This is a genomic window from Methylomonas stagni (assembly GCF_050154735.1).
Taxonomy (GTDB): domain Bacteria; phylum Pseudomonadota; class Gammaproteobacteria; order Methylococcales; family Methylomonadaceae; genus Methylomonas; species Methylomonas koyamae_A.
Genome location: NZ_CP189557.1, coordinates 1,204,007 through 1,261,515, shown reverse-complemented (window position 1 = coordinate 1,261,515; position 57,509 = coordinate 1,204,007). Strand labels below are relative to the sequence as shown.

Here is a 57,509-nt window from a genome sequence, read left to right as displayed (position 1 = left end):
GCGTCGCGCGCGGTCAGCACGATGACCGGCATGGCGTTACCGGCGTCCCGCCATTTCTTAAGGACTGCCAGACCCGACAGCTTGGGCAGCCCCAAATCCAAGACCGCGATGTCGTAATTCTCCGTGGCGCCCAGGAATTCGCCTTGTTCGCCGTCGTAGGCCAAGTCGACCGCGAATCCGGCAATTTCAAGTTCGACCTGGATCGAGCGGGCCAGGTCGGTGTCGTCTTCTATCAGCAGCAGTCTCATCGCAAATGGGCAAACGGTAAAATAGGGATATTGTAGTGCAGCGACGTAGGCAAGGGATTAACACACGCATGACGAAGCGTTTCTAAGCGCCGTGCCTGGCGATGATTTAATCTGTTTTTAATCGCCTATTCAGAACCGGTTTATCTGAATTTGGTCTGATACCTCGCGCTTACCGTGCTTGGCCCAGTCCCTCTGGTCGGCCGGGAGTCGCCGGTGAACACGGTTGCGGACGTTTTAGTGGCGCCCCTTCCGAGTTCCCGTTGCACTTCTGCGTTCGTAGTGCGTTCGGAGCCACTTAATCTCATCGGCTTTGTTTATCGTTCATCGATCGATGGACGACGATTTCTCCTCTAATTTTACTGACCTCGTGTCTGGCATGGTCCGTGGGCGCCGATAGCCTCGGGGTATTCTCGCTACACGGCTTTTCCGCCGAATCAAGGATCGGTATTTTGTCCGCGCAAAAAAAGCCCCCGTCCACAAGTGACGGAGGCTATGTAGTATTGCTAGCTTCGGAGGGGTTGCTAGCTTAACAACGAGGGAGGTACAACGAGGAACTAAGCACGCAGGTTCCGATGCAAGTCCAGGTTGCTGGACAGCGACGCCGCGCCGAACAGCAGTGTGGAGAAAATGAACTCGCCGGAAACGAAACCGAATACGCCAGCGGTAAAAAACAGGCCGGTTAATACGTCTCTATAAAATAAAAGGGGTTTGTTCATGTCGGACTCCTAAGACAGCATCGGTTGATTCGTGAAGACGGTTCTATGATAACAATTGTGAAAATATTTACAATAATGCTGATAGTGCATGATTTGTTTTTATATAGGAAACAATTGCGGTCTGGCTCGTTAGCGGCCGTGTTGTAGCCTGGAGCATTTACGGCGTATGCTGTCGGCTCACTTGTAGGGAGAATCCCGCGATGAGTCATCACGCCAATGTATTACGAGCTATCTTTCATGATCCCATCAGCGCCAACATCCATTGGCGGGAAGTCGAATCGTTGCTGCATCACTTGGGCGCCACGATAGAGTCCGGTCACGGCGCCAAGTTTCGAGTGGTGTTAAACCAATTCGAAGGTTTTTTGCATCATCCGCACCACGGCGGTGTCTTCGCCAAGCAGGATGTCAAACACGTCCGGGAACTGCTGGAGCGAGCCGGCGTCACTCCTTCCTCTTACGACGAGCAGCACGGGAAGTGACCAGTGCTGTCGTAAACCGATACCCGACATGATCACCCACGAATTGAGCAATCCGACGATGACCGACTTAAATGCCGTTTTTCAACGTTTCCTGACTACGCCGCTGGATGATTTGTTGGGCGGGCAAGACGTCAAGCCCGAGGAGAAATTGCTGGCGCTGTTTCGGCGTTGCGCCGCCGAAGTGCCGGCCTACCACCAGTTTCTGGCCGAGCGCGGCGTCAGCCCCGAGCAAGTGGTCGACTATGCCGAATACTCCCGCTTACCGTTGATGAGCAAACAAGATTACATGCGGGCCTACCCGCTGGCTCAACGTTGCTTCGGCGGCAGTTTGGCCGGAGCCGACCGGGTCGCGGTATCTTCCGGTTCGACCGGCCAGCCGACGTTCTGGCCGCGCTCCGCCGCTGACGAATTGGATGTGGCCCTGCGTTTCGAGCAGGTCTTCAAGGACAGCTTCGCCGCCGATCGCCGTAAGACCCTGGCCGTGGTGTGTTTTGCGCTGGGCAACTGGGTTGGTGGTTTATTCACGACCTCATGCTGCTGGCATTTGGCGCGCAAGGGCTACCCGCTAATGGTCGCGACGCCGGGTAACAACAAGGCCGAAATCTTTCGGGTGGTGCGCGAGCTGGCGCCGCAATTCGAGCAAACCGTGTTATTGGGTTATCCGCCTTTCATCAAGGATGTTATCGATGCCGGTAGCGCCGAGGGCATCGTTTGGTCGGACTTCAACCCAAAATTGGTGTTTGCCGGCGAGGTGTTTAGCGAGGAATGGCGGGCCTTGGTCGGCGAACGCATCGGTGCCGAGCGAGCGGCATTCGATTCGGCGTCGCTGTACGGTACCGCCGACGGCGGGGTGTTGGGCAACGAAACACCGCTGAGCATCGCGATTCGGCGCTGGTTGGCCCGTCATCCCGACGAGGCCCGCGCATGGTTCGGCGAGTCGCGCTTGCCGACGCTGGTGCAATACGACCCGGCGAGCCGCTTCTTCGAAGTCGAAGCCGATACCTTGGTGGTATCGGGCGAGAACGGCGTGCCGCTGGTGCGCTACCACATCGCCGACAAAGGCGGCGTCATCCCGTATCGGCAAATCTGGGAGCGCTTGCGTGCCGCCGGTATCGAATCGGTGACCGATCTGGGCTTGCCTAGCGATTTTAAACCGCGCGAGCTGCCGTTCGTGTTCGTGTTTGGCCGGGCGGATTTCACGGTGTCCTATTACGGCGCCAATATTTATCCGGAGAATGTCACGGTAGGATTGGAACAACCGGAGTTGACCGGCTGGTTGACCGGCAAATTCGTGTTGCAAGTCAGGGAAAACGTCGCCGGCGACAGCGAGTTGCACGTCGCGGTGGAAGTCTTGCCGGATGTCGATCCCGAACACGTTGATGCGGGGCGGGTCGCCGAATCGATCAAAGTCCAGCTATTGCGGCTCAACAGCGAATTTGCCCACTACACGCCGGCCGAACGGCAAACGCCGATGGTGACCTTGCACCGTTTCGCCGATCCCGAATATTTTCCGGCCGGCGTCAAGCATCGCTACACTCGCAAATAGCAGAATCGCGGCCCTTGTTCATGCCAAAATTAGAACATATCATCGAAATATTAGATAAGCGACGGTTTTTATTAGCAATTTTTCTTGACAATCTGTCGCCCGCCGCCTTAAGTTAACCGGCAAGTCACGTTACGCTGACCGGACCGCCGGAAGCCAGTGCGTCCCGCACGGGGCCGCTGGCTTTTTTGTATCTAAATTTCAAGGATTTAAACATGGCACATTGGTATCCCGACAACTCGCAGTCCATCGGCAACACGCCCCTGGTGCGTTTGAACCGCATCGCCGACGGCGCGCCGGTAACTTTGCTGGCTAAGGTGGAAGGGCGCAACCCGGCGTATTCGGTAAAATGCCGGATCGGCGCGGCGATGATTAACGACGCTCAGCGCCGCGGCGTTTTGGGACCCGGTAAGGAAATCATCGAACCGACCAGCGGTAATACCGGTATCGCGCTGGCCTTCGTCGCGGCGGCGCGCGGCATTCCGTTGACGTTGACGATGCCGGAAACGATGAGTTTGGAACGCCGCAAATTGCTGGTGGCCTACGGCGCCAAACTGATTTTGACCGAAGGCGCCAAAGGCATGAAAGGCGCGATAGCCAAGGCGGAGGAAATCGCCGCGTCCGAACCTGAGCGTTATGTGTTGTTGCAACAGTTTAAGAATCCCGCCAACCCGGAAATTCACGAACTGACCACCGGCCCGGAAATCTGGAACGACAGCGACGGCGCGATCGATATTTTCGTGTCCGGGGTCGGCACCGGCGGCACGATTACCGGCGTGTCGCGCTACATCAAGTTAAAGCAAGGCAAGCCCATTCATACCGTGGCCGTCGAGCCGGAAGCCAGTCCCATTCTGACTCAATTCCGCGCCGGACAAGAGTTGCAACCGGCACCGCACAAAATCCAGGGTATAGGCGCCGGTTTCGTGCCGGACGTTCTGGACTTATCGTTGGTGGATCAGATCGAACTGGTCAGCAATGACGAAGCCATCGACTACGCGCGCCGCTTGGCCAGGGAGGAGGGCATTCTGGCCGGCATTTCCTGCGGGGCGGCGGTGGCGGCGGCGGTCAGACTCGCTAAACAGCCGGAAAACGTCGGCAAGACCATTGTCGTGGTATTGCCGGATTCCGGCGAGCGCTATCTGAGTTCGGCGCTGTTCGAAGGTTTGTTCGACGCCCAAGGCTCGGCGCTATGAACGAAGCGGCGTTGGCGATTGCCTCTCCCTTTTGGGGAATAGATGATCTGGTCGCGGAACTGCGGGCAATACGTTTGCATTCGCTCGAGGAACGCCATCGCCGCGAACATCCGCCCAAATTGCCGGCCCGCAAGGTGTTGGCGCAAATCGTCGAGCAATTGGGGGCGGTCTTGTTCCCCAATCGTCTCGGTCGCCCGGACCTGACCGACGAAGGCATCGATTATTTCGTCGGTCAGACCCTGGATAGCCTGCTACGGGATTTAAGCCGGCAGATTGCGCTGGAACTGCAATTCGTCGCCGAGCAAAACGGCGAAACCATCGACGTCTGGTGGCGGGCAAGCGAACTGACCCGAGAGTTTGCCGCCAAACTGCCCGGCGTCCGACTGTTGATCGACAGCGACATCCGCGCCGCCTACGAAGGCGATCCGGCGGCCCGTTGTCCCGACGAAGTGCTGGCCTGTTATCCCGGCATCACCGCCGTGATACATCATCGGGTGGCCCACCTGTTATACGGCTTGGGCTTACCGCTGGTGGCGCGAATCGTCAGTGAAATCGCGCATTCGGCCACCGGCATCGATATTCATCCCGGCGCGCGAATCGCCGACAGTTTTTTTATCGATCACGGTACCGGCGTCGTGATTGGCGAAACCGCGATTATCGGTCGGCGCGTGCGCTTGTATCAGGCCGTCACGTTGGGGGCCAAGCGCTTTGCCAAGGACGAAAACGGCCTGTTGGTCAAGGGTAACGCCCGCCATCCTATCGTCGAGGACGATGTGGTGATTTACGCCGGCGCGACCATTTTGGGTCGAATCACGATAGGCCAGGGTTCGACGATAGGCGGCAACGTCTGGCTAACGCACAGCGTTCCGCCCGGTAGTCAGGTCAGTCAGGCGCAAGTACGCAGCGAAATGTACGAATCCGGCGCCGGGATTTGAATGAATACGTGCAATGCCTTGAAATTTCAGTGAAATATTTTGACCTTGTCCCGGTCTAGGTCGGGGAGTTGTCAGAACGGCCGATACGCCAACCAAACTTTCTTCGAAAAATATCATACAGCCCGATGTCGTAGAACGCGGAGTAGGCGCGGCTAAAAAATAAGTGATTAGTAACAATGGCTTAGATGAGATTTTTTGTTGCCGAATTGCCGCTGGAATCGAGGTATACGATATTTTTAGATATTCATATCGCGAATAGACATAAGTAAGTTTCGCCATGGACCTGCCAGTATTGACAGGTTTAGTCTGCTATCGGTATCTTGAACTTAAGTCAATCGCTGACCGGACCGCCGGAAGCCAATGCGCTCGTCAGAGCCATTGGCTTTTTTATGCCTATCGGAAACCCGGTCCAAGCGATAGGCGTTCTCCAAGCCATCAACCAGAACAGTAAGGAAAACCTATGTCGGACATTCATCAAGCCCATACCGCGTTAGGCGACGTCGCCGCGCGCACTTTATCCAATGCGACTAAAACCGTGCCGATGATGGGCACGATCACGCCGCGTTGGCTGGTTCATCTGCTGCCTTGGATCCCGGTCGAAGCGGGTATTTACCGGGTCAACAAAGTCAAAAGCGAGACCAGTATCGCCGTCGATTGCTCGAGTCTGGACGAGAAGGTGCTGCCGCAAACCTTCGTCGATTACGAAGAATGGGGCCGCGAATACCGTCTGAATGCGGTCAACACCGTGCTGGACGTACATACCCGCGTCGCCGACTTATACAGCAGCCCGCACAACCAAATTCACGAGCAATTGCGGCTGACCATCGAAACCGTCAAGGAGCGTCAGGAGAGCGAGTTAATCAACAATACCGAATACGGTCTGTTGAACAACGTCGTCGAGTCGCAAAAAGTCAAGACCCGCAAAGGTTCGCCGACGCCGGATGATTTGGACGAACTGATCGCGCGGGTCTGGAAGGAGCCGGCATTTTTTCTGGCCCATCCGCGGGCGATTGCCGCCTTCGGCCGCGAAGCCACCCGCCGCGGCACGCCACCGCCGACCTTGTCCTTGTTTGGTTCGCAATTCATCACTTGGCGCGGATTGCCTTTGATCCCGACCGACAAGCTGAAAATCGTCAACGGCAAAACCAACATACTACTGCTGCGCACCGGAGAAAGCCGGCAAGGCGTGGTCGGTTTGTATCAACCGAACCTGACCGACGAACTTAGCATGGGACTGTCGGTGCGTTTCATGGGCATCAACCACAAAGCCATCGCTTCCTATTTGGTCTCGTTGTATTGCTCGCTGGCGATACTGACCGACGACGCGATCGGCGTACTCGAAAACGTCGAAGTGGACAATTACTATGACTACGCCTAATCCGGATCTGGCCGGGCTCGCGCGACAAGCGTTGAACGGCGGTCCGGTGCCGGCCGGCTTACCCGATACCGCCGAATTGAGCCGCTTGGCCAACCTGTACTACAGCGATATGCCGACTAGCGATGGCCAAGCCATCGACAACGTACCGGCCTCGGCGGCGAGCTCGGTGCCGTATCACGCGGTGCCTAACGGTTTCGCGAATCGGCCGGGTATCGATAGCAGTGCCGTCGCCGGTCTGACCGGACCCGGCGCCGGCTTGCCGGGCTTGTCGGAGTTGCAACGCTTGGTGGACACCAGTAGTCGGCCGCCAGTCGGGCCAGGTGCCGGCTCCAGCGGCGCGCCGTTTTATTTTCTCAATGAACTGTCCGGCCTAGCCCGCGCCGCGCAAATTCCCGGCCTGGGTTCGGCTCATCCGCCGTTCGACGTGAACGCGGTGCGCCGCGACTTTCCAATTCTGGAGGAGCGGGTCAACGGCTATCCGTTGGCCTGGTTGGACAACGCCGCGACCACCCAAAAACCGCAGTGCGTCATCGATCGGATATCCGAGTTTTATCGCCATGAAAACTCCAATATTCACCGGGCCGCCCACGAACTGGCGGCGCGCGCCACCGACGCCTACGAAGGCGCGCGCGCTACCGTGGCGGGGTTCATTAACGCGTCGTCGGCTGACGATATCGTGTTCGTGCGCGGTGCTACCGAGGCGATCAATTTGGTCGCGCAAAGTTGGGGTCGGCAATTTATCGGCGAAGGCGACGAAATCGTCATCAGTTGGCTGGAGCATCACGCCAACATCGTGCCTTGGCAGCAGTTGTGCCGGGAAACCGGGGCGCTCTTGCGGGTGATTCCGGTCGACGACGACGGTCAGGTGATTCTGGCCGAGTACCAAAAACTGCTGAATGCCAAAACCAAGCTGGTATCGTTTACCCAGGTGTCCAATGCCTTGGGTACCGTGACGCCGGCGGCGGAGATGATAGCCCTGGCTCACCAGGCCGGCGCCAAGGTGTTGTTGGACGGCGCGCAATCGGTGTCGCATTTGCGGGTGGATGTGCAAAGCCTGGATTGCGATTGGTTGGTGTTTTCCGGACACAAGATTTTCGGCCCGACCGGTATCGGCGTGTTGTACGGCAAGCCGGAACTGCTGGCAATCACCCAGCCTTGGCAAGGCGGCGGTAACATGATCGAAGACGTTACGTTCGAGAAAACCGTGTATCAACCGGCGCCTGCCAAATTCGAAGCCGGCACCGGCAATATCGCCGATGCGGTGGGCTTGGGGGCGGCGTTGGAGTATCTGAGTCGGATCGGCATCGAAAACGTCGCCCGCTACGAACACGAGTTGCTGGAATACGGCATGCACATATTGCGCGGGATTCCCGGCGTGCGTTTGATCGGCACCGCGCCCGACAAAACCAGCGTGCTATCCTTCGTGATGGCCGGGCACTCCACCCAGGAGGTCGGTAAGGCACTGAACGACGCCGGCATCGCGGTCCGCTCCGGCCATCATTGCGCGCAGCCCATCCTGCGTCGCTTTGGCTTGGAAGCCACGGTGCGGCCGTCGCTGGCGTTTTACAACACCTACGATGAAATCGACCGCTTGGCCGCCGTCCTGAAAAAGCTGCAATGCGCCAAGCGTAATTTTTAGGGTTGGCACCCGCGACTCCGGCTGTTCCGGCCGGCGTTTGCGTTGTTTGGTTTTCTCTCCGGGCTTGGGGCGTTGGAATGGTCATTCCGGCGTTCCCAAGCACCGATTTCGCCTTTCCAAGCTCGCCAGGATTCGGCGTTCACCGGGGTGTTTCCCGTTAAGCCAGTCCGGTCTTCGCCAGGCCATGCGCTGGTGCAACTAGCGTTGTTTAGCCTCTATGTTCGTCAACGAACAGACCTCGCCCTCTTGCCTGCCTAGAATCCGAAGCTGTTTCCATCCCTCGATGTGTCGACCGGATGCGAAGTGTCCATCACGCGCCCAAGAGCTCAATAGGCTTTCCAGGTCGCCCGTCACTCGGCTTCTTTTCAGGAACCCATATGAACATTCTATTCAAATACTCCAATCGGCCCTGGTTCAATCGTTTATTAACCACGGTTTGTTTATCCGCCGTTGCCGGACTCAGCGCATGCCAGCCGGAAGGGCAGGCGGAAAAGACTGGGCAAAAAATCGATAAGGCGGTGGAAAACGTCGGTCAACAGATGGAACAAGGCGCGGACAAAGCCGGCGCCTACATCGAGAAATCCGCGCAATCGTCCGAGGATGCGCTGGATAAAGCCAGCAAGCAAATCGATCAAGCCATCAGCAATTCTGAAAAACGCATCGACTCCGCCAAGGAGGCGGTAGTGGACAGCGCTAAAGCCGGCGGCGTCTATCTGGACGACTCGGCCATCACCGCGAAGATCAAGGCCGCGCTGATGAGCGACGAATTACTGAAAGACGCGCGCATCGAAGTGACGACCGTCAACGGCGGCGTGACCTTGAGCGGCGTTTTGGATAACGAGAAGATGGTCGGTAGAGCGATCGGCTTGGCCAATAGCCAGGAACACGTCAAATCGGTGCAAAGCCAACTGGCGGTGACTGCCGGCGAACTCGGTAAGCCATGATGTTGACGCGTAGATTGGTTACATTCACGGGCTGTTGGCTGCTGACCGCGCCATTCGCCAACGCCACGAACGCCGACGACGCTTATATCGCCGGATATGCCGCCGCTGAGTTGAAGTACAAACTACAGCTCGAACCGCCGGCCCTGCCGGTAAAAGACGGGGTCATCACCTTCGCTGAAAATCTTGGAAACGGAGCCTTAGCGAAGTGACAATTTTTAGTCTCCGATAGGCGTAGCGCCAGGCGGGTTTTCGCAGAGAGGCGGAGAAAATCTGCAAGGCCTCGCGACACGGCGTTAAGTCATGCGAGAACCCATGTTTCGCCCCCTTGTTGGGACGAAACGAGGCAACGCGGACGATTCGGGGCTGCAGGAGGCGTAAGGGAACGTGTCATTTTTGCCGATTTTTCGGGCAAGGGATTGCCGAAAAATCTTTTGCAAAAATAGCGACTCCTGGGTCCCCGCGTCCTTCGTATCCTCGATTTCATCGCGGCTTGCAGGCAAATCCGGTAACAAAGGTCGCAGGCTTCTATACAGGATTGCGTGGCGTGTTCGGCATTGGATGGTCGATGCATGGGGTTCGCCAGCGTGACGGAAACCACAATGAGGCTCCGAGGCCGACCGCTTCGGCCTTGCGTAAATGCAAGCTCGAACCAGCTGGATGTCGGAGAGCAGCTAGCCGGTCGATGCCATCGCCGAGGGGACGGGGACGAAACTCGAACCCACTAGCCGCCGTCACTTACTTGCCTTTTTGTATGTCCTGCTTAAGATCGCCGTAGCCTTTTTGGGCTTTGCCGAGGTTTTTCTGGACATTGCCTTCCACTTCCATCCCTTTGTCGTCGATGATCTTGCCGGTGACTTCCTTGACCTTACCCTTGGTTTCTTCGATCCGGCCTTCTACCTGATCCTTGTTCATCGGCGCGTCGTCTTCATGGCCGGCGGAGAAGGCGCCCAATGAGCAAACCGTGGCGAGTACGCCTATCCATAATTGGTGGCCCTTGATTTTTGGTGATTTCATGATGGTGCCCTCGAGAGTCGAGTTTCGCTTGGTGACGTCATCGCGACCGCGAGTGCTATCAGTCGTCTGCGGCTTTCTCGATGTCGTTCTTCACATCGCCGATTACCGACTGGACCTTCCCGATATTTTTCTGGACATTGCCTTCCAGCTCCATTTCGTCGTCGTTGATTAGTTTGCCGGCGACTTCTTTCACTTTGCCTTTGGCTTCTTCGACACGGCCTGTTACTTGATCTTTGTTCATGATGATTTCCAATGGTGTTTTAGTCGTATGGGAACGAGTACCGATGTTTTTCAGCACTCACGGCAGACCATACTCGCAACGCCCGGCACGGTCGGTACGTCAACGCACATAGATGTCGGGGGGCCGATGCATGGAGGGTATCGGCGAATCCGCCGATGGCCGTTACGGTACCACGCGATAAAACTGACTGAGCGCCTCGCGTTGCTCTTCCCATTTCTCGGAACTTTCCGGCCAATGTCTTTTATCGAAACCGGGTGCCGTTTTTAAGGTCTCCTTATCCAGGTCCAGGATGTAATAATCCCTGGGGCTGGTCCAACGTAGCGCTCGCCAGGGGATGGCAAACAGCTTGTCGCCCATGCCCATCAGGCCGCCGAAGGAAACCACCGCATATACCACTTGACCGTTTTGCGGGTCGATCACCAAGTCCTTGATGTCGCCGAGACTGTCGCCGGTGGTGTTTTTTACCTTGGCGCCGGTAATCTTGCTGGCCCGGCTAATTTGCTGCATCGACTTATTGGCCTCCCGTCCGCGCTCGATCGAGACTTCCTGGTTGGCTTGATTGAGTTCGACCTGTTTTTCATGGACTTCTTCTTGTTTTTTGGTCAGTTCTTGTTGTTTTTCGATGAGGTCTTTTTGTTTGTCTTTAACCTCGTCCGCGTGGACAGGGCTTAGCGCTAGCGCGCTCAGAAACGATAGGGCTACCATGGATAGGACTGTTTTCATAAGATACTCCGGCTTTGAAAATTGATCGGTGCGTTCCAGTTTGGCCGGACGTTTCGTCAGGCTTGCCAAACTCGGCAACGACTTTATTCAATGCGGCGGGCGCTGTCGGTACGCTGTCGAACACATTTGCCGTTCGAGGTGGTAGGCGCCAAACAACTGGGCTTGGCAATGCGCCGCCATTTAGCGGACTGCCAAGTTCCGCAGATCAGCGGCGACTGGCCCGGCGCGATTTGCCGTAATTGGCATGCCAGCGATAAAAACCTCGTTTGGCTAGCTCGACGACCAATAAATACGCCGCTGCCAGCGCCGCCAGAATGAAATAAAACTGGGCCGGCGGCGGCACGAAGCCGAAATAATGGCCTATCGGCGTAAACGGCAGGACGGCGCCGATCAGCGCAATCGACAGCGAGGTGGCAACCAACACCGGATGCGCCCGGCTTTTGAAAGGATTGCCTCGGGTGCGGATGATGAAGATCACCAGGACTTGGGTACACAGAGATTCGACGAACCAACCGGTTTGGAATAAGGCCTCGTCGGCTTTTAATACCGTTAACAGGATGTAAAAGGTCAAAAAATCGAATGCCGAGCTAATCGGACCGATCACCAACATGAAATTGCGGATAAAGTTCATGTCCAGAACCCGAGGTTGGCGCAGTTCTTCGGAATCGACCTGATCCAGCGGAATCGGTACTTCGGACACGTCGTACAGTATGTTGTTGAGCAGAATCTGGGTCGGCAACATCGGCAGGAAAGGTAGGAATAGCGCGGCGCCGGCCATGCTGAACATATTGCCGAAGTTGGAACTGGTGCCCATCATGATGTATTTCAAAATATTGCCGAAGGTGCGCCGGCCTTCGAGTACGCCGTCGTGCAGCACCTGCAAATCCTGATCCAGCAGAATCATATCGGCTGCTTCCTTGGCCACATCCACCGCCGAATCCACCGACAGGCCGACATCCGCCGAATGCAGCGACGGCGCGTCGTTGATGCCGTCGCCCAGATAGCCGACCACATGGCCGCGCGCTTTCAACGCCCGAATTACCCGGTCTTTTTGAGATGGATTCACCCGGCAAAACAGATTGGCTTTTTCGACGCGGATGCGCAAGGCGTGGTCGTCCATTTCGGCGATGTCCTTGCCGGTCAACACGCCGAGCACCGGAATATTTAATTGGGCGCAGACGTGTTGGGTTACCAAATCGCTGTCGCCGGTGACGATCTTTACCGTTACGCCGCTGTCCTTCAATGCCGCCAATGCCGCGCCGGCGCTTTGTTTGGGCGGGTCGAGAAAGCCGGCAAAGCCGGCGAAAATTAGCTCGCTTTCGTCGCTGACCACCGCGTGCGGATGATTTTGCGGCACTTCGCGCCAGGCGATGCCCAACACCCTGAAGCCTTCTCGCTCCAGTGCATTATGCTGTTCGTGGATGCGGGCTCGACTGGCCGGATCGAGCGGCAGTTGCGCGTCGCTACCTTGTTGTTCGTAATGGGTGCAAAGGGTGATGATTTCCTCGGAGGCGCCTTTCACGACTAGCAAGCGGCCGTTGCCTTTATCCAGCAACACCGACACCCGCCGCCGCTCGAAATCGAACGGCACTTCGTCGATCTTTTGCCAGGCACTGATATTGATGTTTTGATGAGCCAAAATCGCCTCGTCGAGCGGGCTTTTCAAGCCGGTTTCGAAGAAGCTGTTCAGATAAGCCAGCTCCAGCACTCGCTCACTGGGCTGGCCTTGCGGGTCGACATGCTGTTCCAGTCGGATCTTGGCTTCGGTCAAGGTGCCGGTCTTGTCGGTGCACAGCACGTCCATCGAGCCCAGATTCTGAATGGCCGACAGACGTTTGACGATCACTCGTTTTGCCGCCATATGCATCGCGCCGCGCGACAGCGTCACCGACACCACCATCGGCAGCAGTTCCGGCGTCAAGCCCACCGCCAGCGCCACCGCAAACAGAAAGGATTCCAACCAGGGTTTGCCCAAAAATGCGTTGACCAACAACACGAATAGCACCAGCAGTACCGTCAAGCGCATGATCAGCAAACCGAAACGGTGGGTGCCCACCTCGAAGGCGGTCGGCGGGGGTTGCCGGGTCAGGCTGTCGGCAATCGCGCCGATCGCGGTGGCGGTGCCGGTTTTGACGACGCGCATCTTGGCGCTACCGCTGATGACGGTGGTCCCCATGAACACGGCGTTGTCGGCGTCCTGCAAGTCTGTGGCGTCGGCCGGCAAATCGCCCGGACGTTTTTCGATCGGGTAGGCTTCCCCGGTCAATAGTGCCTGCTTGACGAACAGATCGCAGGCTTCGATTAGCAAGCCGTCCGCCGGCACCATGTCGCCAGCGCAGAGCAGGGCGACATCGCCCGGCACTACGTCGGTCACCGGTACGTCCATAGGTTTGCCGTCGCGCATCACCCGGGCCTTGACCGAAACCGAATGGCGCAGGCTTTCCGCCGCCTTGCCGGCTCGGTGTTCCTGGACAAAATCCAGGGTCACGCTGAACAGCACCATGACGCTGATAATCACGAAATTGGTGATCTCGCCGGTGAACGCCGAAATCGCGCTGGCAACCAGCAGCAGAATCACCAGCGGATTCTTGAAGCGCGATAGAAACTGCAGTAGCAGGGCTTGGCGCTGGCGATCCCGGAACAGGTTGGGGCCGACTTCGGCCAGCTTGGCGCCGGCTTCGACGGCGGATAAGCCCAAGGGCTTGGCGTCCGAAGGGCTGGGCGTCAGCCACCAAGCGGCTTGCTCGGCCGCGGCTGTGGTTACGGTATTGGTTTTTTTCATAAATCACTCTCAAATATTTGCGTGGACGCCGCGCTTGCGTGTTGGCGCTTAGCCGGTCGCTACCGCCTATCGCGGCTTCAAACCATCGAACTAATCGTAACCAATAGATGTTCGATCGTGCCGTGCTCGCGCTCGCGGATCAGCGCCGCGCCGGTCAGTATGACGGACAGAGTGGTGATGCGAAACCAAGCGTTGAATTTCGATACCTAACGAGGTGTTGTCGCTATCCACGGTTGGATCCCGTGCGCAGAGTATGGCGTTTCAGACGCATGAACCTAAAAAGAGCAGTTTGGCGATGAAAAATCCCGTTCGTCCTGAGCTTGTCGAAGGGCGCGCGGGATTTTTCATTCACCCGTTTGGTGAGTGTATTGCGAGCCGTCCATGCTTCGACGTTGCTCAGCACGAACGGCCCGCAATACACGCCAACTGCCCTTTTTAGGATGAAACGCGTTGGTGTTGTCGCGTAACGCCGCGCCGCGAGCACAGGCAAGGCTAACCAGTCGGGTGTATTCGGTCTGTGGGCTAGCGTACCAAGCCGGACCGGCGCTGGCCCGAATCGGCGTGCGCTAGCGCACCGACAACCGAGGATTTAAAGGCTAGATTTCAGAGTGCGAGTTCGGCGTTGCCGAACAGGGTTTCGCCGGGCGATGTCAGCCTTACGGAACGATAGAAGGGTTTTTAACGACGAGGTAAGCCACCATGAACACCACCATCACGCACGACCATCCCTCCGAGGACTTTGCCGCGCTCAAAAAAATCACCGCCACCGTCTACCTCTGCCAGGTGTTGACGTTCGCACTCGCCGGCTTTCCGTTGCTGGCCGGCGTGGCCATCAACTTTTTCTATCGGAACAACGTCAAGGGAACCTGGTTGGAATCGCATTTCAATTGGCAGATTAAAACCGTATGGGTCACCCTGGCCGGCTTTGCGCTGTCCGGTCTGGTATTGATGATCGATATTCAATTGAGTTTGGTGGTCTTGATTCCGACCTTGCTGCTGCTGATCTATCGAATCGTGATCGGTTGGAGCAATTTGACGGCCGATAAGCCGCTGAAAGAACTCAGCTAAGATTCTCGGATTCGGTTTGGCCGACGCCGATTGGCCGATTGGGTGAGGGCGTTGGTCAAGCCGGGCTTCAAGCACCCCCAAGATGCGCCGGTAGGTTTCGGTCTCGATGCGATAGCAGTCGCAAGCGGCGGCCTCCAGGCCGCTTCTATCCAAAATCGTGATGTCGCCGCGCCGATAGCGAATCAAGGCCTGTTCTTGCAGGGACAGCGCGGCCTTGGTGATGCCGACCCGGCGCACGCCCAAAATATAAGCCAGAAAGATGTGAGTGACGTGAAAAGTGTCGGTATGGGCGCGGTCGTGGGTCATCAACAACCAGCGGGCCAGACGGGCCTCCACTTGGTGAAACCGGTTGCAAGCCGCGGTTTGCGCCAACTGGCTCATCGAGACGTACAAATAGCGTTTCGTGGCTATTTGCAAGGAATGACTGCGCGCCAACTCCGCCAAAAACGCCGTGGCCGGCATGCGCAACGCGGAACCCGCCCCTTGCACCAGCGCTTGAAATGGCGCGATATCGACATCCAACATCAGCGTAATCCCCAACATGCCTTCGTAGCCGATCAAGCCGACTTCCAAACCGCTACCGTCGCCCATCGGCGTAACCAGCGAAACAAAACCGCCGGTCGGAAAATATACATGCGGTATGCGCGCGCCGGCCAGATACAGCACTTCGGCAAAGGCCAAATGGACCGGTTCGCAGTGGCGTAGTACCAGATTGCGATCGGTCACGGGTAGGGAATCCAACAGCCGGTTGGGAGCGGTAACCGCGAGTATCGTGGACAAAGCGTGCTCCGGGGGTGATTTGAGGACGCCCGATTTTGGGTTCGGGACCGCGAGGACAGGTAACGGTGGGAGTCGGCGATATTGGGCGACGGGCCGACAGGTTGGCGGCCAGAATAGCCTTAAGGCCGAGGGTTGTCTGTATGTTAGCGTACGGACCGGCCGATGCGCGGTTTGCGTCGCGAGCAGCCGCCTATGTGCTTTAGCGTACAGACTTCGGCACGGAGCCGCCGTATTCTGGTCGCAGCTGAGGTGAAGCCCAGCGACCGAACGCAGACATCCGGTGACAAGTTTGATCTTCGCGGTTTCAGAGCGCCAGGACGGATTTCGCGAAGGTTCTCATGCCTGACCGATTCGCCGGTGGCGCCAATAACAAACACAACGACACAGGCAAATTTATGAAAATCACACACAATTTAATCGCGTTGCTGCTAACGCTCGCTTCGCTGCAGGCTGTCGCCGCCGGCAGTCCGATGAACGAAAGTTTCACCAAATTGATTGCGCTATCCAACAGCGCGATCGAGGTGGGCAAGACCGGCAATCAACAGGCCTTCGTCGAGAGCGCCACGGTCGCCTGGGAAGCCTTGAAGCAACAAAACGAGCAAGGCAGCTCGATTCGGCTGCAACGGGCCAACGCCAAACTGAAAGCCGCGATCAAAGCCGGAAAGGCCGGTAACTTGTCGGAAGGTATCAGCGAATTGGAACAGGGTATCGTGGAAATGCAGTTGGAAAAATAATCCCGCCGACAGGGCTGCCGAGCGTCGGCATGCCGCTGAATGCAATCAGGAAGCAAAGCCGGCTAACCCCGGCTTTTTCGGCCCCTCGTGAATGTCGGTCCGGCGGCGGGCTTAGCCGGGCTTAGACCGATCCACGCTTAAGCCAGCCGGCAATCCGCGGTCTGTTGGTGCCTCGGGAGCAGTCTGTCGGACTCGGCTTTCACCACCCGGTAGCATTCGCAAACCCGCTCTTCCAGGCCGGGCCTGTCCAACACGGTAATCCGGCCCCGGCTATAGTGAATCAAGCCGGCTTGCTGCAATTTTCCGGCCGCCTCGGTGACGCCTTCGCGGCGCACGCCCAGCATATTGGCGATCAGTTCCTGAGTCATCGTCAATTCGTTGGACGGCAATCGGTCCAGACTCAACAACAACCAGCGGCACAGCTGTTGGTCCACCGAATGATGGCGGTTGCAGACCGCGGTTTGCGCCATTTGGGTAATCAAGGCTTGGGTGTAGCGCAGCAGCAGGTGCAACATCGCATCGTAGCGATTGAATTCCCGCATCAACAAGTTTCCGCGCAAGCGGTAGGCGTGCCCGGCGCTTTGCACGACCGCCCGATTCGGCATGCTGCCGCCGCCCATGAACATCGCCACGCCGACCATGCCGTCGTTGCCGACCACCGCGATTTCCGCCGAGGCGCCGTTCTCCATCACGTACAGCAAGGAAATGATGCAGTTGGTAGGGAAGTAGACATAACGCAACTCGCCGCCGGACTCGTAAATCACTTGGCCGAGCGGCGTATCGACGAGTTCCAGATGCGGCAACAGCCGTTCGTATTCCTCCGGCGGCAGCGCGTTCAGCAAATGGTTCTGTTGCGGATAGTTAAGAACGGTCATCGGCGGCCTGTTTAATGGGCGGATAAATTAACGGATTCCTGTCATTCGGTTGGTGTAAGCGCCCATCGTACAGGAAAATCGACTTTCCCTACGTGCGTTAAAGAACAGAGCGAGCCAGCGGAGTTCTGTTAAGCGCGGCAAACCCGCGCGCCGCGCTAAGTGCGCTAGCGTACAGACTGCGTTCGGGCCGAACCGTAAACTGCATTTTCCCGATGCGGGCGAAAACGGTTTGGCGGTTTCGCCGGCGGCGATCGCGATCGGCCGGATTCAAGAATGTTCGTCGCTCCACGCACTCCGGACCCTTTCCGGATTTGGCGCGGAATGGCGGAAGTTCCGGGGCCAGCGAATGGCGGCGCGCGGGGCGTAATACTCAAAGTGCCTCGAGCCGCGGCAACGTATTTTAGTTGCGGCGGTTTTTTTGAGGGTCGTCAATCGACCCGAACCTCGCAAACGCCAGCCTCACCAAACCCGAGTATGCAGAGACCGAAATCATGCTGACAGAAAACGTGACAACGCCCGATGCGGAACTTCGCGATGGCTGCTCCGACGGCGAGTCGGCGGGCTTGGATCGGGCGATCGCCAACGCCAAACGCCGTCTATTGGCCCTGCAAAATCCGGCCGGCTATTGGGTGTTCGAGCTGGAAGCCGATTGCACCATACCCGCGGAATACATTCTGATGATGCATTTCATGGCCGAAATCGACCAAGGGCTGGAAGCTAAGATTGCCCGGTTTTTGCGCGCACAGGCCGGCCCGGACGGCAGCTATCCGCTGTTCAAGGGCGGCGCCGGCGACCTGAGTTGCACCGTTAAAGTCTATTACGCGTTAAAACTGGCCGGCGACGCGGCCGATGCGCCGCACATGCGCCGCGCGCGGCATTGGGTGCTGCGTCACGGCGGCGCGGCCAAGTCCAATGTGTTTACCCGCATCATGCTGGCGATGTTCCAGCAAGTTCCGTGGCGCGCGATACCGTTTATTCCGGTGGAAATCATGTTGCTGCCAAAATGGTTTCCGTTTCATCTCGACAAAGTGGCGTATTGGTCGCGGACCGTGATGGTGCCGCTGTCGATACTGTGCAGCTACCGGGTCAAGGCCCGCAATCCGCGCGGAATCGACGTCGCCGAATTGTTCTCGACCCCGCCCAACTTGGAAAGAGACTATTTTTCGCAGGTTAAAACGCCGCTGGGCAAAGCGATTTTGCTGCTGGACCGCTGTGGTCGCTTACTGGAGCCGCTGATTCCCGGATTTGTCCGCCGCAAGGCAACCGCCCAAGCCACCGCTTGGTTTACGGCCCGCTTGAATGGATACGACGGCTTGGGTGCGATATTTACCGCGATGGTCAACGCCTACGAAGCGATGGATTACCTGGGTATCCCGGCCGATAACGCCGAACGGCGCATCGCCAGGGCGGCGATCGACGGCTTGCTGGTCGTCAAGGCGGATAAGGCGTATTGCCAGCCCTGCGTATCGCCGGTCTGGGATACCGGTCTGGCCGTGTTGGCCTTGCAGGAAGTCGATAGGCATGACCACGAGCAGTCGAGCCGGCGCGCCACCGATACTGCCTTGCGCTGGCTGGCCGGCAAACAATTGCGCGATCAGCCGGGCGATTGGCAAACCCAGCGCCCCGGCCTGGCCGGCGGCGGTTGGGCCTTTCAGTTCGGCAATAGTTATTATCCGGATGTCGACGATACCGCCGTCGTCGCTTATGCGATGAGCCAAGCCGAGGCGCCGGCGTTCGCCGAGCCGATTCGGCGGGCGGCGGACTGGATAGCCGGCATGCAGTCGCGCAACGGCGGTTACGGCGCGTTCGATGCCGACAACGACCATTATTTTTTAAATCAAATTCCGTTTGCCGACCACGGCGCGCTGCTCGATCCGCCGAGCGCCGACGTCAGCGCGCGTTGCATCATGCTGCTGGGTCGGCTCGATGGCGCGCACCCGGAGTATAACGCCACGATCGCGCGATGCGTCGCCTACTTGCGCGCCGAGCAGGAGGCCGATGGTTCCTGGTTCGGGCGCTGGGGTACCAATTATTTGTACGGGACCTGGTCGGTATTGCTCGGTTTCGCGGAAGCGGGCGTCTCCGCCAACGACGCTAGCGTGCGCCGAGCGGTGGCTTGGCTGAAATCCAAGCAGCGCGCCGACGGTGGCTGGGGCGAAAGCAATATCAGCTATCATGCTCCGAACAGCCGCGGCGAATTCGATACCAGCACCGCGTTTCATACCGCTCTGGCGGTACTGGCCTTGCTGGCCGCCGACGAAACCGGCGCGCCGGAAGTCGCGGCCGGCGTCGGCTATTTGCTGAACACTCAACAAGCGGACGGCGGATGGCAAGACGACTGTTTTAACGCGCCGGGCTTTCCCAAGTTCTTCTACCTGAAATACCACGGCTACGATACGTACTTCCCATTGTGGGCCTTGGCGCGCTACCGAAACCGTCAAAACGGTTTGGCCCGCGCCCGCTGAGGTCGAAAAGCGATTCCGCCGGCCCGCCTCCGCCTTGTTGAACCCGATTGTGTGCAGTGCCGTACAGACGCGGAGGCCATCCGATCGCATGCTGAACCCCAATACGTCAAGCCTTGTTATCGACCGCGCCAGCGACTTGCTGTCGCCGTTATTGGAGTGGATACGAAAATGAACGACCGTGAATTTCGCAGTGAACCGCGTCGGTTGTTAGCGGATCGGCGTCTTGCCGACCGACGGATAATTGCCGACCCGTATGGTTCTGCGGCTTGGATCGAAAACATCGAAAACGCCTATCTGGCTTGGCCCAGGCAAGATAGACGCACCGAAACCCGGCGTTGCGAAGAACGGCGGGTATCCGATCGGCGGTTGGGACGGATAACGGGGAACGTCCGTTCGTCGCGGAATTACTCGAAGCAATTGTTGACGCGCGACGAACGGCTGTTGATCGAAAGTCTCCATCTCGGCGACGCGGAATAGTGGGCGATTGCCAGCGATTCCGTTCCGGACCAGCCGAATCCCAACTCGCGGTTGCGGCAGCCGACAGCCTCGCGCATGAGCGCTTGGATATTTAACGCTATTCGGGCGTGGTTTTGGCGGTTGGCGCCGAAAAAGCCGTCACCCGCGTGGGCCGCGTTCCTGGACGGCGCAAAACTACTGATGTTGGCCTGGCGGGGCTTTGCCGACGATCTTGGCTCGTTGAGAGCCGCCGCGTTAACCCTGTATACGCTATTTTCGATCGTTCCGATGATTGCGGTGGTATTCGGCATTGCCAAGGGCTTCGGCTTCGACGGCGCGACCGTGCGGCATCTGCTGGGGCGCGGTTTGAACTCGGATGCGTTGGCCGCGCAATTGATCGATTTCGCGGGAAAACTTCTGGAAAGCACGCAGGGCGAATTAGTGGCCGGGATAGGAATAGCCCTACTGTTTTGGACCGTGATTGGCTTGATCGGCAATATCGAGGAAGCGTTTAACGCCATCTGGAAAATCGCGAAGGGCCGAACCCCGGCTCGCAGATTCGCCGATTATTTAGCGTGGATGTTGTTGGCGCCGGTGGTCTTGATCACCGCCAGCAGTTTGATCGTATTCGTCAAAATCCGGATAAGCTGGCTGATGGCCGAATTGGCGTTGCCGGCGTTCGGCACTTGGCTGATCGTCGGCGCGTTAAGTTTCTCGCCGATCGTGCTGATGAGCGGCTTGTTCGCGGTACTGTTTATCGTCATGCCGAACACTAACATCAGCTATCGCGCCGGTATCATCGCCGGCATGGTGACCGGCGCCGTGTATTCCTTATCGCAATGGGTCTATTTGAGTTTGCAAATCGGCGTATCGAGCTATAACGCCATTTACGGCAGTTTTGCCGCCTTGCCGTTATTCGTGGTGTGGCTGCAAGGCGGCTGGATGATTGTGTTATACGGGTGCGAGTTGGGATTTTATATTCAGCATCGCCGGAGCGATCGAAATTGGGTCCAGCCCGCTGGTTTTAGTATTCAGCTGAACAAGCTGATCGCGCTGCACGTCCTGCGCCTGATCGTCAAGAATTTAGCGTCCTTGAATACGCCGTTAAGCGCCGCTCAAATTGCCGAAAGCTTGGCAATTCCGGTCGAAATCGCCGAAGACCTGTTATCCAGGCTGGTCGCCGGCCGGCTGATTGTCGAACTGAAAAGCCGCGACGACGGCGCCCGGACTTACTTGCCGGCCATGGATATCAATGCCTTAACGATAGGCGCGGCACTGACTGCACTCGAACGATGCGGGCAAAACCAATGGCCGGATTGCCGTTTGGAGCCGGCGATCGTCGAAGCCGTCGATGAGTTCGAGAAAGCCATGACGGCGTCCCCATGCAACCGCTTGCTAAAAGATCTTTAGCCGTTCAGCCGGGCCCGACTTCGGCCAATAAAACAAACAGCTTGGGCGGCGTGTCCGGACGATCGTGGCGCAGACAATCGAGATGGGCCACGAAGGGCGTGCCGTCGGATCGGATCATCGAAATATCGAAGGCCAGTCGTTTCGCCTTCGGAGAATCCATCAGATAGCGAAAATGCCGGTACCAGTCGTCGCGTTGATCGTCGGCGACCAACTTCGAGAAACGCAAGCCGGTCAACCGGCTCTCCACCGCTCCGAACAGATCGACGCCGGTCAGATTGATGTCGCCGATTTGATCATTGGCGTCGATCACCACATAGGCGCTTGGGGCAAACTCGAACAACGCCTGATAATGATCTTGCAATTCCGCCTGCGCCCGATAGGTGCGCTGCCACTCGTCGTTCTGCATCTCGAGCTCGATTTTATGCACCAGCAGTTCGTGCATCAGCACGTCGGCCGGTTTGGAATCGGCTTTCTCCGGCGACAAACTCACCACCAGGGCTTCGGCCCTGGCTCTGAGCGACTGCCGCCGCTCGACTCCATCCCAAACTTGGTCCATGCCTTACCGACTCCCGCTATTCGCATCGGCGCTTCGCGCCATGTACGCGATTGGGCTTATGTACGTTAGCGAACTGTGTTGAATCGCACAAAGGCGTTTAATCAAGTCCGACGCTTTCCCGAATCGCTCCCATCACCATCCTACCATCCGCGTTAGTACCGAGCGTAAAAATCTCCCACGCCGACGCGGAGTTCGAAGCAACGGTAGCGCCGGGAAAGCCGGGCAGCGATGCCATTCGATATTTCATTCACCGGACAAAAGTCATGACACCCATAAAAAACCCCGGAACCGCCGTCGCGCTTGCGAGCCTCGCCATGGCAATGGCAACCTTGATTGCCGGATGCGCCAGCGTGGCGCCGCCGACCGAACAATTGGCCGTGTCCAAGGCGGCGCTCAATAGCGCCACTAGTGCCGGCGGCAATGAATACGCGCCGATCTCGCTAAGATCGGCCGTGTTGAAAATGGACGCCGCCGAGCGGGCGATGACGCAGCAGGAATATTTACAGGCCCGCCAACTCGCCGAACAGGCCCAGGTCGATGCCCAATTGGCCGCCGCCACCGCCCGCGCCGCCAAGGCTCAAAAAGCCGCGAGCGAATTGCAGGAAAGCAATCGCGTGCTGCGCGAAGAAATCGACCGTAAAGCCCAGTAATCCCAATGGAGAGAATGATGCAAACCTACCGAATGTTTCCACTGACGTTGTTAACCGCCGCGATCCTGTCCGGCTGCGGCACGGTGCCCAACCTGGCATTGACCGATGCTCATAACGCTTACAACAACGCCCGCGTCAATACCCAAGTCGGTACGCTGGCCGAACTGGAAATGAAGCAGGCCGACGACAGCTTGAAAAAAGCCGACCGGGCCTACGCCGAAGACGACGAGGATGAAGCCGTCAATCACTTTGCCTATGTCGCGACGCAACAGGTGGCCATCGCCCAAGCCACCGCGATCCGCAAAGTCGCCGAAACCGCGGTCAGTAACGCCGAAGGCAAACGTAACCAAGTGCGCTTGGATGCCAGAACCGCCGAAGCCGATGCCGCCAAGCGCCAAGCGGCGCTCAGTCAGCAAACCGTGGATAGACAAAACACCGAATTGGCGGTGGCCGGCGCCAACAGCGAGCGCGATCAGGCGCTGCTGGCTCAACAGGACATCTTGATCAACCAATTGAACGCCAAGAAAACTGCGCGCGGTTTGGTGATCACGCTGGGCGACGTGCTGTTTCGCAGTAACAAGGCACGCTTGCAGAGCGGCGGACTGCGCAACGTCGATAAACTAGCCGACTTTCTGAAACGGTATTCCGGCTACAAGGTCTTGATCGAGGGTTACACAGACAGCAAGGGCAGCGCCGAATTTAACGAAGAACTTTCCGACCGGCGCGCCTACGCAGTGCGCACCGCGTTAGTTGACGGCGGCGTGAACAGCGATCGAATCATGACCCGAGGTTACGGCGAAGAATATCCGGTGGCGGACAACGACACGGCTGCCAACCGGCAATTGAATCGCCGGGTGGAAATCATTTTGTCGGACGAAAATGGCAATCTAGCCAGCCGCTGACCGGTCGAAATGGCCGTCAAATTGCCTCAAGCGAAGACCGGCCGGCACCCGGTCGGCTTCGGTGGCCGAACCGTGTTCCAATCCTTAACGCGCCACTACTCGGAGTCACGATCATGAACAGACCTTATCCGGCCTTAATGTTAGCGTGCTTGCTGTACGCCGTACCCGCCCACGCCGAGTTGATCGAGGAACGCAGTCAAGGTCAGGTCAGCTTTATCAGCGGCGGTATCGGCGAGGACGAGCGAGCGGCCTTGAAAAAGGTCCGCACCGACTACAACCTCGGCCTGCTGTTTTCAACGCAAGGCAGCGGCGAGTATTTGAGCGATGTCACGGTCAGGATCAGCGACGGCAACGGCGCAATCGTGCTGGATACCGTTTCCGAAGGCCCGATGCTGTTCGCCAAACTGAAGCCGGGTCGCTATCAGGTCAGTGCCGAGCATGCCGGCCAAGCGATTCGCAAACCGGTCACGGTCGACGCCAAACACCGTTCGCCGTTGTCGTTTACGTGGTCGAACCCCTAAATCGAACGGCGAACGGGCCAAGGGCCATTCGATATCGCAGCCGTCGAATTGTCGTTCAAACTCCCATCATCAGCGAGACATCCATGAAAACCAAAAACGAATACATCGAAATATTGGCGACTCAGCTCAGAGAGTGGAGCGCGGATATCGATCAGTTATCCGAAAAAACCGAGAAAGCCGCAGCACTGGTAAAACTGAATTACATCGAGGAACTCAATGCGCTGCGCGCCAAGCAACTGGCCGCCGAAGCAAAAATGACCGAACTGGAGGCGTCCGGTCATGAGGGTTGGGATGCGATGAAACTGACGGCCGACCGGGTGTGGGATGATTTAAGAAGCAGTTTGGCCGATGTCGCCGCCAAACTGAAATAGCGGCGGCAAATTGGCGGCGACCCCGCGAACCGTGGCTGCCCGGCGTCGGCCGCTGAAAACGCCGCACGTATGTGCGACAGCGTACAGACTCCCGCCGGGGCCAAGCGCTAAGCTACAAGCTCGACTTTACGCGGAGATAAGCAATGCATCCGGCAATTGAACCTGTATTGGCGCTGGTGATTGGCCTATTGATTTTGATGGTGCCCCGGTTTCTGAATTATTTCGTGGCGGTGTATTTGATTGTCGTCGGCGTATTGGGGCTGATACACCGTTGAATGGGCAAAGCGTTTCCGGTTGGCAAGGCTAGATCGTCGGTCGCGCCGGTTTTGGCGAGGATTTACCGAGCGACTTAGCGCCCTGGGAAATCCGCTGGGTAACGGTTAACGCCGCTTGGTTTCCGCGAAAGGTTTTGCCGCGTTATTCCTATCACAGCCTCGCCTCAATTGGAGAACCATCATGTCACTGAGCACCATTCTGCTTGTCCTGTTAATCCTGATGTTGTTGGGCGTTATTCCGGTCTGGCCGCATAGCCGGTCGTGGGGATACGGACCCAGTGGCGGCTTAGGCTTGATATTAGTCATCATCCTGATTTTGGTGGTGCTCGGCAGGATTTAGCCTGCCGACTTTTGGTAAACCTTGGGCTGGTCGGCGTCCGGCCCAAGCCGTTCTTCGTCTCAATCGTCTGGCGGGAACCCTATCGACCTCGCCGGCCCGGCCGCGCGACCACCCCATTCCACTCGGAGCGATTATTCATGGCCAAACGGCGAGAACAGCGGCGGCATGTCAGAAGCGAACATCCCGGCGGCGAGGAAGCGCCGATTCGTTTTGAATTGTTCAACACGGAACGGCTGGAACAGCATGCGGTCAGTCTGGCGCGCGCCCAAAAAGTCACGCATTTAAAGAAAGGCCGCAAGCTGATTCCGCGCGTTCGCGAGAATGCCTTGGTATTGTTGGAGGCCTATAAAGCCGTGGCGCGCGCGGTCAAGCAACAGCATGCCATCACGCCGGCGGCGGAATGGTTGCTGGACAATTTTCACGTCATCGAAGAGCAGATCAGCGACATTCACGTCGATTTGCCGGAAAGCTATTCGCGGGAATTGCCCAAACTGGCCGAAGGCGTGTTGGCCGGCTATCCGCGGGTATACGGTATAGCCTGGGCCTTGGTGGCCCACACAGACAGCCGGTTTTCGCCGGAATTACTGTCTCTGTTCGTGAATGCTTACCAAAGCGTCGAGCCGCTGACGCTGGGCGAATTGTGGGCCATTCCGATCACGTTGCGGGTGTTGCTGGTCGAGAATCTGCGCCGACTGGCCGTGAACATCATGCGTTCGCAAAACGGCCGGCGCTTGGCCGACCAGTTTGTCGATGAAGTCGAACAAATCGTCGCGCGTAGCGACAGCCCGGAGCTGGCGATTCCGGTCGGCGTGCTGCCGTCCGAGCCGTTGCGGCAAGCGTACGCGGTCCAAATCCTGCAGCGCTCGCACGACCCGCATCCGGCGGTGGTGCTGTCCCTGGCGTTTCTGACCGACTGGCTCGCCGAACAGGGACTGAGTCTGGACGACATCGTGCATCAAGAGCATGCCGCGCAAATCGCCGACAATCTGACGGTGCGCAACATCATTACCAGCATGCGGGCGATTTCCGCGTTCGAATGGCCGCAATTCGTCGAAGACGTTAGTCTGGTGGATGCTTGTTTGCGCGGACACGCAGGCTATCTGGCGATGGACTTTCTGACCCGCGACCGCTATCGCCATGCGATAGAGGACTTGGCCAAGCGCTCGCCGGCCTCGGAAGTCGAGATTGCCAGACTGGCGATCGCCGAAGTGCAAATTGCAGTTGCCCAGGATAGTGACGACGAACGTCAAACCGAACCGGGTTATTACTTAATCGGTGCCGGCCGTTACCGGTTCGAAACCAAGGTCGGTTATCGGCCGGGCCTGAAACAACGCCTGTTACGCTGTTACGTCAGCCACGCCGGTACCGCCTATGTGGTCAGTTTGGCGGTATTGACCTTGCTGCTGTTGCTGTTGCCGTTGAGCGCATCGGCGAGTGCCGGCTTGCCCGGCTGGCAGTTATGCGCGTTGGCGTTGGCGTTCGCGTTTCCGGCTTCGGACATCGCCATCGGCTGGATGAATCATTTTATCGTGGCCGGCTTGCCGCCCAATCACCTGCCGCGCCTGGAACTCAAGGACGGCGTGCCCGAGGCCTTAAGTACCTTCGTGGTGGTGCCGACGTTGTTCGTCAACGCCGCCGGGGTGCTGCAGCAAATCGAGCAAATGGAAATTCGCTATCTTGCCAATCCGGACGGCGCGGTACGCTTTGCGCTGTTGTCGGACTGGGCGGATGCCGAACAGGAAAGTCAGCCGGACGACGCGGCACTGCTGGCGGTGGCGGTCGAGGCCATCGCCGCGTTGAATCTGAAATACGCTCGGCAACGGTTTTATGTGTTTCACCGCAAGCGGCTCTGGAATCCCAGCGAAGGCAAGTGGATGGGTTGGGAACGCAAGCGCGGCAAGCTTCAGGAATTCAATCGCCTGCTGCGCGGCGCGACCGACACTTCGTTTCTGCCGATAGCCGGCGTGCCGGCCAGCGCGCCGCCGGGCGTGTGTTACGTCATTACCCTGGATGCCGATACCAAGCTGCCGATGGGCGTGGTCGCGCAACTGGTGGGCGTCGCGGCGCACCCGTTGAATCGGCCGGTATTCGATGCGCGCCGTCAAACCGTCGTCGACGGCTACGGCATTCTGCAACCGCGCGTCACGCCGACCCTGCCGCAACGTCAGGAGCGCTCGATGTTTCATCAGATCTTTGCCGGCGCTTCCGGTACCGATGCCTATGCCAGCTCGGTCTCCGAGCTGTATCAGGATCTGTTCGGCCTGGGTACCTACAGCGGCAAGGGTCTTTACCACGTGGACAGTTTTGCGGCGGCATTGGCCGGGCGGGTGCCCGACAATACTCAGCTCAGCCACGATTTGTTCGAGAGCGTCTACGTGCGTTGCGGTTTGGTCAGCGATATCGAATTTTTCGAGGAATTTCCGTCGCATACCGAGGTGGCGGCTTCGCGCGAACATCGCTGGGTGCGCGGCGATTGGCAGCTGTTGCCCTGGATCTTCGGCGCGCTGGGCAAGGGCATGCCGATGATCGGTCGCTGGAAAATGTTGGACAATCTCCGGCGTTCGCTGTCTGCACCGGCGGCGTTCTCGGCGCTAGTGCTCGGCTGGAGTTTGCCGAACGCGCCGCTGCTGGCCTTGACCGCCTTCGTACTGATCGCGCTGGCCTTTCCGGCGGTGTTGGCGGTAACCGCCGGTTTTAGCGCGCCCCGGCGCGGCATCTCGATCGCCACTCATCTGCGCGGCACCGGCGAAAACGTCGCGTGGGCATTGTGCAACAGCCTAGTGGCGCTGACCTTATTGGCTCAGCAAGCTTGGCTGATGGCCGACGCCATCTCGACCACGCTGGTCAGGCTATTCATTACCCGCCGCAAACTGTTGAAGTGGGTGACGGCCTTGCAGGCCAAGGCCGGCGCCGGGCACGCCTTGAAAAATCTGATTAGGCCGTTGAGTCATTCCTCGTCGGTGGTGTTTGGCGCCGGCGCGCTGGTGGTGGTGTTCAATCCGGACGCAATCGTCGCGGCCACGCCGTTTTTATTGTTGTGGTGGTTGGCGCCGGTGGTGGCGCGGGCCTTGAGTTTGCCGCCCAAGATCGATAGCGCGGAAGTGCTGTTGCCGGCCGACAGTGCCCGATTGCGTTGCCACGGCCGGCGCATCTGGCGGTTTTTCACCACCTTCGTGACCGCCGAGGAACACTTTTTGCCGCCGGACAATTTTCAGGAAGACCCTTGGCCGGTGATCGCCCATCGCAGTTCGCCGACCAATTTCGGTTTGTATTTGTTGTCGATCGTGGCGGCGCGGGATTTTGGCTGGCTGGGTTTGACCGATGCCATCGAACGGTTGGAGGCCACGGTTGCGACGCTGGCCGGATTGCCGCGCCTGCACGGCCATTTCTACAACTGGTACGACACCCGCGATTTACAGACGCTGGAGCCGCGCTACGTGTCCACCGTGGATAGCGGCAATCTGGCCGGCCACTTGTTGACGCTGGCTCAGGCCTGCCGGGAAATGGCGAATCGGCCGTTGGATTTGTCCAACGCCTTGATCGGCTTGGCCGATACCCACGCTTTATTGAACGACGCGTTAGTCAAACTCAGCGACGATCGGCGCACGCTGACGGTGAGCTTGGCGGAGTTGCGTCATAAAGTCGCCGATCTGGGCGAATTGCTCGACGCGCGCCCCGCCGATGCCGAGGAATGGGGTCGATTGTGGCGGCGCCTGACCGATTGCGTCGGCGCCTTGCACGATCTGGCCAACGCCCATGCCGTTGAGCGCGGCGATAGCCAGGGCAACGAAGTGCTGTTGTGGGCCGGTTTGCTGCGAGACGACATCCGCTCGCATGCGCGTGACGTGGCGACTTTGATGCCGTGGATTCATTTTCCGGCGCGCTACCACCCCGCATCCGACCCGCCAAGCCATCGATTCGATCTGGACACGCCGCTGTGCCATCTGCCGGAGCGCTACGCGCTGTGGGCGAATCGTCAGGCGTGCGCCGAATCGGAGCCGGCGAGCTCCGAGATTACCGCAATGCGGGTGTTGCTGTGCCGGGCCGGCGAACAGGCCGATACCTTGAGCCAACGCCTCGATCTGCTCGCCGAGCAGTTGGAAAGCTGGTTCCGCGAGATGGACTTTCGATTCTTGTACGATACCAGTCGCCACATGTTCGCGATCGGCTACCGCGTCGCCCAAGGTGTCATCGATTCCAGTTACTACGATCTATTGGCCTCGGAGGCCCGCTTGGCGAGCATTATCGCGATCGCCAAACGCGACGTGCCGAGCAGTCATTGGTTTCATCTGGGCCGGCGGGTGACGCGGGTCGCCCACGGTACGGTGTTGCTGTCCTGGTCCGGCTCGATGTTCGAATATTTGATGCCGTCGCTGGTGACCTTTACCCCGCGCTACAGCCTGCTGGATCAGACCTGCCGGCTGGTCGTGAAGCGGCAGATCGCCTATGGCCGGGAGCGCGGCGTCCCCTGGGGCGTGTCCGAATCGGCGTTTAACGGCCGAGACATGTATTTGACCTATCAATACTCGGCGTTCGGCGTGCCCGGCTTGGGCATGAAGCGCGGCTTGGGCGAGGAGCTGGTGATCGCGCCCTACGCGACCGCCCTGGCGGCGATGTATTTGCCGCACGCCGCCGCGGAAAACTTCGCGCGTCTGGAGCAAGAAGGCGGCGTGGGGCGCTACGGTTTCTACGAAGCCTTGGACTACACACCGATTCGGCTGGCGGAAGGCCAGCGGGTGGCTCTGGTACGTTGCTATATGGCGCATCATCAAGGCATGTCGCTGGTGGCCTTCGCTAATGTGGTGCACGACGGGACGATGCGCCACCGCTTCCACCGCGCGGCGTTGATCCAGTCCGCGCATTTGCTGCTACAGGAACGCATTCCGCACGGCGCCGACACCAGCGTGCCGCCGCTGTTGCAAGAGCTGTCCGATGTTAAGGAAACCGTACAGCCGCCGGTGCGGCGCTTGTGTTCGCCGATGTCGGCGGTACCGTCCACTCAACTCCTGTCCAACGGCCGTTACGCGGTGATGATCACCGCCGCCGGCTCCGGCTACAGCCTGTGGCGCAACCAGGCCGTAACCCGTTGGCGGGAAGATCCCACCCGCGACGCCTGGGGTAGTTATCTGTATTTGCGCGATGTAGAAACCGGCAAAGTCTGGTCGGCCGGCTATCAGCCGACGGCGGCCTGCCCGGACCATTACGAGGTGGTGTTTGTCGAGGACAGGGCGCGGATTACCCGCACCGACGGTTTGATCGTCGCCACGCTGGAAATCGTGGTGTCGCCGGAAGACGATGCCGAAATTCGCCGGTTGAGCTTGACCAACAACAGCGCATACTCGCGCGAAATCGAGGTCACCTCGTATGCGGAAATCGTGTTGACCACCCCGGCCGCGGATATTGCCCATCCGGCCTTTTCCAATCTGTTCGTGCAAACCGAATACTGGCCGCAGACCCGTGCCTTACTGGCGCATCGGCGTCCGCGCGCGCCGGACGATGCGCCGGTTTGGGCCGCGCACGTACTGGCCGATCGGCAAAGCGGCGACGGGCTGCAATACGAAACCGACCGGGCCCGTTTTATCGGCCGGGGCCAAACGGCGCGCGCGCCGCTGGCGGTGATGGACGGCAGGCCGTTGAGCAATACGGTGGGCTGCGTATTGGACCCGATATTCAGTCTGCGTACCCGTGTGAAAGTGGCGGCCGGCGCGACCGAGCATCTGACCTTTACCACGCTGGTGGCGGCCTCGCGCCAAGCGGCGGCGGATTTGGCCGACAAATACCACAATCCGGTGGCTTGGGAGCGGGTCTCGGCCTTGGCCTGGACGCACGCGCACGTGCAATTGCACCATTTGCGCACCAAGCCCGATGAAGCGCAATTGTTTCAAATGCTGGCTAACCGCTTGATTTACGCCGATCCGTCGCTGCGACCGGCCGGTAAGTTGTCGCAGACCAATACGCTGAACGTCGGCGGACTTTGGCGACACGGGATTTCCGGCGACCGGCCCATCGTGTTGTTGCGGGTCGGCGAACCGGAAGAGCGCGGCATCGTCGAGCAATTGTTGCGCGCGCACGAATATTGGCGCATCAAGGGATTGGCCGTGGATTTGCTGATCTTGAACGAGAAGGAAGTGTCCTACGTCGAGGACTTGCAGGCCTTGCTGGAAAGTCTGGTGCGGGAGAATCAGGCCCGCGCCGCCGCCGATCAGGGTCAACAGGGTGCGATTTTCGCATTGCAAGCCAGCGTGCTGGCGTTGGAAGAGCGGCGCTTGTTGCAAACGGCGGCTCGGGCGGTGTTGGTCGGCCATCGCGGCACCTTGGCCGAACAGTTGCTGCGCCATCCGCGGCCGGCCTTGCCGTTCATCGTCCCTCGGGCCGCGCGGGCGGCGGAAGTCGCGCCGGCCATGACGGTGCCGGACCTGGAGTTCTTCAACGGCCTCGGCGGCTTCGCCGAAGACGGCAGCGAATATGTGATCGTGCTGGATAAAGGCCAATGGACGCCGGCGCCTTGGATTAACGTGATCGCCAATCCGGGGTTCGGTTTTACCGTTTCGGAGCTGGGTAGCGGTTGCACCTGGGCCGGCAATAGCCGGGAAAACCAACTGACGCCCTGGTCCAACGATCCGGTCGGTGATGCGCCCGGCGAAGTGTTTTATTTGCGCGACGACGAAACGCAGGAATTATGGACCCCGACCGTGTTGCCGATTCGGGTCGAGAATGCCGGCTATCTGATCAGGCACGGCCAGGGTTACAGCCGGTTCGAGCACGTCTCGCACGGCATCCGTGCCGAACTGCTGCAATTCGTCGATCCAGACGATCCAATCAAGCTGTCGTCGTTGATTCTGACCAACCAGTCCGGCCGCCACCGTCGCCTGACCGTGACGGCCTATCTGGAATGGGTGCTGGGTGCCTCGCGCAGCGTGACGGCACCGCATATCGTCACCGAACTGGACTCGGATACCGGCGCTTTGCTGGCCTATAACCCCTGGGATCCCGAATTCGGTCAACGCGTCGCGTTTGCCGATATGGCCGGCCGGCAGACGGCTTGGACCGCGAATCGCGGCGAATTCCTCGGCCGTAACGGCAGTTTGGACGCGCCGGCCGGCTTGTCGAGTCGCAAACCGCTCAAGAACCGGGTCGGCGCCGGCTTGGACCCGTGCGCGGCCTTGCAAACGACGCTGGAAATGGCGCCTAAGCAACGCATCGAGATCGTGTTTTTGCTGGGACAGGGTCGCGACAAAACCCATGCCGTCGAGTTGATCCGCCGCCATCGGGCTTTCGACATGGCAAGTCGCTTCGCCGTGGTGAAGCAAGCTTGGCAAGGCGTTACGCACCAGGTCCAAGTCGAAACGCCGGACCGCGAGCTGGACATTCTGTTAAACGGCTGGTTGCTGTATCAGACCCTGAGTTGCCGGATGTGGGCGAGGGCGGCGTTTTATCAGGTGGGCGGCGCCTTCGGTTTCCGCGATCAATTACAGGACGGCATGGCCTTGGCGGTGAGCCGGCCGGATTTGACGCGGGAACATCTGTTGCGCGCCGCCGGCCGCCAGTTCGAGCCGGGCGACGTGCAGCATTGGTGGCATCCGCCCACCGGTCGCGGCGTGCGTACCCGGTTTTCCGACGACCGGGTCTGGTTGCCGTTTGCGGTGCGGCATTATTTGCAGGTCAGTGGCGATACGCCGGTGCTGGACGAATTGATCCCGTTTCTGGATGGACCGCTGTTGGCGGCCGACCAGGACGATGCGTATTTTCAACCGGGCCAAAGTCAGCGTTCGGCCAGTTTGTTCGAGCATTGCGCCCGAGCGTTGGACTTGAGTTTGACGACCGGCGCGCACGGCTTGCCGTTGATCGGCAGCGGCGACTGGAACGACGGCATGAATCGGGTCGGCAATCGGGGCCAGGGCGAGAGCGTCTGGCTGGCCTGGTTCCTGATTGCGACGCTGTCCGTCTTCGCCGAGATTGCCGAGGCGCGCGGTGAATCCGAACGGGCAGGCCGCTGGCGCGAGCACGCCGAGCGGCTGCAAGTCGCGCTGGAAGCGGAAGCTTGGGACGGCGCCTGGTACCGGCGCGCGTATTTCGACGACGGTTCGCCGCTGGGTTCGGCGACCAACGCCGAATGTCGCATCGATGCCATTGCCCAGAGCTGGGCCGTCATCTCCGGCGCCGCCGAGCCGGAACGGGCGCGGCGGGCGATGGCTTCGGTGCGCGAGTATTTGGTGCGTTACGGCGACGACCTGGTGCTGTTGTTCACGCCGCCGTTCGACAAGACCGAACGCGATCCCGGTTATATCAAAAGCTATCCGCCCGGCATCCGCGAGAACGGCGGGCAATATACCCACGCGGCGATTTGGTCGGTGATTGCCTATGCGCTGCTCGGCGACGGCGATCAAGCCGGCGAATTGCTGCGCATGCTTAACCCGATCAAGCGCACCGCCAGCCGCACCGGCGTGTATGCCTATAAGGTTGAGCCCTATGTGCTGGCGGCGGACATTTATTCCGAAGCCCCGCATGCCCGGCGCGGCGGTTGGACCTGGTACACCGGCGCGGCCGGCTGGTTCTATCGGGCCGGATTGGAGACCGTGCTGGGTTTGCAAAGGCGCGGCGACCGGCTGCTGTTCGTGCCCTGTATTCCGAAAGGCTGGCCTGCTTACCGGATGGAGTATCGGCATGGCGACAGCGTTTACGACATCCGCGTGGACAATCCGGACGGCGTCTCGCGCGGCGTGGTCGGTCTGGAGTTGGACGGGGTTGCGCAATCAATTGCCGACGGGATTGCGCTGCTGGACGACCGGCAACGGCATCAAGTGTCGGTCGTATTGGGCAACCTATAGCGCTAGCAGAGCTTAGTGGCGCGAGCCATCTGTGCGGCGCCGTACCGACCGGCGCGGGAGAAACCGCTATCTTGATGACTGAGCGTGGAAACTGAATATTCTCCGCTTTGACCCTGGCCAATTCGGCTTGGGTCGGCCATTCAGGAGTTCGACATGAATAAAGTTCCCAACCAACACCCGGCGCAAGCCGACGAAATCATGGTCGTCGAGATTCGCGGTAATCGCCGTCACGACATCGCCGAGGATTACGAAGACGATATGCAGATGACTGCCGGCCGAGACCGGGGCGGGTTTATCCCGGTCAGGCGCAACGCAAAAAAAGCCGAAAAAAGCGACCGTTATTGAGATCGCCGATGTTGATGCCGGAATCGGCGCGCGGCAATGCCTAAACCCATACAAGGAAACCCTTATGAAGATTGTTTCGAACCCATTGATCGGACTCGGCGGCGCCATGCTGTTGAGCGTTTACACCTGCAACGTCCAAGCGGCCGATAGTCACTTCGCGTTGGCGCTGGAGCATGCCAACGCCGCCGGCAGTGCCGGCGACGTCAAAAGCATCGTGGATCATGCCGATGAAGCCAAGGTGCATATCATCGTCATAGAGGAGCATATGAAAGCCAGTCTCAAAAGTCTGGATGCGGCGATCGGGCATGCAAAACAAGGCCATGCCGACTTGGCGAAAAAATCCTCGGAAGACGCGGTGTCGCATTTGAACTCCGCTAAATAAGGCCGGACGGTTTTCGATGCCGATGACAACGGCGGGCTAATCCCCGCCGTTTTTTTATGCGTGGCGGATCGTGAGTCGCTGACCTTACCCCGGTATACCAACATATAGCTTTCGCGCTTCAAATTTCGGCACATCCGCTCCCTGTCGCCCGCCGGGTGATGGATAGGGCGAGGGGATAAAAAACCGAAATTTTAAGTGCGATGGCTATAGCGCGCGGTTAGAGGCTTCAGCCGCAAACCAGGGAGTTGCGAGGATAGACGCTTGGGGGAGGCTAGGGAATGGAATGGCGCGATCAGCTCAGCTTATGAGTCAGCGGCACCGGAAGAGCCAGCCAAAAAAGCCGGCGCGAGCATCAAGCTCGCGCCGGCTATCCCTAACTAGAACTTAGGAAACCTTCGATTTAGCTCGGCCGGTGTACAACAAGCCCAGTAAGGCGCTGGTCATCATCCACACCGAAGCGGGTAGCGGTACGGTGGCGGGGCCGTCGTCCGTAGCTTTCGAAGGACTAATGTCGAACGCGTACAGAAAGTGCAAATTATCGAATTCCTCCGTGTCGGCGAAAGCCAACATCACCGCATCCGAACCCAAATTGGCGTTGCCGAATGCGGCGCTCCAAACGCCACCGGACAACATGCCGACTTGGAAATTGTTGGAGCCCAGCAAGGTGCCGGAAGCGGTCGCGGTGCCGATATGGTAATTGGCTCCGCTGGCAACGAACGATACCGCGCCGACACCGGTAAAGGAGAGGACGGGCGCGGCCGCGCCGATCATCGCCGTGTCTTCGAAAATTCCGAAGGTATCGGTCAGCGAAGGGAACGGAAACGATGACGTGCTAAACGACATAAAGTTGACGTCGCCGTCGTTCGGTGCCCAAACGCTAGCGGAACTAGCGCCGGAAACCGCCAATAGGCACGCGGCGAGCGAGGTCTTTAAATAGGGGATCTTTTTCATAGGTATTTCTCGATAGGTTTAAGTGAACAAATTGCCATCCAATGGCGCTTACCCCTCGGCCGGTTTTGCCTGGCAAGACCGGCTTTGACAGAGTTCTTGCGACCGTGCGTTTCGCGGAGCGCTAGCCCCGCTCGGTCTTTGTGTCAGGCGCGCGCCACGGGCAGCCAAGGCAATAGCGACGCGCCGGTTGGATCGTGGACGTTAAGAAAAGGGGTGCCGGTGCGCGTGGGCAAGCAAACCTACGCTTCAACGCTAGGTGTGGTGGAACTAAGGGTGGGGCGACAGCGGTTTGCTTGCCGCTGATTACCAATACTTGGGAGCGTTGAACCCGCTGTCCGGCAAATCGGAAACATGCAATCCAATGATCGCGATCCGTGCTAAGAACTTGAATTTGATTGGGTTGGGTATTGATTTCGGTAAAGTCATGTTGCCAGTTTAAGCACTTGTAGTGGCTGCGTCGGTACGTTATCCAACATTGCGATCAGCGCGATTCGCCGGCGCGGTCATGTGCCAATTGATGTTTGAGGTACTCGTGCCGACCGCGAATCAGTTGCTGAGGTTGGTCACTTAAAATCGCTTTGAGCCATTTTTAGTTGTCAATCTAGTCGGTTGTCGGGATCGCCTTGTCTGATTGTCGAGAACAACGATGACATAACGCAGTAACCTTACCCCTGCGGGGCTACTTCAGCCGCCAGCGGCGGATGGTACGGCCAGTTTTTCGAACGGACGGTAATTTTCAAGTGGCTCCGTACTATGATTAAGTAAACCGAATTTTGGAAAATACACGAAAAGAAATAAAGTAGGGGCGGTTTGAAACTACCCATTTATTGGGTATTGCGAAGTACTCGATCGCACTGAATGATCGGAAGCATGGGCAAGGTAGATTGCGCATTTTTTCAGTAGCGGCAATCGCTTGTGCGCGTCAGGGGGCATGATGAAAAGTTTGACCGTATCTCTTGTGATCGCCGCGCCATTATTGATTTGGGCGACGGTCTCGCTGGCCGCATCTTCTACCGAGGAAGAAGACTTGGCGCAGGTTTACGGCGGCGAGGAAATGGGCAGCGCCACCGGTACTCGGCAGCCGGTCGGCAAGGCGCCGGCGGTGGCGTCCGTGGTCACCGCGGCGGACATCAAGGCCATGGGCGCGACGGACATCGACGAGGTGTTGGAAACCGCACGTGGCACGCAGCTATCTTGGATACAACCCGATTTATACGTTTCGCGGTGTTTATTCCGGCTTCAACCCGCAGGTGCTGATGTTGATCAACGGCGTCCCCATCACCTCCTACACGGGTGATAGGAACTTGAGTTGGGGCGGCATGCCGGTGCAGGCCATTTCCCGCATCGAAGTGGTACGCGGACCGGGCTCGGCCGTATATGGTGCAGATGTTTTCGCCGGTGTGATCAACATCATCACCAAGACCAAGGACGAGATCAACGGCACGGAGGTAGGCGGGCGGGTCGGCAGTTTCGATACCTATGACGGTTGGGCCTTGCACGGTGCCGAATGGGCGGGCTTCGACGTGGCGGCCATGGTGGAATATCACAACACTGCCGGTCAAAAATCCATCCTCGACGCCGACGCGCAGACCGGATTCGATCGGCTGTTCGGCACTCATGCCTCGCTGGCTCCGGGCCCGGTCAATCTGTCGCGAGACAATATGGATGCACGATTGGATCTTTCCCGCGGACACTGGCGCTTCCGTGGCGGCCTGCAGCATCGCGACAATTACGGCAGCGGGGCCGGCGTGATACAGACCCTAGATCCGGTGACCATGATAGGAAACGATCGTTGGAATGCCGATCTCACCTACCAGAACGCTGACTTCGCCGAGAATTGGGAGATGATGGCGCAACTCAGTTATTTGGATGGCGACCAGCATAATACCGGGGCTTTTCCTCCAGGCGCTCGCTTACCCATAGGTGCCAACGGTCTGATCGATTTCGCCAATCCGGTGCAATACGTCACGTTTGCCAACGGTTTCAGAGGCGTTCCGGAAAACTGGGAACGTCACGCTCGCACAAACCTTGCCGCCGTTTATCGAGGCTTTTCGGCGCATACCTTGCGTCTGGGTGCCGGCTTCAACTACGACAGCATTTACAAGGTACGGGAGCAGAAAAATTTCGGTCTGGATCCGGTCACGGGAACCCCAATTCCCTTGCTGCCGGGCACCCCGCTGGTGGATGTCTCGAACACGCCGCTAGTTTATCTGCCGACCAAGGATCGCACGGACGCGTTTTTCCTGATCCAGGACGAATGGGCATTCGCTAGAGACCGGCAGTTGACTGCCGGTATGCGTTACGACCGCTACTCGGACTTTGGCGAGACGGTCAATCCACGAGCGGCCCTGGTTTGGGAGACCCGTTACGATCTGACCACTAAGCTGATGTACGGGTAGTGCCTTCCGCGCACCGGCCTTCATTGAGCTCTATAACGTCAACAATCCCGGAGCCAACGGTAATCCGCGCCTGAAACCGGAAACCATGGATAGTCTCGAGCTGGCGTTCGACTATCGCCCCTTGGACAAACTGCGCTTGGGCGTCAATTTCTTCCATGATTGGTGGAAGGATATTATTCGTTTCGTGCCGGACATCGGCTCAACCACCATAACGGCCCAAAATACCGGCAGCCAAAACGGCTATGGCGGCTAGCTGGAGGCCGAATGGAAAGCCCTAGACACCCTCAAACTGGCGGGAAACTATTCCTACCAAAAGTCCACGGACAGTACTACCCATCAAGATGCCGGCTACGCGCCTCATCATCAGGTTTATCTACGCGCTCAGTGGGAATTTTTGCCCGACTGGCAATTCACCCCCAGGTTAAATGGATCATCGACCGCGACCGGGCCGCCGGCGACACTCGCCCGGCCATGGACGATTACACCTGGGTCGATTTGACTCTCCGCCGCAAGAATATCCACGATCAATTCGAAGTGGCCTTCTCGGTGCGCAATCTGTTTGATGTGAATGCCCGCGAGCCTAGTCCGGGAGCGGCCATCCCCAACGACCTGCCCTTGGCGGGGCGGGGAAATCAGAGTTAATTTTTAGCCATAACTATAATTAAACCCAATTTTAGACGTGACACTAAATGAAACATGGCATGGAAGAGTTCAGGGCTAACTACTTAAAACCGGCAATGTGTCAAATTTGATCGGCCAAAAAGGTCGGGTAAAGGCAACGAGGGCACGATCGTTATTTTCCAATTGCGGCACAAATGATTGCTCAAAAGGAGGCGTCATGAAAAATACGGTCGCAAGTCTCGCCGCCACGGTGCCGACATTGCTTTGGATCACGGTCTCGCTGGCCGCGCCGAATGCCGAGGAAGAAGACTTGGCGCTGGTTTACGGCGACAAAAACACCGTCAGTATCGCCACCGGCAGTCCGCAGCCGTTGCAACGCGCACCCTCGACCGCGACGGTGATCACCGCCGAAGACATCGCGGCGATGGGCGCCAAGGATCTGGACGAGGTGCTGGAAACCGTGCCGGGCGTGCATGTCGAGCGGTCCTACATCGAATACACACCGATGTATCAATTTCGCGGCATCGTCGGCAACCCCACCAATCCTCAGGTCTTGATGCTGCAGAACGGCATTTCGATAAATACCCTGTTTCGTGGCGACAGGGGCAAGCCTGGGGGGGCTGCCGCTGGACAACATCGCCCGCATCGAGGTGATTCGCGGCCCCGGCTCGGCCCTATATGGCGCCGATGCTTATGCCGGGGTCATCAACATCATCACCAAGACCGCCAAGGACATCGACGGCACCCAACTCGGGGCGCGCGGCGGCTCGTTCGATACCTGGAACACCTGGGCGCAACACGGCGGCAAATGGGGCGAGGTGGAGGTCGCGGCCTACGTCAATGTCGGCGCCACCGACGGTTTCAAGAAAACCATCATCGAGGATTCCCAAACGTCGCGCGACAAGTTTTTCGGCACTGATGTCTCCGAAGCGCCGGGGCCGGTCAACACCGGCTACGATAGCGTAGACGCCAACCTCGATCTGGCTTACGACAAATGGCGCTTACGCTCCGGCTATAAGCTGCGAGACAATCTCGGCATGGGGGTCGGTCAGACGGCGACGCTCGATCCCATCGGCACCGAAACCAGCGAACGCATCAACGCCGATTTGTCCTGGAACGACGCGCAATTCGCCAAAAACTGGGGGCTGGGCTTCATGGCCAGTTTCCTGCACTACAAGGAAGATGCCAGCAACTATCACATGTTCCCTGCCGGGACCCGACTCGGCCCGTTTAATTATCCGGACGGCATGATAGGCTCGCCGGGACGCTGGGAGCGGCAAATCCGGATTTCGGCCTTCGCCAACTATACCGGCTTTACCGACCACAACCTGCGCATAGGCTGGGGCCACGACGACCTGAACCTTTATAAAACCCGGACCTTGAAGAATTTCTTTTTATTGCCTAACGGCTTACCCATGCCGACGGGTGCCGTTACCGACTATGGCAGCATCCAACCGCATATTTTGCCCCATACCCGCATCGACGATTATTTTTACCTGCAGGACGAATGGAGTTTCGCCCCGGATTGGACCTTGACCGCAGGGGTGCGCTACGACAGTTATTCCGATTTCGGCGTTACCGTCAATCCGCGACTGGCGATGGTCTGGAACGTCGATCTGGACCTGACCGCCAAATTCCTCTGGGGCCGGGCCTTTCGCGCGCCGTCTTTCAACGAGCAGTACGGCATCAATCCGTCCGGGGAGGCAATCCCGGTCTGCAACCCGAAACCATGGACACCTACGAGGTCGATATCAGTTGGCAGGCACGCCGCGATACCGAAGTAAACCTGAGCTTTTTTCAATACGATTTGGCTCAGATCATTTCTGCCGTCGCCAATCCAGCGCCGGCGCCAGGACTCGCTTTTCAAAACACCGGCAAACAATATGGTCGCGGCCTGGAACTGGAAACCACCTGGGATGCCACGTCTTCACTGAGACTGACCGGCAATTATTCCTTTCAAACCTCGATCGACGAAACCCATCATCAGGACGCCGGTTACATGCCTCATCACCATGTCTATGCGCGTAGCGACTGGCGTTTCATGCAGCCCTGGTTGGCCAGCGTTCAAGTCAACTGGGTGGGTGACCGCAAGCGTGCCTACGGCGATACCCGGCCGCCGATACGCGATTACACCACCTTCGACCTGACGCTACGCACCGATAATAGTAAAAAGGGCTGGGTTGTTGCGGCTTCAATCCGCAATCTGTTCGATGCCGCAGTACTGGAGCCCAGTCTGGCGCCGGGCACGGCTATTCCCTACGATTTGCCGATGCCGGGGCGGTCGTTTTATCTGCAAGCGACTTTTTCGTTTTGAAGCCGATGACCAGATTCCTCTATAGCCGACAGCGGCACAACGGCTTAATAGCGGCGCTGATGAGTCTTTTACTGCTGACCCCTATCCCAACGGCCGTCGCCTTTCAGACGGGGAAAACAGCCGTTGCGATCATTTATCCCGACATCGCCGAGCCCTACCGCACCGTGTTCGAACAGATTATTAGCGGTATCGATTCCACAACCCAGACTGTCAAATATGCCGTAGCGCCGGACGTGAACATCAATGACCTGAAAAACGGTTTACGCCAACAAAATATCAAGGTGGTCATCGCGCTTGGGCGACAGGGCATGGGCATCGCCGCCAGCCTGGATCGAGACATCGGCGTGGTGATGGGCGGCGTCATCACTGCGCCGGACAATGGCATCCGCGATTTGCCGTTACACAGCCTGTCGCCGGACCCGGCCTTGTTGTTTGAGTTGCTCAAAAAACTGTTGCCAGCCACGCGTCGCGTGTTCGCGGTTTATAACCCAAAGCAAAATGCCTGGCTGATACGCCAGGCAAAAATGTCGGCGCGCAGTCTAGGCTTGGAACTGGTGACGTACGAAGCGCAGGATTTGCATAGCGCGGTGCAAGGTTATCAGGACTTTTTCAACAACGCCGACAGTCGCCAAGATGCGTTGTGGCTACTTCAGGATTCCACCACGGTCGAGGAAAGTTCGGCACTGCCCTTGGTGTTGCAGGAGTCCTGGAACCGGAACCTGGCGGTTTTTTCCAGCAATTTCGGCCATGTCCGGCGCGGGGTGTTGTTCTCGCTTTATCCCGATAATGGCAAAATGGGCGGCCATCTGGCCGATATGGCGTTAAGGTTTCTGGCGTCCGGCGACTACGGAGAGCACGGCGTGATTTTGCTACGAGAGGTGCTGACGGCCATCAACCTACGCACCGCCAAACACCTTGATATCAATACCAGTCGACAGCAAGATTTCGATGTGGCATTTCCCGATGAATAATCTTCCCGGACCATGAAACCACAGTTCGCTTCTTTCCTGGACAAATACACATTCCAACGCCAGCTTGGCGTTACGATTGCTGTCGGTATTTTTTTGCTGGCGTTGTTCGCTTCCGTTGTCGGATCGTGGCTCGGCAATCAACGGGTGCGCGGCAACTTGCTGGATCAGGGGCGGGGTATCACCGCCAGCCTTGCGCGTCAAAGTGCGCTGGCTCTGGTTTACGCTTCCGGCGATAACGCGACGGAAGCCGTCAACACCACCTTGGCGTTTCCCGGTGTCGTCGGCTTGGAAATCCGCGATGCCAACCGGCAAGTATTGTTAAAACGCGGAACGACCGATTCCAGCGAGCTTTTCCAAGCGCCTGCCGCGGCCGATATCGGCAAGGCCGACCCGGCGCAAGCCGTGTTTCTCGACGCCGAAAGCCCAAATTCATGGCGCTTTATCGCGCCGGTGTATTCTCAACCTGCCAGTTCGCCCTTCAATGAAATCGTCGCGCCGGAGTTGCTCGGCGAAGTAATCGTCGTGGTAAGTAAGGCGGCACTGATGCAGACGACCGCCAGCATTTTCGTCGCCAATTTGACGACATCCTTTTCTTTTGCGCTGCTGTTTCTGGCCCTGATCCGCATGTTGACCAAGCGGATGACGCAACCGCTGATTCGGCTATCGGCGGTCATGAGACGTGCCGAAGCCGGCAAATCGTTGGTACGGGCCGCGTTGGCCGGGCCGAGGGATATTGTCGACATGGCTCAAGCGTTCAACGGCATGATGTCGGTACTGGAGGCTCATGCCGCGGAAAATGCCCAAATCTACGCAGAGTTACAGCAAAGCGAAGCCCAATACCGTCGGATCGTGGACACGGCGAACGAGGGCATATGGGTGTTGGGGCCGAGCGCCAGAACCAGCTTCGCCAATCCTAGAATGGCCGATATGCTCGGCTACACTTGTGAAGAAATGCATGGCCGGCCAATCACAGACTTCATGTTCGAGAAGGATGTGCCGGATCACTTTATAAAAATGGAGAACCGGCGACTAGGTCTTGCGGAGCATTACGAACGCCGCTTCCGCCGTAAAAACGGGCAGGCGGTGTGGACGGTTGTTTCTGCCGCTCCCATTCTTGACGACGAACAGCGCTTTCAGGGTTCTTTTGCGATGTTCACCGACATTACCCAACGCAAACAAGCGGAAGACGAACTGAGACAATACAAGGACCAACTGGAGGAGACAGTACGGCAACGCACGGCGGAGCTGTTGCTGGCGCGCGATGCCGCCGATGCGGCCAACAAGGCCAAGAGTATGTTCCTGGCCAATATGAGCCATGAATTGCGCACCCCCATGAACGCCATTCTCGGCTTTTCCAGCATGATGCGCCGCGACCCGCAACTCACCAGCCAGCAAGCCGAAAACTTGGAAATCATCAACCGTAGCGGCGAACATCTGTTGAACCTGATCAACGACGTGCTGGAAATGGCCAAGATCGAATCGGGCCGCCTGCAACTGGAAATAGCCCCGTTCGACCTCGGTGCCATGGTGCGGGACGTCGTCGAAATGATGCAAATCCGCGCCAGGGAGAAAGCCTTGCAGCTGCTGCTCGACCAGTCGTCCGAGTTCCCACGCTATATCCATAGCGACGAAGCGAGGATACGGCAAATTCTCATCAATCTGATCAACAATGCGGTGAAATTCACCGAACACGGCGGCGTGACGATGCGTCTGGGCGCCAAGAACAATGCCCGGTATCATCTGCTGATCGAGGTCGAGGATACAGGTCCCGGTATCGCGCCGGAAGACCGAAGCCGTTTGTTCGAGCCCTTTGTACAACTGGGCGAGGCGGACGCGCAGCACGGTACCGGCCTGGGTTTGGCTATCACCCGCCAACTCGTGCAGATGATGGGCGGCAGTATCAGCGTCGAGAGCAGCGTGGGTAAGGGATCTCTGTTCCGTGTCGATCTACCGGTAGAAACGGCGAGCGGCACCGACATTTTGGGCTCGGAACCCCGGAAACCGGGCGAAGTGGTAGGACTTGCCCCAGGCCAACCCCGATATCGGATCATGATCGTCGAGGATCAGCACGAAAATCGGCTATTGCTCAGCCGGCTGATGACGGGCCTAGGACTGGAAGTCAAAATTGCCGGTAACGGCGCGCAATGTCTGGAACTGTTCCAGTCTTGGCAACCCGATTTGATCTGGATGGATAGGCGCATGCCGGTAATGGACGGTATCGAAACAACGCAGCGACTTCGCCAGTTACCGGACGGCCAGACGGTCAAAATTGTCGCCGTCACCGCCTCGGCGTTCAAGGAACAGCAGCAGGAAATGCTGAACGCCGGCATGGACGACTTCGTGCGTAAACCTTACCGCTTCGAGGAAATCTACGACTGTCTGGCGCGGCAACTGGACATAAAATTCATTTACCACGAGAGTGCGGCCGAAGAGCAGCCCGAGCCAGTCGCTTTAACCGCTATGATGCTGAAGGTTTTGCCGGCTGAATTGTGTAACGATCTGAGAGAGGCGCTGGTGAGCCTGAACATCGAACGCATCTCAGCCATCATCCAACAAATCGGCGAGATCGACCCAAAACTAGGTCTTGCCCTATCCCGGCTTGCGAATGTTTTCGATTACCCGAGCATACTGTCGGCGTTGAACGGGTTAGGGAGGCTGGCGACCGTAATTGACCGGAATCCTTACTTTCATTGGCGCACCTTTGGGGGCCGTCGATAAGGCTTTCGCTTGATTTTTATAACTATTCAGCGCGAAGTAAAAACGCCCTCTCCCAACGGAGCGGGGGGATGAGCACCTCAATGTCAGCTATGCCGTTCGCTGAGCGGCGTCGAAGCGAAATGGCTTCGGCTCCGCTCAGCCACCGCCTTATTTCGGTTCCGTTCAGCCAGCGGCTTACATTGACTGTAACCGGTTAACTTAACGCCACGGGTAACGACCCTCCCCCAAACGCCCTCTGAATGGTTACGAATTTTTCAGGCTACAGCATTGGATTCGTTGGTCAAGATTGCGGTTACCACCTCAAAAGATCTGCCGCTCGTGACGGGTGGTAACGTCGGTTTTTTCGAACGGATGGTAATTTTGCAAGAGGCTCTAACGTAAAAATTTATGTGGCTTGACGATTTTCTGATGGGAGTTTGTTGGAAACCCTAGCGGATAGGATGCTATCGATTGCGACTAGGGACGGGGCGGGGTTGGATCGCTACCCGAGCTTGCGAGCTTATCGGGTGCGGTCGGCGGCATCGAACGCCTAGCTCGGCGCAATGCGGCGCTTGTCCGGATTCGGGATGAGTGCAGGTGCTTTGCCAGCCAGGCGATCGGTAAGGCTTTGTACAAGGCATGGGCCGAGAGCAACAGGCTCAGCGCGGCGCTCAGGGTGGTTCGGCTGTGGGGTTCGCGTTGACCGAGCCGGCCGGATGATGGCGCGGAACTCGGTGGCGCCGGGCAGTGACTCAGTTCGCCGGCGACAAAGCCGATGCCGCCGGCCAACAACAAGCTGGCGGGCGCGGTCATTTGTTTGTACAGGCTGCTGAGTAGCACTGCGCCGTCCGTTTTGATGGAGCGACGCCGCTCGGCCAGTTGCCGTTCGGCATGGCTGATTTGCGCATCCAAAGAGGGGCCGGCGGGTTTGGATAGTGGCCGGAACCGCATCAGCGTTTGTCCCGATCGGCAGGGCGGTCGGCCAGGGGCTTGAGACTGCGTTGCGTGGCAGGGAATTGCAAAAAGCGGGCGCGGCGACGGATGATGCCGAACAGGCTCAACGCCAGCACTAAATTGCAGGCGACCGCCAACCAGATTGCGCTGCTGGCCCGCAACTCATGTTCGATTAGCCATTGCACGCCGGCTGCCAGCGAACCCAGCCAAGCCGCGCTGAGCAGCAAGCCCAGCATGACCGCGGCAATCAACATCGTCACCAGACTTTGGCCGGCCCGCCGCGTTTCCAGCGCGGCGAGCCGAAAGCGATCGTGACTCAAATCCTGGTATTCCGCCCACAGCGAGTCCATCTGAGCCAGCAAGCCGGCGTCGGCCGGCGATTCGGCGGGCATCGCCGAAAAAGCGCCGGAGTCGCCGCCCGAGTTGGCGGAAGTTTTCGGGGCCATGCCGGGCAGCGCGGTTTAGCGGCTGCTCAACAGACGGCTGAGCAAAAAGCCGCCCGCCACCGCGATGCCCAATGCCGTTACCGGATTGTCGCGGATATAAACCTGGCAGTTTTTTACGATGCGCTGCTCGGCCGTTTTCAGCTGTTCGCCTTTTTGGTCCAGCGTTTCGGCCGCTTGGTTGGAGGCGTTGGCGATCATATCGACCGCTTCGTGGGCGTAATTGGATGCTTTATCGATGGTTTCCATAATGGTTTTCCTGTTTATTTAAGGCGCATGTCGTTCTTGACCGATTCCACGCCCTTGACGCTGCGGGCAATCGATACGGCTTTGTCGATGTCGGACCGCGTGCCGACGAAACCACTCAATTGCACGATGCCCTTGAAGGTTTCCACGTTGATTTGACCCGAACGGAGGTTGGGTTCGTCGAACAGCTGCGCTTTAACCTTGGTCGTGATCACGCTGTCGTCGATGTATTCGCCGGTTCCTTCGTGTTTATTGGTGGACGCGCACCCGGCGCTTAAAAGTAGTGTCAGTGCCACCAGCAGGGCGGAAGCGGATTTAGTCAGTGTTTTCATTGGTATGCACCTAAGAGGAAATGAATCGGGCCGCTTCGAATCGGTTCCGGATGATTCCAACGCCTGGGGTCTGGGTTGGATAGAACGAGTGAAGCCGTGGAGTCACTGTAACCGGGGCGCGTCGGATAGTCGGTGTGCTAGCGAACATAGTTTGCAAGGCGATTGAATGATCGAATGCGTAGGGCGCCGGCCGCCCATGGTTCGGCAAATCCGGCGCTATCTGGCTATGTGCGATACCGCACCGACAGCCGCTCTCTGTTGCGAATAAGCTACTTAACAGCTTTTTTACAACACGGCGCCGTACGCTTCTGTCCGCTCGTGGCAATACCGGACACAGAGCAGCTCGGAGGCCACACCGGTCAGTTTGGCCGGGCGGCGCGGCGAGTTTTGAATCCCCATTTTTACTCAAAGGAACGATTATGCTGAAAAAACACTTATTGCCGTTCGCGCCCTTGGTCGGTTTCGCGATCCTACCTAGCGCTCACGCGGTGGAGCCCTATCAAGATAACCGCTGGTACGTCGCGCCGTTCGCGACCTTCATCAATAGCGGCGGCGATCGGCGGGCCGCCGACGGTTGGGGCGGTGGGGTCGGTGTCGGTAAAATCATCGATCAGCACTTTACGTCGAGTTAAAAGGTTTTTATCAAGGCTTTGGCGGGTCGAACGGACCTTGGGATTTGGTCGGCGGCAGCGCCGACCTGCAATATTATTTGTTCCGCGACAAATTCTCGCCTTACGCGGTCGTTGGCTTGGGCGGCATGAACACCTGCGCGTCCGCCAACTGCGGTATCGGATTCATCGGCGAAGCGGGCGTCGGCGCCAGTTACGAGGTCAACGACCATTTGCTGATACGCAGCGACGTACGTTATCGCTACAACAACAATTTTAATGCCCAGGTGCAACCCGGCACCGACGAATTCCACGACATGACCGTCAATTTAGGCGTGGTGATTCCGTTCGGCGACAAACCCAAATACGCGGCGAAGACCGACACGCGCGCCGCGCCGGCGCCGTTTGCGGTGGCGCCCAAACCCGATTGCAGCACCTTGGATTCCGACGGCGACGGCGTGAACGATTGCCTGGATAAATGTCCCGGCACCATCAAGGGCGCTATCGTCGATGCCAAGGGCTGCGCGGTTCGGCTGATATTGAAAGGTCAACATTTCAAATACGACTCGGCCGAGCTGAGCTTGAATGCCAAGGAACTGTTGGACGGCGTTGCCAAGGACTTGATCGCGTTTCCGCAGAAAAACGACATCCAGGTGCAAGGCCACGCCAGCAGCGAAGGCAGCGATTCCTACAACATGAAACTGTCGCAACGTCGGGCTCATTCGGTCGTCGACTATTTGAAAATGAAAGGCGTGACCAACAAACTATCCGCGCAAGGTTACGGCGAAACTCAACCGATCGCCGACAACGAGACCGAAGCCGGCAAGGCCGAGAATCGCCGGGTCGAACTGATCTGGATCGAATAGCGGCGATACCGGTAGTCGCCGGTCCGTGAGGTTCGGGCAATCCGAGCGCCGCGGACCGGCGAGCGCGCGTTGCAACGACCGACGCTAACGGCTTGGGCAAGACCGTCGTGCGGTCTCTAAGCCAGACGTTGCCTAGGTGTTGATCTTCAATGCGCGATGGGCGCCTAGCCTCCCGCCGCGTGAAAATCCGTCCGACGCCGACGGGGGCTTTGGCATCGAATCGGTGCCTTGTTTCCCGCTCGAGGCTCGCTTCGTGTATCCTTGTCGCCGCCCTGCCGCTACCTAGTCGAAATTTCCTCGGTCCGGCGCCGCACACAAACCTCGGCGTAGACCAAACGGAACGAAGTCCCCAACTCGACTGTCCATCTTCCTGCGGCGCGTTACTTCTCGGTACGCGCGCGGACCTCGCCACGCCAAATTCGATTTCGCAAAACCCAAGGAACCTAAAACGTGTTGGACCCGCAAAACCGAATGTCCAGCCGCCATCGGAGTGATCCGATCGGGTACGGACTGGAGAATGTCTTAAGACAGGCGGGTGGTGCGCGCTTCGGAAGGCATGTTCCGAATGGCGCCGCATGCTTCGTTGGGCTCGGTTCGCTACCCGCGTCAAGCGGTCAGTTTCACGATACAGACTTTAAACCGGCGATGTTCCGCTCATTGCCACCCCCTCAATCAGGAGAATCATCCCATGGGCTCATCAAGCCAATACCGTTCCGTCTTTTCCGCCGCGACCAGGCAGGAACGGCTGGATAACTTTGACAATTACTGGACGTTTACCCAACAACACGGTGGGGAGTTATTGGAAGCGGAGCGCGATTTAGCTAAAAAACGCGCACGCTTGCAGTATTTTCAAGAGCACCCGGTGCGCTTGCGCAAACCCTTGTCCGATCCGGACGCGTTTTACCGGAACTACGTAACGATGCAAGACGATCCCCGCGCCTTGGATAGACTCACGTTAATGCTGACGAGTATTTACAAATTTGCCCGGCATGAATGGGTCGGCATCAAGGCAGCCTGGGAAGTGGTGCCGACGATGGCCGATTCGCACAGTGTCGAGGATAAAATCAGCCGGGTGCATTTGGCCGAGGAATTTTGCCATTGGCGCTTGTTCGACGAAATGCTCAAGACCTGCGGCCTGGACCGCGTGGAATGGGCGCCGTTGAGCCCCGGCAAGGAATGGTTTTATCGCCAGTTCCCTAAATTGCCCGGCTATTTAATGGATACCCCGGCCTTCGTTACCGAACTGATGGGTGTGACTTACTATTGCCACTTACACCGTCTGTTCGACGACGTGCTGGCCGAAGAGCCGGAAGTGCGAGACCGTTTAAAGGCTTTACTCGACGAAATCACGATAGACGAGATCGCCCACGTTGGGCAGCGCCGAAACTTTATCGGTCCGATCGGAATTCGGATTTCCCGAATTTTGGTGAAACCGTTTTACAAACTGTTTTTCAACGATATTCCGGAAGTGGCGTTGTTATTCGACGTCGAGCAAATGATAAAACACGGCGAAAGCTTTGATTACAACGATTTGCCGGAGTATATGAGGGCCCGCAGTTGGATACCGTCTTACTGCAAAGCCTAGGGAAGCGCAGAGCAAATCCTTAGTTAGGCCGAATCACCCGCGAAAATGAACCTGCCGGTGTCTTGTAAAGTACACCGGCATTTTGCGCATCAGCCCGAGAATATCCCACGTCGTAAGCCCGCATCGGAAAATCCGCGGATGTTTGCCGGTGAATGGCTGCTCGCGATGAGCGGTTTTGACGGGCTGAATCCGGCGCATTCCATACACCCCCTAAAAACCGTTCTGTTTGTGTTACAAATAAGCGCCCCGGTATGGTCACCGGTTTTGGTGGGGAAGTCGTTTGTATCGTCCTCTTGGTCTTAGGAGAAATGTATGAAAACTCTGTTTGCTGGTTCTTTAGTGCTCGGATTATTGGCCGGTATCGGTTCCGCCCGTGCCGACGTGGTGTTAACCAGCTCGATCGCGATACCTAGCTTTTCGGGTAGCGGTTTGAGCGGCAGTTATTATGCTTTTAATTCATGGCCGGGAAATCTGGCGACTACCGAAACGTTGATTGGCCAGAGCAGTGGTCCGACCGCGACGTTTACCGCGACTTCGATTTGCTTCCCCACTTGCAATACGACCATCGGCGACGATTCGACACTGGCGCAATATCTTGGCGGGAATGCGGTGAACCTGTCGCCGAATAGTGTGAGCAATCTGTCCGATCACGGACTGGTGTTAACCGGTTATTTAGCCATCGCCACTCCAGGGACTTATCAATTCAGCTTGGCGTCGGACGACGGAGCGAGATTGCAGATCGGCGGCACCACCGTCATCGATGCCGATGGCGACCACAGCCTGAGCGGCGGTTCCGCCAACGTCGAATTCACCAACAGCGGCTTGTATGCCTTCAAGGTGCTGGCGTTCGAAGACGGCGGCGTTACCGGGCTGACGGTATTGCAAAACGGCAACAGTTTGGTCGCCAGCCAGCTCTACGCCTCGGCGGTACCGATCTCCGGCGCCGTTTGGCTGTTTGTTTCGGCGATCGGCGGCATCGGTTTAGCTTCGCGCTGTGGGCGTACCAAAATCTGAAGCATCCATCATTTGAAACAGGGACGGCTCTGCAATTAAATGGATTCAAGGTTGCCGGCCCTCGGTGGACGCGGGGCCGGCTCAAGCCTATGCCTGGCCAGCGCTTTTCGCGCGGCTTATCCGGCCGCGTCTAACTCGACCTGATAGGCAGCCGAGCACCAGCCTCGGAGCGCCAACTCGATTAGTCGCTGCAATACCTCGGGCTTGCCGATGTAGCCGGCGTGCAAAATCCACTCGCAGCGGTGAAGCGCCGCCAGCGCTTCCGGTCGCAGCAGGCCGTGGGTGTCGGAGATAATGCCGAGGCGGTGGGACACAATGGTGACGGTTAGAATGAGGGACTATCAAAACGGAATCATTCCAAAACTGGTCTTTTACCCATCGGTTCGACTAGACGGCGTTGCGTTGCTCGGTACTTGCTTCAAGTGCTCTGGTGCATCGTCGCCAATGGCAAATGGTGCATTGCCGTCCCACTGCACCACGTATTGACCGAGACGCCGCTTGCGTTCCAGGGCTTTATTGACGGCAAGTTGCAAACAATCCAGCATCGCCTGCGTGTCGGAGTTTAGGATGGGTTTGGATGGTTCGTTCATGGCTGGGCCTGCTGCTGTAATAAAGCAAAAAAATCGAGGCTTAGTATTTCGCGGCTTGTGCCGCATTGCTGGAAAACCAGTTCCGGAATGCCGGCGCCGTTCATAAAGCAGCGAGTTTGATCGGTTTTGGCCGCGAAAAGATGCAACAAATTGTACAGACTACGGGGAAAGCGTCGTGCAATATCCGCTTCGGGGATGTTGTGGCCGCCGTGAGTAACCCGTTCCGCCACCCGCAGACGCGACATTTCGGCACTGGGTAAGGCCAAATAGATCAATTCCACTCGCCAGCCATCCGCTTGCAAGCGGTCGATCAGTTTCAAATAACCGCGCCCGGCCAGCGTGGTTTCAAATGCAAAATCTTGGCGCGCTGCAATGCAATCCTCGATCTCGCGCAGAAACAAACGGCTGGCAGCCGCCAAATGTTGTTCCGGCGCCAGCGGCGACAGGCCTGCGGCGATCAAATCGGCGTTGACGAAACGCCGGCAGCCCGCCACCGAAGGCAGGTATTCCAGCGCGAAAGTGGTTTTGCCCGCGCCGTTGGGACCGGCGATTATCCAGCAGGTGGGCATAGAATGAACCTCTCGGCTAATTTAGCTAATTTTACTGGACGTTTACCTTAAGCCTTAGTAATTCAGGCTTCAGCTTTTTCATTAGCTCTATCATGTAATGCTGCCGGTTGGAGTTTGGAATTGGTTGACCATCTGTTTCGCGGAATTTCACTAAATCGGTATAAGCGAATTTAGCGCCTTTTTGTGCCTGATCGAACTGATCCCCATGTGGCTTAAAAAATTGCAATCTTGCTAGTTCTTCGTCGGAATTAAATTCACATGGGGCAAAATAAATAGGTGTAATTAACAGCTGATTACGAGTATCAGACTTCAGGCGCCCAACAGCGACACTGAATTCTTTTTCCTGTATGTATTGCGAATTCATGAACTCCTGACTGACTAACAGAATCATTACGTCGCATTTGGCAACCCTGCCTTGCAGAAAATGATCCCAATCAGCGCCGATTGGTATTTCTTGATCAGCAAAAACTTCTACATTTAACTCTGGTAAACGAATATATTGTTCAAAATCTCCCTTGAAGATGGAGACATATTCTCTCTGGGCATGCGAATACGAAATAAATATTTTTAAAGGTTTGTTAATTGAGTTAGTTTCCTCTGCCCACGCAGGTAGACGGTCTGAGCGGATGCCATCCAGCAACTCTAATACATCTGCTTCTTCGTAACTGGCGGGACATTCTACTTTCAGCTTTTTATCGCGTTTACGTTGCAAAAGTCGTTTTAAATCGAAAGATTCCGGCCTAGTCTGTTCGCGGCATTTTTTACAATTGCATGGCACGAGCTTTTCGACTTTTTCATTATGTTTTTCGTCGTTCAAATGAAAGCTGTCGTTTAATGCATCTAAATCGGTCGAGATGACCGTTAGCAATTCCTTACGTTCCGGGCCTCGTGCGCGTAAGATAATTTCCCCACCCTTTGGCGCAATTTCAACGAGAATTTCGCTGCTATCGTGTTCAAACAACATACCAGTAACCCAGCCTAATTCCGGATGTGATACGAAACGATGTTGACGTACCATCAAGCGGCTAACCAAACCTTTAGGCATAAATTCATACCGGTAGCGCAATACTAAATCGCCTGGCTGTTCCCAAGACGCTAGCGCGGCAGGTTTTGATGGGGGCAGCAGTTGTGGAGTAAGCCATGTCTCGGTGCCTGTGTCAGGTAGCTGATAACAAAGTTCAAACTTCTGCATTAGGGCCAGTAGTTCAGCGTGCATGTCGGCATATTGAGAATCTTGCCAAACTCTTTGGCAATCTTGCAGACTGAAATGTCCCAACGCAGTCTTAACAACTTCATCGTCCAGCATTTTGAATACTGCTTCTGTGGCCCAAGTATTTTGCAGAATGATTGTTTTTAGTAAGTTCCTATCGTCCTGAAAATGTAAAAACACGCCAAGATCGTGTAGATAACGGCTTAAAAACAGGGCTTTATCGCGATCGAATGGTAAATGTTTAGAGTAAAGGTCGAAGTATTCTTGCAACGTAATATGAGGTTTGTGTTCAGCCAACGTTTCAATATCTGCTCGGATAGAAACCCAACGGGCTGGAAGCACTTCGCCTATGTGTGGAAGATTTCGAGCGTAGTATTCAAGTGCACCTTTTAGCCTATCTGCGGCGTTAATGTTTTCGAGGTTACCCCGAAATACGTCTTTAACGTTATCAAATCGGCCTTTAATGCCGGCTTCGTCAATTTTCTTGCTGCGTCCTCCTTTCTCATTTTGGAATATTAAAAGCGGACTATGATCGGACAATTGATCAACTACTTCCAGCCAGTATTTGAAACCTTCGTCTTGAACGGTTTTATTATCTTTTCTGGTATCGTCTAGTAATACGTATAAGGAGCGTCTTGTCAGGAAAAACTGATGAGTAGAGTGGTAGATTTCCTGGCCACCAAAATCCCAAACATTTAGACGAAAAATCCGGTCATTATCGAGTTTAAATTCGTGTCGATGAATGGCTATTCCCTTGGTGGTTTCCGCTTCCTCGGGAAGTGGCTTATTGGTTTGATAAAGCCTTCTCAATAAACTGGTTTTTCCAGCCCCACCTTCGCCAACAATTAATAATTTTGCTTCGTATAAGTGATCGATGCCTTGATTTTGTTTTTCATCAAAGTAATTCAGGATGGCTTTGGCACCCTGCTTGACAATCTCAGCAGGTGGAATCGTAAGATGATCACTATCAACTGTAATGCTGTTATAACCATGAGAACTTTGCCATAACGAGGAGAGAGATTTTATTTTTATGGGAATTCCTGATCTAATCCAAGGAATAAAGGGGGATAGATCGCTGATAGGGATAGATATGGCTGCAATGTGATTAAGGCTTTCTAGCCCGAGTATAGGTGTCAGATCAACCTCCTTCGAACCTTTTATTCGCAATACTTTAAGTGCGATTAAGTTTTTTAATGGCTCTAAATCAGTACCAACCGAAAAACCATTCTTTCGGCCAATATCTAATGTCTCTAAATTTGATAGTTGTTTCAAAGCAGTTAAGTCTGCATGCCTCGTTCCAGAAATATCAAGACTTCTCAACTCAATAAGATTCGCTAACGGGTTTATATCAACGATGTTGTTATCGCTGATGTCGACTTTTACTAGATTTGTTAATTGAGTTAATGGACTTAAATCAATGATTTTCGTATTATGCGCATTTAGCTCTTTAAGTGTATTTGATTTTGCCAAATGGCTTAAAGTGTCAACCGCTGTTCCACCGCAATAAAGTTTTTCGATGTTATTCATGCCAGCGATAGGCGATAAATCTTGTACTTTTGTGCGAGTGATAAAAAGTGATTTTATGTTTTTTAAGTTTTTTAGAGGATTTAAATCAGCGACTTTGGTGCCTGATATGTCAAGTACCTGTAAATTCACAAGATTAGAAATTGGGTATATGCTGGATAATTTTGTATTGGAAAGATCAAGCCACTCTAATTTTTTTAATTGTGATAGGGAAGAAATGTCCGAAACTCTAGTGTTAGAAAAATCCAGCCACTCCAGGTTTTTTAGGTTCGTTAACGAGGAAAGGCTTTCAGGACTATAAGAAGTTTGTCCATCGAAACAATTAAACCAGAGCTTCTTAAGATTGGTAAGTTTTAAAAATGGGTTGTTCCTGCCCTTTTTCTTGAAGTAACTAATTTTATTTACAGGGCCATTGTTCCGGTTTTTCTCTCAAATCCATAGACTTCATTTAAATTAGAAAACGATAGTTCCTCCAGCCAGACTAACTCGGAAATTTCCATTGGGACTTCAGTTAAACCACAATTACCCAAATCTAAAATTGTAGCGCGGGTAAGCTTGTTTTCTTCGATGAGTTTCAAAGCAAGTTCAGACATCAGGCTGATTCCTTCAAATAATGATGTTGTGGCTGACACGACACGCGTCAATTTCGTCGTTTCAGTGCGCCGAGGTTATTATCGCACCGCAGCGCGGAGCTTTCTGATTACCACGCAGCGCGTGGTAATCAGAGGGAATTTAAGTCCCTTGAGCTTTAAAGACTCAGTTACTTAGCACGCGCTTGCTAAGCATCATAAGCAATTAATTTACCCAATTCTCAACCCGCAATCCCGGAACCCCGAGAAATTCGCCTTCATTCTTAGTCACTAGTATCCAGTCTTGCGACCGGGCATGAGCGGCCAGCCACAAGTTGTTGTTGCTCATCGTCTGTCCGGTTTTGAGGTCGGCGCGGATTTGTCCGTAGTGCTCGCCGGCTAGTTCGGGCAAGTCGTAGACCGGAATCAGGCCGGTCAATTCTTCAATCGCCGCAATCGCGCGGTTCCGCACCTGGCTTTTCTCGGCGCGGAAGCACAATGCGCCCAGGTTAATCACCGACATAGCCAGTTCGCTGGCCGAGTGGCGGGCGAATCGCTCGCGCACGGCGGGTGGGCGATATTTGGCAATGTAGATGCAGATGTTGGTATCGAGCAGGTAGCGCGCTGGCATCAAAAGGCTTCGCGCGCTTGGGGTTGGCTGTCGTCGCGGCCTTCGGCCATGAAGTCTTCGGGTAAGGCGCTGAGTGCGTCGAATATTGCCGCCGCGTTGATGGGGGTTTCGCGCAACACGATTTCGTCGCCGCGACGAAAGATTTCCACGCGGTCGGCGTTAAACCTAAAAAGAGCAGTTTGGTGATGAAAAATCCCGTTCGTCCTGAGCTTGTCGAAGGGCGCGCGGGATTTTTCATTCACCCGTTTGGTGAGTGTATTGCGAGCCGTCCATGCTTTGACGTTGCTCAGCACGAACGGCCCGCAATACACGCCAACTGCCCTTTTTAGGTTAAAGCGAAATTCCTTGGGTAAGCGCACGGCCTGGCTGTTGCCGGATTGAAAAATACGGGCGTAGGTCATCGTCGTACTCCGTGAATGTCGTTACGGCGAGTGTATACGTATTAGGCAAATCAAATCCAGTAACCGGTGAATTTGCCTGCTTTACGGTCCGAGGTAACGATGCGCTTGCCATGGTTTTTAAACACCTTCGGCATGCTGGCGCAGTTTGGCGGCCGAAGGCAATAACGCATTTGTGCCGGTACAAACGTACTGGGTCGGCATGATCGATGCGTTGCCAACTTCGCAAACTTCATAGCCTTGCGCACAAGTAAATTAGAGTCGCGCGCAAGCTTATTTGGCTTGCGGGCAAGGTTTTTTTCGTTGCGCGCAAGCCAAATATGCTTGTGGTTGGACTTTAAAGCCTTGCGCTCAAGGCTTTTAGGCTTACGCCCATAGAAAATTGCCTTGCCCGCAAAGTCATTTACCTTGCGGACAAGGCTTGGAACCTTGCGAGTGGTGCGAATAAGCTTGCGGGGGTAGCGGCAAAGCTTGCGAGCCTTGCCTTTATCTATTCCGCTATGGGCTGGAGCTTGGTTGGTGTGCCGGAAGGCCGAGCCGGGCGGCTGACCTACTTATCATGTTTAGCCGACAGGCTGGCCGGCTTAGGTTTTTGGCTTGGCGCCGCGGTTAAATCGAACCGACATGGCCTGCCGTAGCGTTTCCAATCCCGCGCCTTTACCGGCGATTTTCAACGAGGCATAAGCATCCAGACTAAAACTATAAATATCGCTGCCCAGCGCCATGTCGGTATCTTCGGCTCTGCTCAATAAATCGCGCAGCCGATGCAGGCGAGGGCGGAGTCTATCGAGCGTCGCCAGATCGGCTTCCGCCGAGGCGGTATCCAGACCGGGCGGAATGGCGGACGTATTTTGGCTGGACACCGTCAGCGTCTGACGGCAGAATGCTTCGGTTTTATCGCCCATCTTGGGGATGGCGCGACGCTCTTCCGGGGTTAAGACCAGAAAGCCGGCGAAGCGGTCTTCCAATGTCTTCAGGGCGGCGTCTATATCCGCGAGATCGTTGTCGGAAAGGCTTAAAGAAATCAGATGCTGGTTCATGTCGGGCTCCTTTTGGCGTGGCTGATACGGCGGACGATGGAGCAGTGCGCAGATGAAAAGCGTAGGCTAAATTCAGAAACACGCGTTACATTGTTTACTAGAGCACTAACAGGCGTTGGATGGCATCCGAGTGCCAAGCGCTGGCTGGCAACCGGCGTTATTCGAACAAGACTATAGGCAAGGG

At 56.9% G+C, this 57,509-nt stretch carries 52 protein-coding genes and 2 pseudogenes (1 of these 54 cut by a window edge); 32 read left to right on the top strand and 22 right to left on the bottom strand.

The features are described from left to right. Together ACP4CD_RS05915 and ACP4CD_RS05910 are read right to left on the bottom strand one after the other, a co-directional pair. Positions 1-248, bottom strand: partial view of a response regulator transcription factor gene (locus tag ACP4CD_RS05915; protein WP_064031775.1) — the 5' end (the start) only. The gene continues 418 nt to the left of window position 1, outside the view; 248 of the gene's 666 nt are visible here — the first part of the coding sequence; it begins with the start codon at positions 246-248; the stop codon falls past the left edge of the window. A gap of 554 nt (positions 249-802) precedes the next feature. Beyond that, the gene (locus ACP4CD_RS05910; RefSeq protein WP_168030662.1) at positions 803-964 is read right to left on the bottom strand and encodes a hypothetical protein; all 162 of its coding nucleotides are present in this window, start codon (positions 962-964) and stop codon (positions 803-805) included. A gap of 200 nt (positions 965-1,164) precedes the next feature. On the opposite strand from ACP4CD_RS05910, the gene ACP4CD_RS05905 reads away from it, so the two are divergent. From ACP4CD_RS05905 to ACP4CD_RS05870, 8 genes are all read left to right on the top strand, one after another. Next, positions 1,165-1,443, top strand: a complete 279-nt coding sequence (locus ACP4CD_RS05905) for a hypothetical protein (protein WP_064031774.1) — start codon at positions 1,165-1,167, stop codon at positions 1,441-1,443. Positions 1,444-1,471: 28 nt separating this feature from the next. Next, positions 1,472-2,989, top strand: coding sequence for a phenylacetate--CoA ligase family protein (locus ACP4CD_RS05900; protein WP_426993909.1), 1,518 nt, complete (start codon positions 1,472-1,474; stop codon positions 2,987-2,989). Positions 2,990-3,201: 212 nt separating this feature from the next. Further along, positions 3,202-4,179 (top strand): cysteine synthase A, encoded by a 978-nt coding sequence (cysK, locus tag ACP4CD_RS05895; RefSeq protein WP_064031773.1) that lies wholly within the window; start codon positions 3,202-3,204, stop codon positions 4,177-4,179. Continuing rightward, positions 4,176-5,114, top strand: coding sequence for a serine O-acetyltransferase EpsC (gene epsC, locus ACP4CD_RS05890; RefSeq protein WP_426993908.1), 939 nt, complete (start codon positions 4,176-4,178; stop codon positions 5,112-5,114). The genes cysK and epsC overlap by 4 nt, the downstream gene beginning before the upstream one ends. Before the next feature lie 460 nt (positions 5,115-5,574). Further along, positions 5,575-6,492, top strand: a complete 918-nt coding sequence (locus ACP4CD_RS05885; RefSeq protein ID WP_313728014.1) for a family 2A encapsulin nanocompartment shell protein — start codon at positions 5,575-5,577, stop codon at positions 6,490-6,492. Next, positions 6,479-8,131 carry a family 2A encapsulin nanocompartment cargo protein cysteine desulfurase gene (locus ACP4CD_RS05880; protein WP_426993907.1) on the top strand — a complete coding sequence of 551 codons (1,653 nt, stop codon included), beginning with the start codon at positions 6,479-6,481 and terminating at the stop codon, positions 8,129-8,131. Before ACP4CD_RS05885 ends, ACP4CD_RS05880 begins: the two co-directional genes overlap by 14 nt. Before the next feature lie 377 nt (positions 8,132-8,508). Continuing rightward, positions 8,509-9,075 carry a BON domain-containing protein gene (locus ACP4CD_RS05875; protein ID WP_426993906.1) on the top strand — a complete coding sequence of 189 codons (567 nt, stop codon included), beginning with the start codon at positions 8,509-8,511 and terminating at the stop codon, positions 9,073-9,075. Continuing rightward, positions 9,072-9,284 (top strand): hypothetical protein, encoded by a 213-nt coding sequence (locus tag ACP4CD_RS05870; protein WP_426993905.1) that lies wholly within the window; start codon positions 9,072-9,074, stop codon positions 9,282-9,284. The genes ACP4CD_RS05875 and ACP4CD_RS05870 overlap by 4 nt, the downstream gene beginning before the upstream one ends. 526 nt (positions 9,285-9,810) lie before the next feature. Here the strand turns inward: ACP4CD_RS05870 and ACP4CD_RS05865 are convergent. The 5 genes from ACP4CD_RS05865 to ACP4CD_RS05845 form a co-directional block, all read right to left on the bottom strand. Continuing rightward, a complete protein-coding gene (locus ACP4CD_RS05865; protein ID WP_426993904.1) occupies positions 9,811-10,089 on the bottom strand; it encodes a CsbD family protein in 279 nt (92 codons plus the stop codon). Positions 10,090-10,147: 58 nt separating this feature from the next. Next, a complete protein-coding gene (locus tag ACP4CD_RS05860) occupies positions 10,148-10,330 on the bottom strand; it encodes a CsbD family protein (protein ID WP_064031196.1) in 183 nt (60 codons plus the stop codon). Positions 10,331-10,492: 162 nt separating this feature from the next. Next, complete coding sequence (locus ACP4CD_RS05855) at positions 10,493-11,053, bottom strand: PRC-barrel domain-containing protein (RefSeq protein ID WP_426993903.1); 561 nt, start codon at positions 11,051-11,053, stop codon at positions 10,493-10,495. A gap of 205 nt (positions 11,054-11,258) precedes the next feature. Continuing rightward, a complete protein-coding gene (gene mgtA, locus ACP4CD_RS05850) occupies positions 11,259-13,835 on the bottom strand; it encodes a magnesium-translocating P-type ATPase (protein ID WP_426993902.1) in 2,577 nt (858 codons plus the stop codon). 678 nt (positions 13,836-14,513) lie between these two features. After that, complete coding sequence (locus ACP4CD_RS05845; RefSeq protein ID WP_426993901.1) at positions 14,514-15,683, bottom strand: Crp/Fnr family transcriptional regulator; 1,170 nt, start codon at positions 15,681-15,683, stop codon at positions 14,514-14,516. Positions 15,684-16,078: 395 nt separating this feature from the next. On the opposite strand from ACP4CD_RS05845, the gene ACP4CD_RS05840 reads away from it, so the two are divergent. Further along, positions 16,079-16,417, top strand: coding sequence for a hypothetical protein (locus ACP4CD_RS05840; protein ID WP_426993900.1), 339 nt, complete (start codon positions 16,079-16,081; stop codon positions 16,415-16,417). 137 nt (positions 16,418-16,554) lie between these two features. Here the strand turns inward: ACP4CD_RS05840 and ACP4CD_RS05835 are convergent, their stop codons facing one another. Next, on the bottom strand, positions 16,555-17,292 hold the full coding sequence (locus ACP4CD_RS05835) for a Crp/Fnr family transcriptional regulator (RefSeq protein ID WP_426993899.1): 738 nt from the start codon (positions 17,290-17,292) through the stop codon (positions 16,555-16,557). Positions 17,293-17,783: 491 nt separating this feature from the next. On the opposite strand from ACP4CD_RS05835, the gene shc reads away from it, so the two are divergent. The 3 genes from shc (at position 17,784) to ACP4CD_RS05820 (ending at position 21,623) form a co-directional block, all read left to right on the top strand. Beyond that, complete coding sequence (gene shc / locus ACP4CD_RS05830; protein ID WP_426993898.1) at positions 17,784-19,757, top strand: squalene--hopene cyclase; 1,974 nt, start codon at positions 17,784-17,786, stop codon at positions 19,755-19,757. A 168-nt stretch (positions 19,758-19,925) separates the two neighbouring features. Beyond that, on the top strand, positions 19,926-20,234 hold the full coding sequence (locus ACP4CD_RS05825) for a hypothetical protein (protein ID WP_426993897.1): 309 nt from the start codon (positions 19,926-19,928) through the stop codon (positions 20,232-20,234). 75 nt (positions 20,235-20,309) lie between these two features. Then, positions 20,310-21,623 (top strand): YihY/virulence factor BrkB family protein, encoded by a 1,314-nt coding sequence (locus ACP4CD_RS05820; RefSeq protein WP_426993896.1) that lies wholly within the window; start codon positions 20,310-20,312, stop codon positions 21,621-21,623. 4 nt (positions 21,624-21,627) lie between these two features. Here the strand turns inward: ACP4CD_RS05820 and ACP4CD_RS05815 are convergent, their stop codons facing one another. Beyond that, complete coding sequence (locus tag ACP4CD_RS05815) at positions 21,628-22,179, bottom strand: PAS domain S-box protein (protein ID WP_426993895.1); 552 nt, start codon at positions 22,177-22,179, stop codon at positions 21,628-21,630. A gap of 263 nt (positions 22,180-22,442) precedes the next feature. On the opposite strand from ACP4CD_RS05815, the gene ACP4CD_RS05810 reads away from it, so the two are divergent. The 9 genes from ACP4CD_RS05810 to smbP all read left to right on the top strand — a co-directional run bounded on the left by ACP4CD_RS05810 (position 22,443) and on the right by smbP (position 34,793). Beyond that, complete coding sequence (locus ACP4CD_RS05810; protein ID WP_426993894.1) at positions 22,443-22,829, top strand: DUF4398 domain-containing protein; 387 nt, start codon at positions 22,443-22,445, stop codon at positions 22,827-22,829. 17 nt (positions 22,830-22,846) lie between these two features. Further along, positions 22,847-23,731 carry an OmpA family protein gene (locus tag ACP4CD_RS05805; protein ID WP_426993893.1) on the top strand — a complete coding sequence of 295 codons (885 nt, stop codon included), beginning with the start codon at positions 22,847-22,849 and terminating at the stop codon, positions 23,729-23,731. Between the two features lie 113 nt (positions 23,732-23,844). Further along, positions 23,845-24,252: a carboxypeptidase regulatory-like domain-containing protein gene (locus ACP4CD_RS05800; protein WP_426993892.1), complete on the top strand. Its 408-nt coding sequence runs from the start codon at positions 23,845-23,847 to the stop codon at positions 24,250-24,252. A gap of 83 nt (positions 24,253-24,335) precedes the next feature. After that, positions 24,336-24,623 (top strand): hypothetical protein, encoded by a 288-nt coding sequence (locus tag ACP4CD_RS05795; protein ID WP_064031208.1) that lies wholly within the window; start codon positions 24,336-24,338, stop codon positions 24,621-24,623. A gap of 143 nt (positions 24,624-24,766) precedes the next feature. Then, positions 24,767-24,898: a DUF3096 domain-containing protein gene (locus ACP4CD_RS05790; protein WP_083385865.1), complete on the top strand. Its 132-nt coding sequence runs from the start codon at positions 24,767-24,769 to the stop codon at positions 24,896-24,898. A 181-nt stretch (positions 24,899-25,079) separates the two neighbouring features. Then, on the top strand, positions 25,080-25,238 hold the full coding sequence (locus ACP4CD_RS05785; protein WP_064506546.1) for a DUF3309 family protein: 159 nt from the start codon (positions 25,080-25,082) through the stop codon (positions 25,236-25,238). 137 nt (positions 25,239-25,375) lie between these two features. Beyond that, positions 25,376-34,066, top strand: a complete 8,691-nt coding sequence (locus ACP4CD_RS05780) for a GH36-type glycosyl hydrolase domain-containing protein (RefSeq protein WP_426993891.1) — start codon at positions 25,376-25,378, stop codon at positions 34,064-34,066. Between the two features lie 153 nt (positions 34,067-34,219). Beyond that, complete coding sequence (locus ACP4CD_RS05775) at positions 34,220-34,411, top strand: hypothetical protein (protein WP_313727929.1); 192 nt, start codon at positions 34,220-34,222, stop codon at positions 34,409-34,411. Positions 34,412-34,475: 64 nt separating this feature from the next. Next, a complete protein-coding gene (gene smbP / locus ACP4CD_RS05770) occupies positions 34,476-34,793 on the top strand; it encodes a small metal-binding protein SmbP (protein WP_071157538.1) in 318 nt (105 codons plus the stop codon). A 384-nt stretch (positions 34,794-35,177) separates the two neighbouring features. Here the strand turns inward: smbP and ACP4CD_RS05765 are convergent, their stop codons facing one another. After that, the gene (locus ACP4CD_RS05765) at positions 35,178-35,744 is read right to left on the bottom strand and encodes a hypothetical protein (protein WP_426993890.1); all 567 of its coding nucleotides are present in this window, start codon (positions 35,742-35,744) and stop codon (positions 35,178-35,180) included. A 1,178-nt stretch (positions 35,745-36,922) separates the two neighbouring features. On the opposite strand from ACP4CD_RS05765, the gene ACP4CD_RS05760 reads away from it, so the two are divergent. The 7 genes and pseudogenes from ACP4CD_RS05760 to ACP4CD_RS05730 all read left to right on the top strand — a co-directional run bounded on the left by ACP4CD_RS05760 (position 36,923) and on the right by ACP4CD_RS05730 (position 44,767). Next, positions 36,923-38,143 (top strand): TonB-dependent receptor plug domain-containing protein, encoded by a 1,221-nt coding sequence (locus ACP4CD_RS05760; protein WP_426993889.1) that lies wholly within the window; start codon positions 36,923-36,925, stop codon positions 38,141-38,143. A 22-nt stretch (positions 38,144-38,165) separates the two neighbouring features. Continuing rightward, on the top strand, positions 38,166-38,396 hold the full coding sequence (locus ACP4CD_RS05755) for a TonB-dependent receptor domain-containing protein (RefSeq protein ID WP_269454769.1): 231 nt from the start codon (positions 38,166-38,168) through the stop codon (positions 38,394-38,396). Positions 38,397-38,527: 131 nt separating this feature from the next. Then, positions 38,528-38,785 carry a TonB-dependent receptor gene (locus ACP4CD_RS05750; protein WP_231883749.1) on the top strand — a complete coding sequence of 86 codons (258 nt, stop codon included), beginning with the start codon at positions 38,528-38,530 and terminating at the stop codon, positions 38,783-38,785. A gap of 403 nt (positions 38,786-39,188) precedes the next feature. Then, positions 39,189-39,302 (top strand): annotated as a pseudogene (locus tag ACP4CD_RS05745) (hypothetical protein); the annotation flags it as partial. 55 nt (positions 39,303-39,357) lie between these two features. Then, a pseudogene (locus ACP4CD_RS05740) lies at positions 39,358-41,078 on the top strand (TonB-dependent receptor plug domain-containing protein). Between the two features lie 59 nt (positions 41,079-41,137). After that, positions 41,138-42,049, top strand: a complete 912-nt coding sequence (locus ACP4CD_RS05735; RefSeq protein WP_064031234.1) for an ABC transporter substrate binding protein — start codon at positions 41,138-41,140, stop codon at positions 42,047-42,049. Positions 42,050-42,061: 12 nt separating this feature from the next. Further along, complete coding sequence (locus tag ACP4CD_RS05730; protein ID WP_426993888.1) at positions 42,062-44,767, top strand: ATP-binding protein; 2,706 nt, start codon at positions 42,062-42,064, stop codon at positions 44,765-44,767. Positions 44,768-45,223: 456 nt separating this feature from the next. On the opposite strand, the gene ACP4CD_RS05725 is transcribed toward ACP4CD_RS05730, so the two are convergent. Genes ACP4CD_RS05725 through ACP4CD_RS05710 form a run of 4 tightly spaced genes read right to left on the bottom strand, consistent with a single transcriptional unit; the run spans position 45,224 to position 46,721 of the window. After that, on the bottom strand, positions 45,224-45,697 hold the full coding sequence (locus ACP4CD_RS05725; protein ID WP_426993887.1) for a hypothetical protein: 474 nt from the start codon (positions 45,695-45,697) through the stop codon (positions 45,224-45,226). After that, positions 45,697-46,146 (bottom strand): phage holin family protein, encoded by a 450-nt coding sequence (locus tag ACP4CD_RS05720; protein ID WP_426993886.1) that lies wholly within the window; start codon positions 46,144-46,146, stop codon positions 45,697-45,699. Before ACP4CD_RS05720 ends, ACP4CD_RS05725 begins: the two co-directional genes overlap by 1 nt. 15 nt (positions 46,147-46,161) lie before the next feature. Next, positions 46,162-46,392: a DUF883 family protein gene (locus ACP4CD_RS05715; protein ID WP_064031217.1), complete on the bottom strand. Its 231-nt coding sequence runs from the start codon at positions 46,390-46,392 to the stop codon at positions 46,162-46,164. A gap of 14 nt (positions 46,393-46,406) precedes the next feature. Further along, positions 46,407-46,721, bottom strand: a complete 315-nt coding sequence (locus ACP4CD_RS05710; RefSeq protein WP_071157548.1) for a BON domain-containing protein — start codon at positions 46,719-46,721, stop codon at positions 46,407-46,409. A 419-nt stretch (positions 46,722-47,140) separates the two neighbouring features. On the opposite strand from ACP4CD_RS05710, the gene ACP4CD_RS05705 reads away from it, so the two are divergent. The 4 genes from ACP4CD_RS05705 (at position 47,141) to ACP4CD_RS05690 (ending at position 50,794) form a co-directional block, all read left to right on the top strand. Continuing rightward, positions 47,141-47,353 carry a hypothetical protein gene (locus ACP4CD_RS05705; RefSeq protein ID WP_426993885.1) on the top strand — a complete coding sequence of 71 codons (213 nt, stop codon included), beginning with the start codon at positions 47,141-47,143 and terminating at the stop codon, positions 47,351-47,353. A gap of 44 nt (positions 47,354-47,397) precedes the next feature. Continuing rightward, positions 47,398-48,195, top strand: a complete 798-nt coding sequence (locus tag ACP4CD_RS05700) for an OmpA family protein (RefSeq protein ID WP_426993884.1) — start codon at positions 47,398-47,400, stop codon at positions 48,193-48,195. Positions 48,196-48,883: 688 nt separating this feature from the next. Next, on the top strand, positions 48,884-49,780 hold the full coding sequence (locus ACP4CD_RS05695; RefSeq protein ID WP_168030730.1) for a hypothetical protein: 897 nt from the start codon (positions 48,884-48,886) through the stop codon (positions 49,778-49,780). 312 nt (positions 49,781-50,092) lie between these two features. Continuing rightward, positions 50,093-50,794 carry a PA14 domain-containing protein gene (locus ACP4CD_RS05690; RefSeq protein ID WP_426993883.1) on the top strand — a complete coding sequence of 234 codons (702 nt, stop codon included), beginning with the start codon at positions 50,093-50,095 and terminating at the stop codon, positions 50,792-50,794. Between the two features lie 116 nt (positions 50,795-50,910). Here ACP4CD_RS05690 and ACP4CD_RS05685 read toward each other — a convergent pair whose 3' ends face one another. The 8 genes from ACP4CD_RS05685 to ACP4CD_RS05650 form a co-directional block, all read right to left on the bottom strand. Continuing rightward, a complete protein-coding gene (locus ACP4CD_RS05685) occupies positions 50,911-51,108 on the bottom strand; it encodes a metallophosphoesterase family protein (RefSeq protein WP_426993882.1) in 198 nt (65 codons plus the stop codon). 57 nt (positions 51,109-51,165) lie between these two features. Further along, positions 51,166-51,384, bottom strand: a complete 219-nt coding sequence (locus ACP4CD_RS05680) for a hypothetical protein (RefSeq protein WP_426993881.1) — start codon at positions 51,382-51,384, stop codon at positions 51,166-51,168. Then, positions 51,381-51,953, bottom strand: coding sequence for a zeta toxin family protein (locus ACP4CD_RS05675; RefSeq protein ID WP_426993880.1), 573 nt, complete (start codon positions 51,951-51,953; stop codon positions 51,381-51,383). The genes ACP4CD_RS05680 and ACP4CD_RS05675 overlap by 4 nt, the downstream gene beginning before the upstream one ends. A 31-nt stretch (positions 51,954-51,984) precedes the next feature. Further along, entirely contained in the window at positions 51,985-54,906 is a 2,922-nt protein-coding gene (locus ACP4CD_RS05670; RefSeq protein WP_426994660.1) for a COR domain-containing protein, read from the bottom strand. 182 nt (positions 54,907-55,088) lie between these two features. Next, positions 55,089-55,280 carry a hypothetical protein gene (locus tag ACP4CD_RS05665; protein WP_426993879.1) on the bottom strand — a complete coding sequence of 64 codons (192 nt, stop codon included), beginning with the start codon at positions 55,278-55,280 and terminating at the stop codon, positions 55,089-55,091. A 202-nt stretch (positions 55,281-55,482) separates the two neighbouring features. Continuing rightward, the gene (locus ACP4CD_RS05660) at positions 55,483-55,887 is read right to left on the bottom strand and encodes a type II toxin-antitoxin system VapC family toxin (protein ID WP_426993878.1); all 405 of its coding nucleotides are present in this window, start codon (positions 55,885-55,887) and stop codon (positions 55,483-55,485) included. Further along, on the bottom strand, positions 55,887-56,288 hold the full coding sequence (locus ACP4CD_RS05655) for an antitoxin (RefSeq protein WP_426993877.1): 402 nt from the start codon (positions 56,286-56,288) through the stop codon (positions 55,887-55,889). The genes ACP4CD_RS05660 and ACP4CD_RS05655 overlap by 1 nt, the downstream gene beginning before the upstream one ends. Before the next feature lie 581 nt (positions 56,289-56,869). After that, positions 56,870-57,325, bottom strand: a complete 456-nt coding sequence (locus ACP4CD_RS05650) for a hypothetical protein (RefSeq protein ID WP_396642261.1) — start codon at positions 57,323-57,325, stop codon at positions 56,870-56,872. Positions 57,326-57,509 lie beyond the last annotated feature (184 nt).

Bases quoted from the DNA above. Each gene is read 5' to 3' on its own strand.
- ACP4CD_RS05910 (WP_168030662.1), bottom strand. From the start codon at position 964: ATGAACAAACCCCTTTTATTTTATAGAGACGTATTAACCGGCCTGTTT.
- ACP4CD_RS05905 (WP_064031774.1), top strand. From the start codon at position 1,165: ATGAGTCATCACGCCAATGTATTACGAGCTATCTTTCATGATCCCATC.
- ACP4CD_RS05900 (WP_426993909.1), top strand. From the start codon at position 1,472: ATGATCACCCACGAATTGAGCAATCCGACGATGACCGACTTAAATGCC.
- cysK (WP_064031773.1), top strand. From the start codon at position 3,202: ATGGCACATTGGTATCCCGACAACTCGCAGTCCATCGGCAACACGCCC.
- epsC (WP_426993908.1), top strand. From the start codon at position 4,176: ATGAACGAAGCGGCGTTGGCGATTGCCTCTCCCTTTTGGGGAATAGAT.
- ACP4CD_RS05885 (WP_313728014.1), top strand. From the start codon at position 5,575: ATGTCGGACATTCATCAAGCCCATACCGCGTTAGGCGACGTCGCCGCG.
- ACP4CD_RS05880 (WP_426993907.1), top strand. From the start codon at position 6,479: ATGACTACGCCTAATCCGGATCTGGCCGGGCTCGCGCGACAAGCGTTG.
- ACP4CD_RS05875 (WP_426993906.1), top strand. From the start codon at position 8,509: ATGAACATTCTATTCAAATACTCCAATCGGCCCTGGTTCAATCGTTTA.
- ACP4CD_RS05870 (WP_426993905.1), top strand. From the start codon at position 9,072: ATGATGTTGACGCGTAGATTGGTTACATTCACGGGCTGTTGGCTGCTG.
- ACP4CD_RS05865 (WP_426993904.1), bottom strand. From the start codon at position 10,089: ATGAAATCACCAAAAATCAAGGGCCACCAATTATGGATAGGCGTACTC.
- ACP4CD_RS05860 (WP_064031196.1), bottom strand. From the start codon at position 10,330: ATGAACAAAGATCAAGTAACAGGCCGTGTCGAAGAAGCCAAAGGCAAA.
- ACP4CD_RS05855 (WP_426993903.1), bottom strand. From the start codon at position 11,053: ATGAAAACAGTCCTATCCATGGTAGCCCTATCGTTTCTGAGCGCGCTA.
- mgtA (WP_426993902.1), bottom strand. From the start codon at position 13,835: ATGAAAAAAACCAATACCGTAACCACAGCCGCGGCCGAGCAAGCCGCT.
- ACP4CD_RS05840 (WP_426993900.1), top strand. From the start codon at position 16,079: ATGAAAATCACACACAATTTAATCGCGTTGCTGCTAACGCTCGCTTCG.
- ACP4CD_RS05835 (WP_426993899.1), bottom strand. From the start codon at position 17,292: ATGACCGTTCTTAACTATCCGCAACAGAACCATTTGCTGAACGCGCTG.
- shc (WP_426993898.1), top strand. From the start codon at position 17,784: ATGCTGACAGAAAACGTGACAACGCCCGATGCGGAACTTCGCGATGGC.
- ACP4CD_RS05825 (WP_426993897.1), top strand. From the start codon at position 19,926: ATGAACGACCGTGAATTTCGCAGTGAACCGCGTCGGTTGTTAGCGGAT.
- ACP4CD_RS05820 (WP_426993896.1), top strand. From the start codon at position 20,310: ATGAGCGCTTGGATATTTAACGCTATTCGGGCGTGGTTTTGGCGGTTG.
- ACP4CD_RS05815 (WP_426993895.1), bottom strand. From the start codon at position 22,179: ATGGACCAAGTTTGGGATGGAGTCGAGCGGCGGCAGTCGCTCAGAGCC.
- ACP4CD_RS05810 (WP_426993894.1), top strand. From the start codon at position 22,443: ATGACACCCATAAAAAACCCCGGAACCGCCGTCGCGCTTGCGAGCCTC.
- ACP4CD_RS05805 (WP_426993893.1), top strand. From the start codon at position 22,847: ATGCAAACCTACCGAATGTTTCCACTGACGTTGTTAACCGCCGCGATC.
- ACP4CD_RS05800 (WP_426993892.1), top strand. From the start codon at position 23,845: ATGAACAGACCTTATCCGGCCTTAATGTTAGCGTGCTTGCTGTACGCC.
- ACP4CD_RS05795 (WP_064031208.1), top strand. From the start codon at position 24,336: ATGAAAACCAAAAACGAATACATCGAAATATTGGCGACTCAGCTCAGA.
- ACP4CD_RS05790 (WP_083385865.1), top strand. From the start codon at position 24,767: ATGCATCCGGCAATTGAACCTGTATTGGCGCTGGTGATTGGCCTATTG.
- ACP4CD_RS05785 (WP_064506546.1), top strand. From the start codon at position 25,080: ATGTCACTGAGCACCATTCTGCTTGTCCTGTTAATCCTGATGTTGTTG.
- ACP4CD_RS05780 (WP_426993891.1), top strand. From the start codon at position 25,376: ATGGCCAAACGGCGAGAACAGCGGCGGCATGTCAGAAGCGAACATCCC.
- ACP4CD_RS05775 (WP_313727929.1), top strand. From the start codon at position 34,220: ATGAATAAAGTTCCCAACCAACACCCGGCGCAAGCCGACGAAATCATG.
- smbP (WP_071157538.1), top strand. From the start codon at position 34,476: ATGAAGATTGTTTCGAACCCATTGATCGGACTCGGCGGCGCCATGCTG.
- ACP4CD_RS05765 (WP_426993890.1), bottom strand. From the start codon at position 35,744: ATGAAAAAGATCCCCTATTTAAAGACCTCGCTCGCCGCGTGCCTATTG.
- ACP4CD_RS05735 (WP_064031234.1), top strand. From the start codon at position 41,138: ATGAGTCTTTTACTGCTGACCCCTATCCCAACGGCCGTCGCCTTTCAG.
- ACP4CD_RS05730 (WP_426993888.1), top strand. From the start codon at position 42,062: ATGAAACCACAGTTCGCTTCTTTCCTGGACAAATACACATTCCAACGC.
- ACP4CD_RS05725 (WP_426993887.1), bottom strand. From the start codon at position 45,697: ATGCGGTTCCGGCCACTATCCAAACCCGCCGGCCCCTCTTTGGATGCG.
- ACP4CD_RS05720 (WP_426993886.1), bottom strand. From the start codon at position 46,146: ATGGCCCCGAAAACTTCCGCCAACTCGGGCGGCGACTCCGGCGCTTTT.
- ACP4CD_RS05715 (WP_064031217.1), bottom strand. From the start codon at position 46,392: ATGGAAACCATCGATAAAGCATCCAATTACGCCCACGAAGCGGTCGAT.
- ACP4CD_RS05710 (WP_071157548.1), bottom strand. From the start codon at position 46,721: ATGAAAACACTGACTAAATCCGCTTCCGCCCTGCTGGTGGCACTGACA.
- ACP4CD_RS05705 (WP_426993885.1), top strand. From the start codon at position 47,141: ATGCTGAAAAAACACTTATTGCCGTTCGCGCCCTTGGTCGGTTTCGCG.
- ACP4CD_RS05695 (WP_168030730.1), top strand. From the start codon at position 48,884: ATGGGCTCATCAAGCCAATACCGTTCCGTCTTTTCCGCCGCGACCAGG.
- ACP4CD_RS05690 (WP_426993883.1), top strand. From the start codon at position 50,093: ATGAAAACTCTGTTTGCTGGTTCTTTAGTGCTCGGATTATTGGCCGGT.
- ACP4CD_RS05680 (WP_426993881.1), bottom strand. From the start codon at position 51,384: ATGAACGAACCATCCAAACCCATCCTAAACTCCGACACGCAGGCGATG.
- ACP4CD_RS05675 (WP_426993880.1), bottom strand. From the start codon at position 51,953: ATGCCCACCTGCTGGATAATCGCCGGTCCCAACGGCGCGGGCAAAACC.
- ACP4CD_RS05665 (WP_426993879.1), bottom strand. From the start codon at position 55,280: ATGTCTGAACTTGCTTTGAAACTCATCGAAGAAAACAAGCTTACCCGC.
- ACP4CD_RS05660 (WP_426993878.1), bottom strand. From the start codon at position 55,887: ATGCCAGCGCGCTACCTGCTCGATACCAACATCTGCATCTACATTGCC.
- ACP4CD_RS05655 (WP_426993877.1), bottom strand. From the start codon at position 56,288: ATGACCTACGCCCGTATTTTTCAATCCGGCAACAGCCAGGCCGTGCGC.
- ACP4CD_RS05650 (WP_396642261.1), bottom strand. From the start codon at position 57,325: ATGAACCAGCATCTGATTTCTTTAAGCCTTTCCGACAACGATCTCGCG.